The organism is Robiginitalea insularis, assembly GCF_052497835.1.
Genome location: NZ_CP199296.1, coordinates 1,407,682 through 1,465,352 on the forward strand (window position 1 = coordinate 1,407,682; position 57,671 = coordinate 1,465,352).

Genomic DNA, 57,671 nt, shown 5'->3' on the forward strand with positions numbered 1-57,671 from the left:
CTTTGCTGTTAAAATTTATTTTAATGAGCTCTCTAAATTCCTCGCATTTTCGCCTATTCTTAATATAAATTATATGGAGATGGTTAGGGCCATATTCTTCTAGAGATCGTTTAGCAAACTCTAACACAATTAGGTTTTCATTTTCAGAAGAATACTGTATGTTGATATTACTTTTCAAGTCATCTTTTATGACCTTTAGCTCCTTTAGGTTAAGGAATGAATTTATACCTGAATGAGGAGTCCCAGTCATCAAAACAATTTTCGCTTTTGTCTTGAAGAGGAACTTCATCATTTCAAAGAAAAAGTCTTTTCGGTTGACTTTATTAGAATAATGAAAAAGCAATGAATGTGCCTCATCAATAATCACTAAGTCATCTTCTGAAATTTGGTCTTTGATGTGGTGGATGCTCTTAAAGGTAGATGTGATAATTACATCAGTATCAAGGAGTGTTTTTCTTCGGGTCTGTCCATTAAGTTCAAAATCAATAGACAAACCCTTACTATTTAACCTTTGGTCAAATTGCTTTTGAATGATTAGGAAGGGAGCACAGAATAAGATTCTCCCTGGCTTTTTATTTTTTAGATGCTCTGCACATAGGTCCGCAAAAAATGTGGTTTTACCACTACCAGGACTGGCATTTAATTGTATACGCCTATGCGTATTAATGAAGTCCATCAGGAAATCCTTCTGTTCAGAGAGGTAATTTTCTATTGATATTTCAGATATCTCTGAATCATTAATAGAATCAATTACTCGATAAGGAATCCACTCCTTTATTTCTTTAGAATATTCAAAGATTCCTTGTGGTGTTTTTTTATATGAAGACATTGAATTAACACTTAACTCACATACTCCTAACGGTTATTACAATTCAATATTTGAACTGCTGATAAGTTGTCTTCAATTCAAAGGAGATTTTTGATAAGCCTCTCATTGGATAAAACACTGCAAGCATTAGTCACAGATGATTCATATTTTCGTAAAACATTAATTAATCATGAAAAAGAAAATTCAGCCCATTGCGGCCAAAAGAAATTATAAGGTTGAAGATATTGGAGAAAATGTTAAGCTTTTTATTGGCGACGTGAGAGAAGTTCTCTCCGATATTGAGGACGATACGTTTCAATGTTGTATTACTAGCCCTCCTTATTGGGGTTTAAGAGATTATGGTGTTTCTAATCAAATTGGCGCCGAGGATGATATTAACGACTATATTGACACCTTAGTCTCTGTTTTTAGAGAGGTTAGAAGAACACTTAAAAAGGATGGAACTTTATGGCTTAATATTGGTGATTCGTATACAAGCGGGAACAGAAAATGGAGAGATAGTGATATCAAGAATCCTGCAAGAGCCATGAGTTATCGCCCTCCTACTCCAAAAGGTTTAAAGCCTAAAGACCTTATTGGGGTTCCTTGGTTGCTTGCTTTAGCACTTCAAAAAGATGGTTGGTATTTGAGATCAGATATAATTTGGAATAAACCAAACTGCCAACCTGAATCAGTTAAAGATAGACCAACTCGCTCTCATGAATATGTTTTTCTATTGAGTAAATCAAAGAAGTATTACTACAATAGTGAAGCGATCAAAGAACCAGGAATAAATGGTAAAAAGAAAAATAGAAGAACTGTCTGGAACATCAATACAGAGCCTTTTAAAGGGGCACATTTTGCTGTATTTCCTCCAGAATTAGTAAAGCTTTGTCTGCTTGCGGGGTCAATGGAAAATTCTAAAGTGTTAGACCCTTTCTTTGGATCAGGAACTGTGGGGCAAGTCAGCAGCTTATTTCAAAGAAAGTGCTGGGGCATAGAGGTTAACGAAGAATATGCATCAATTATTAAGGAAAGAACTTCCTCACTGTTCAAGTAAGTTGGCTCCAGGAAAAATCCATACGCCATGCACAGTACAGTATTCCTTTAAAAGATTCTTTATTTGTAGTTTTCGTTCTGACCCCCCATCAAAATATAATTGAAACTTTTGTTTGGTGGGTGAAGCATATACATAACAATATCCAGGTTTTGGAAATTGGCTTGATTTAAACTTCATTTCTAATTTACCATGAGCTGCTTCCTCCAACAATGATTTGGGTATTTCAACTAATTCATAATGCCAATCCTTTGGATACTTTGCAAGGCACCTCAAAGTAAAAATCCTGCTATAATTTTTCATGTGAGAGAAGAAGCTATTTCTAAGAGTTTCTAGATCACTTTCATTATTCCCCCATTCATCCTTACCCAGCTCCATAAATTTTGAAATATGAATCTTGTCTTTTTTTATGTTTCTATCTGCCTGTGTTTTTAATGAGATTTTTTGTCGATTAACAACAACATCATGTCCAGGATTTCCTGTAGGGGCCTTATCGGCGTTAACTCCAGATTCCTTTAAAGATCGAATTAGAGCATATTCAAATTTATCTTTAGTAAAGGGTTCACTAGAGAAACAATGATGTAGTCGTAAAATATCGCCAAAATTGCTTAGCACGAATTCTGATATGATGTCAGAGTCAGGATTTCTCCATTTATGGATAAAGCTGTATTGAAATTGTTTTGTGATATTGAGAAGGATAGTCAACTGATTAGCAGATAGACTTGATAACGTATTATTTATTTCATTAATTCTTTGTTCTTTGGAATGTAAGCTCATGTTTAAAGAATAAAAATTTCTATAGTTTGAGATGATTGTTTAAATTGGATAGACACTTAATTTGAAAATAATATTATTAAAGTTAAAAAATAAATATAGGCTTGCAATTCGGACACCCAGGTATCTGACAAGTTGCTAAAAAACTAGAAATAAAGAAGTTATTCTCCCTGGTTCGAGCCCAGGTGGGACCACATCAAGCAGAAAACCCGCGCCGGAAGGCGTGGGTTTTTGCTTTTTGGAAGCAACCCAAATTTATTTGGGGTTGCGGACAAAAAGTGAAAATCGGCTTTGCGCTAGCAAAGGCAAGGGTTTTCTATACCGCCTGTCTGCGGCACAGGTTTGCAGCAGCGGGACTTCTCTGGTCCATTCCCGCAGGGAATGAACCCAGGCAATAATTCTTTCAGGATATCCTTGCCCGAACCAATTCATTTATCAAAGGAACCTAAACTTTTTTGAGCTTCCGGAAAGAAAAGCAAAACTGCGATTCGCGTTAGCGAAGCGGAGGTTTTCTATACCGCCTGTCTGCGGCACAGGTTTGCTGCAGTGGGACTTCTCTGGTCCATTCCCGCAAGGAATGAACCCAGGCATCTAATTTGGTTCCAAATTGGAAATAGCCAGCGCACCACCTGGCTTCCCGATAGCTATCGGGACTACAAAAAGTCCAACTACTAAATAAGTTGGACTTTTTGCGTTTCAATCTCCCACAGTAAAGGGGCTTGATTGGCAGAGTAAAAACTTTTAAAAGTTTCCCGCGCTACTTTTTGGGTTAAAAAAGGTGTGCAATTAGGTGTCCCATCTGGAAATCTAGGTGCCCCATTTTATTTTTACCGAATTGTATGCCAATTGTTTAACATTTAAATCAATTGGCCATAAAACAAATGGGATTCTATTAGTAAATCTGATAAACGTTTCCCCTTTGTCTACAACCGGGCACACATTTAAATCGCCTTTATCGCACCAACCTGAGCCGTCACGCCAGGTATTTTTATATTAATGAGTCCGGTGAGCTGGGTTACTTCCCATCGCGCTGGAAGTGTGTGTAAACCAGGAGCATCTTCCAGAGGAGAATCTATTGCAAAACTCCCCAGGCCGGCAACCAGCAGTAACTAACTTGCTACTGACATAACTACCTTGCTGAATGTTGACTTCAACGGTGACATGATTTTCTTTTATTGTGCTGCTGAAAAGGACTTATCCGCCTGCTGGATAGATCTTCCAGTCTATTTTTACCGACCACTTCGCACTTTCTTTTGCCAAAGAGGGCCAAAGGTCAAAGCTGTCCGTGATATCCCTGGAACCAGACAAGGTGGTACCTTTCTGAGGTAACGGATTTTTATAGATCAGACCTTCTTTTTTAGCCCTTATACTGATAAACGACCGGGCAGCCATGGAAAGCTTCCTGTCCGTGATCTTACCGCAATCCTCATCGTGTTCTGTTCCTTCGAAAGTGAGGCTTCTTAGCATATCTGTGCTGGTTGAAAACGAATACGAATTGTTGTTGAGGTTCACCAGCAGGAGCAGGCTGTTGGGATTGTTAACCCCCGGTTTCCCTTTTTCGCTTTGCGCTTCCAGTCCGTATTGCCGGAAATTTTTGTAAGGTTTGCCACTCAGGCCTTCACCACAAGGGCCTTCAACCCCAGTTGTTTCCTCATAGAATTTTGTATTCACCCGGGTGAAAGCGGATCCGGATACCGGATCGACCATCCACATCTTGTATTTCCCAAAATCCATGCTATAAGATGCTGTTTCTTTTTTCGCTTCTTTCAACTCTTCCATAACGCTAGGATCCATGCCTGAGTTTTTCATGGCCTCGGAAATGGCCTCCATATCCATGCCTCCCATCATACCGGAATTGGCTCCTAATCCAACTTCAGAGGCATCCCCCCTTTCCACCTGGAACATATCAGCAGCTGTCACCTGGCCGGGACCCGTTACAAATGCATGTTCAAAGGACTGGGAAGCCGTTACCGTATTTCTGTTTTCTGCCTGGGTCTGGGTGTAATCATAGGTAAAGGTGATCTTGATTTCCGCCTTATAGGCGTTCACGTCAAAAAAGCGTTCCGGGCCATTACCCTTCTGTTGGGCGAAAGTATACCCGCAGGCAGCAAAAATGCCCACTGCAAGTAAGATTAAATTGTATTTTTTCATTGTATTTGGATTATGGCGTTCAAAATTTAATAACGAGATTTTTGCTAAAAATTTGTGACAGTTATTTTCTAACAGCAGTCCATGTTCCGGATCCTTTGGCTTCCCAGGGGCAGTATGTTTTGAGGGCACCCCAATCCCCTGAGACGTCCTCAAGGACCCATCGCCCTTCTATTCTATCTTCGCCGTTAAAATGTCCTGCTACTTCAAAACTACTATGGCCACCCCCACTAGTAGAACCCATTTCTTGACCAATTACAACGAAACCATTGTCCAGGTCATCTTTTTTCAAGGTTCCGAATTGTTTACCTTCTAATTCTGATTTTTCTCCCCAATATCCTATTTCCATGGATCTTAGCCCTTTAAGGATTTCGGTCTCATGAAAGGGAACTCCGTAAGCGGCGAGTCCTTTATTGGTTTTTTCTCCATTGTCAAAGCTAAATTGGAAGATAAAAAGGCCTTTTGCATTGATAGTTTCATTCCAATGGCCTGCGTCTGTAGAGTCGAGTTTGTTTTTAAACAGTGGTTCTGTACCAATGTGCAGGAATTTGATGAAGGTCAGTTCTTCGTCCAGAATTGGTGAATATCTTTCAGTTTTCGGTTCACACCACTTTCCACTACCTGGTGCAACATAATTGACATGGCCTGTAAATTCGATAACTTTCCACTCTCCAAGATGGGGTTTGAAGCCGGAATCGATTTCAGGTACATCCCGACCTGGCCAAAAGTAAATCACGGACAATAACAGGATAATACCGGATGCGAGTAGCAGAATTTTTTTATTGGTAACGTATTGTGCGGCCATTTTTTATCAATGTTAAATTGTTTTCTCCCGACGAGAATATTGGATGAGCCTTGTACAGTTCACTCCATTTATTACCCTTGCATTTAACCTCCGGGTTTCTAGTATAAAGATTAATCGGAGGTTCAATCAGTACGTTTTGTGCTCTGCCTTTACCAGACCGTCTGTACCGATAAGCTCCCAGAGCCTCAATAATCACGAGATTACTCCCTTGGTCATAAAGAAGTCTACTCTATTTAAGGGCCAAATATGCTATGGCTGCTTTTCAAAGGTCCAGATGTAACGGGTTCAATAGTTAATCTTCAGAACGCAACAAATTTCCAGGACAGCACTCCGCCTTTTTCATCCTTGTAGGACCCGCTAAGGGTATTGGTGGATCTCGAAAAGGGTATGTCAAAGGCCTCTAGTACAATATTATCCCTGTCCGGACGCCAAACGTATTCGGGGAACATCTCTTTTACTGCTTCAGGATATAACACCGGACGGTCAATGCTTTCCATTTTCTCTATAAAGGCACGTGTTACTTTATTTTCAGTTGTTTTGAGCACTTTTACACCAAAGGCATCGATGTCAGCTTCATAGGACCCAGGGGTAATCCGAATTGAATAGGTCTTACTGGCACGGTTTATCTTCAGGTAGGTATCTTCCCTGCGCCGTTTAATCTGATCTTTTCCCTTACCGTCGGTTAAATGCACTATAAGGCCTTCGCCTAATTTTGAAAGAGACATCCTCGCTATGGTATAGGACACAGTTCCTTTACCAGCAAAATGTCCCGGCAATGTCAATACTCGGTCTCTGACCTTTTTCTTTGCCTGCGTGAATACGATGTGCCCTGTTACTTCGATGTTCTCAGTAGACTCTCCCCTAAGCCCCTTCATCTTCATGAACTCTGTTGGATAATCATATAATTCTTCCCGATATTCCAATTTATAAGTAAAGTCTCCCTTCCATGCTGTATAAGCTGCATAATCCGTAACGGGCAAATCTTCTTTTGTTTGGTACATACTCAACTGTTGTTCTTCTAATCTCAGTGCAGACCATTCTGCCGCCAGATCATTTTTCCTCTCCAAAAAGTGAGTCTGGTTTTCGTGTGAGGCACCAACAAATGCGACCAGAGAAGCGATTAAAATTGCGGACACAACCAGGCAAAGGGTGTTCCAACCAAACTGAGGCAGAATATTTCTTTGTTTCATGATGCTCTGTTTTGCTAGTGGCTTCATTACATCGTCATCAAAAACTCCTGAAAACTTCGTTTTGTGTAGCCTTCCGGAATATCAAATTCTGAGGGGGCTACCACCCCTTTTTCAATATTGATCACTTCACTGGAAGACTCTGTCCCTTCACTATCGTATTGGAATGACATCAACTCAAACCCCGAAGCCTGCACTTCTTTATACGTCTCTGACAATTCGGGCACACCCTTTAAAAAGGAGGCATCTGGCAGTGAGCAGGAGACCACTTCGGATTGAAACTTTAGCCACTCCTTAAATACACTAACGATGTCATTGAGCCGGGGGTCGTTTGTTATCCATTTATCCTCGAAGAAACCCGTGTCAGACTCGAGGGTATACTTCACGGTGGCATACCCCAGTATAGGGTCACCTTTTTCCTTGCTTACCACAATTTTTGGGGCGGGCATGGCTTTTTGGTCAGCGATCATTTGCTGCAACATGGTAGCATCCATCCCTTGCTGCATGGATTTCAGGGCATTGCAATAGTCTTTCACAGTTCCTCTGGCATAGGTCTGATTGGCCTCATCGATCATCACAATGAGGTTCTCAGCAGTGTTGTACATCATAACATACTGCTCTTCGCCGTACTCATCCTCCCCGTCGCCCGGATATTCCTCATCACTTTTGTACTCGCCGCTGCCGGGGAGCAGTTTAACCCATCCCTCGCCAATGAGAATGATGCTGTTGTCTGATTGGGTTATTTTCCAGTTTTGCGCATATGCGGTAAGTATACCGAGGCCGAAAGCCAGAAGGAATGCGCAGGCATACTTTTTCATATAATTCGAATTAATAGGTTGTTTGATATTTCTCTCAGGTCCTGTTTATCAGGACAACTTATTATTAGAATAGAGGTTCCGGGCGAAATACGAAACCTCCGGGTATTACATTTTCACAAATTCCACCCGGCGGTTGTTGGCCTTGCCTTCCGGGCTATTGTTGTCGGCTATAGGCATATCTTCTCCGAAGCCTTTTGAAACCAACCTGTCACCTGATATACCCATGTCGATCAGGGTATTCATTACCGTAGCCGCGCGTTGCTCTGATAAATTCTTATTGAAAGCACCATCACCATCGCTGTCTGTATGGCCTTCCACACTAAACTTAATCTCGGGATATTGTTGCATCAGCTTTGAAATTTCGTTGATAACGCCCATTGATTCTGGTCTCAGGGTAGCCTTGCCGGAGTCGAATCGAATGCCGTTTGTGACGATCTTACCGTCGGTAATCATCTTATTATATAATTCCAGGTCTCCAGTGGCGATGCGGATATTCCTGATGGCGGCGTACTGATTTTCATGACATTGCCTGGAGGAAATAGTGATCCCCGTAGGATTGTGCCTGAAGTTGGGGATGTTGGCGATACGCTGTTCCCCTAAATAGATCTTTAAAGCGCGCACGTTGAAGGAGATGGCTATCCGTTTCCAGTAGGGGTAGTTTTCATCACCCTTAAAATCCGTAACACCGGAGAACTGTTGGGTGACTTGATCGGGTTTGATATAGATGTTCGGTAACCGCGTGGTATTTTTCTGGTTGACCTCGTCGAAGAAGGCTATCTTATAGGAGGTACAGAACTCACTATAATAGGCGTCGAACTCCAGGGTGAAGACGTCTGGCAGATAATCCCCCTTTTCCTTCATCATGGGAACGATATCGGCCCATTCGGTGTCAGGAAAGTTGATGACCATGTAATCGCCCAGCTGGGCCATTTCCACATTGCCTTTCTTCAGGTCCCATTGGGAAGGGAACTCGCCATTTCTTTCTCCCAGAAGATCGTCCTCAAAAATGACCACCTCCCCGGGTACGAAGTCATATTTGGACCAAAGTTTTATTGTTTCGTTATTACCGGCTGACTGGCCCTCTCCATTCTTCCCTTCCGGAGATTTCTCATCTTCCTTCCCTTCCATGCCTTCTTCAACTTTGTCCAGGCCTTTATCGATACTCTTATCAATTTTCTTTTCTATCCTTCTTTCAGTTTTATCCTTTACCTTTTTATTTATTTTCTTTAGAATTTGAGCTTCCGCAGATAAGGGTACAAGGAAAAATATTCCTAGCAGGGCATATACAATACTTTTTCTCATGATGAAAGTCTTTAGTTTGCTAATAGGTAAATGTTTTATCAGCCCAGAAATTGAGCAGGTATTGAAGTTTTTAAAAACGATTCAGATACGCAATGACTACCGTCATGCGATAGCACTTTAAAGCCAGTTCTTCGCGAGTGTTTTCCCCTTAAGATTTTAAATTTCCCTACTATTATTCGTTAGTCCATTATGGAATGCCTGATTTTGTGCTCATTTAATAGAAAATCAGACAGATAAAATCCATCTATCCATGACTTAGGCAAAAGGCTCTGGAGCCAGCTCAACACCTGACACAGAAACTCCACCGGACCTTTTTGGCCGTTCGGCCCTCTCTGGTCCATTTCCGCAGGGAAACGAACCCAGGCGATAAACATTCCTGTCCATACTAAGAGCCATCCTCTGGGAATTTGATTGAATTCATGTAATGTGCACAGGCAGCCATTCCTTTGTTACATTCATACGCCTCTTTCGTCTCTTTAGAGTAACAACTAATCAAGAACAGAAACCTATGAGACGAATTTATCTTGGGAGAGTCGGTTTAACCCTATTTGGTTTGATGCTGTTGGGCAGTTGCAGCAATAATAAACAAGCTGAAATAAATCAAAAAAAAGAAATGGCCCTTAACGGCCTTATTCAGCAAGACAGCATAAAGCTATCCGTTGAAGAGGTTATGAAAAATAAAGGGCTCACCGGGCTCAGCGTGGCTGTTTTTGAAGATTATGAGATCATATGGCAGGAGGCCTGGGGCGTGAAGGACGCTAACATTGAGGATTCGGTGGATGTCGAAACCGCTTTTTCAACGGCGTCCATTTCAAAAGGGGTAACCGCCACCCTCCTTGCAATTCTGGAGGCAAAAGGCCTTATTGACCTTAAGGCTCCTGTATCCAGGTATTTAAAGCGATGGCAGATACCTTCCAATGATTTCACCAAGGACACGCCCATCACCATGGAGCACCTTCTGAGTCATACCGCAGGGACCACCCAACAAGGTTTTGCCGATTTCTATGAGGGAGACACCATCCCAACATTGACGGAAAGCCTGCAGGGAAAACTCCCGCGATATGATGAGGAGATCAGTGTAGTCTTCAAACCCGGGTCTAACTGGCAGTACAGCGGAGGAGGTTATGTTATTGCTCAAATGGCCCTGGAGGATCATATGGGCAGACAACTCGCCGATTTGGCTGATGAATACCTGTTTACCCCTTTAGGGATGAAGCATTCCACAATGAAACAGCCGAATGAGGAAGGTTTTCTTCAGAACGTGGCCAAGGCCCACGATGAAAACGGGAATGTGATTAGGACCGGAATCCCTATAACTCCTCAGGTGGCCCCTTCCGGATTATGGTCCACACCTCATGACATGGCCTTGTTCATGATTGAAATGCAGAAGGCACTTGCAGAAAGAGACACAGAAGTGATTAGCCCACAGGTTGCGAGGCGGGTCACTAAAATCGTAACCACCAAAACGATAGGGGGTTGGAGTCTGGGCTGGGAACGAATGCAGGGCTTTGGGAATCGGGAATGGTTTTCACATGGCGGGGCAAATACGGGGACCGGCGGATATGTATATGGGACAATGGAAGGAGGAAACGGGATCGCTTTCTTTGGCAACGGCCCCAACAATGTGCGCATGCCACTTCTGGATCAGTTTCGCAACAGTATTATAAAGTCCCATGGGTGGTATAAGCCATTGGAGATTGAGGAGCAGAAACCAATCCCGGAATCGGTACTTCAGGAGGTAACGGGCAGGTATAAGCATGTGCAATACGATGCTGAAATTCAAGTGTCGGAGGAGAACGGCAAGCTTATTATAAATCCCTTCTTCGGAGGTATCCCTGCTGAATTGCATTATTTGGGCGAAACTAAGTTTGCCGTGGAAGAATTTCCAAGCAACCTAGTTTTTGAGGAAAACCCGGAAGACAACAAGTATTATATAGCCCTGGAAAGAAGAGGATTTCAGGGAGGCTTGGATTTTAGTTTTATAAAATTTCAGTAAGAAGACAGGAGCAACACGTGGTGGTTCTCTGCTTCCGGGACTTCTCTGGTCCATTTCCTCAAGGAAATGAACCCAGGCAGGACCAACCAATAAAAAACCCAGTCTATTTGAAACGACTGGGTTTAATTGTTTAATGCCATGTTTTTCAACAACTTACCATGCTTCCGGAACTATATACCATTGATTATTTGCAAAAAGAAGATTTAATAGAATTTGGTCTAACTTATTATTCTTATAAAGGATAATTTGAATTTGCGCTGTATAATATTTGGCTTGTGCTTCAGGGACGTAGTTTATGGAATTTGGCCACTCAATGGTTTTTCTGGAACCATCTTTATCTAAAATCCAAAAATTATATCTTACCAGTTCAATTTTTCCCAATTCATAAAATTCTTCTGTGTCTTTAAAATTCCTTATATATTCCAACTTATCTTCATCATATTTGATGGATTTACGCTTTATTTCCTCGGATTTACGCTTTATTTCCTCTTCCGTCACTTCCTCTTCGCTGATATAGGTCTCTAATAACTTCTCGAAAGGCAAGAATAAATCCTCTAACTGCTTGTAATTCTGCTTTTTTAGGATATAAACAAAATTTTCAGCGAAGGATCTTATCTTATTTTTGTCTTCATCTTTTACAGGCTGCACATCATCAATTACGTTTCCATCCGCGTCCCAGACCTTTGCCCGTACTATGCTACCTCTGAACACTAAACTCTCTGACTGTTTTTCACCATTTTCATACCACCTAGTTCTGTTGCTTGTACCAGATGCACCAAGGTCCACCTTATCTTTTAGCTGTCCGTTTTCATACCACGTCCTGTAGCCATTTTTACTTTCTTCAGACGCTTTCTGGCCATTTTTATACCATCTGGTTTCATTCCCGGAACTTCTTTGTTCAAATTCTTTCTGCCCATTGCTATACCATTGGGTATAAGTCCCAACCTGGGTAATACCATCTCGCATTTCGCTTTTTAAATTTCTTTCAGACCTCTTCAGGCCGTTTTCTTCATACCACAATGTATAGGGGCCATTAAATTTTCCGAAAATAATAGTGGCTGTGGAATGGAAAGGATTCTCTCTTACACGCCACCATACTCCTTTTCTATATCTGTAGTCCAATTCTCCACTAAATTTTATTACTCCCGTGAATGGTTTGTCTGAACCTTTCTTATAGGCACTCAAGGGGCCCTTCCACTCAATCTCCTCCATATCAACAGTATCTGGCAAGGGCATCTCACCACGGATTATTTCGCTCCCATTATGATCCCATATTTTCCATACTCTTTGTTCATTCTCATAACTCTTTTCCTCCATTTTACTCCCATCAGAATACCAATGCGTCTCTCTTACTTCTTTTTTGTTTTCATATACCTTGCGCATTATTTTATGGCCATCCAGAGAGTAGTTTGTATGGCTAATCATTTCCCACGTATTTCCATTAAGGATATGATCCTGCTCAACTTTGAGATTCCCCACATAATCCCAGGTCATTTTATAGCCGACCCCATCCTCAAAACGCACTTCTTCAACCTTGGTTCCCTGTCTGTTCCAAACGGTAAACTCCCTGCGCTTACCCTTTACATAGTTGGCCTGATATATTTTTACTCCGTTGGGTTGCCTGTTGATTGCGACCCCTGAAAAGGGTTTATCTACCCCTATTTGATATTTTAATCCATCTCTATCTTCAAGTTCTCTTACGTGCAGGGTGTCATTTTCGATAATGGGCTCCAGGTTGTTAAAAACCATTTTTAGAAGGTCCAGAAATTGGATATCGGTACCATCAATATTCCTCCTTAACCAAAAGCCCAAGGCCGTATCAGATTCATACCAATCATATCCCTGCCCCTTCATCCTATCACTAATCCTACGGAAGTACTCCTGTAAAAATTCTCCTGGCAAATTATCATTGCCCATCTTTTCAAGGTAATCCTCTTTCAAACGAGTTAATTCACCGCTTGGAGAGCCGTATATTGAATGCAGATTTTGGTATGCGGCATAATAGGTTTTCAGCAGTTTCCGGAAATTCCTTTCATACAACACTTTGGCATCCTCCTTAAACTCAGGGTCTTCAAAAAGTGTTTTCAGGGTTCGGTTAACTTCGTTGAGAAATTCGGGGTTGTAATACCCCATGGTATTGGAATAATAATTGATTTGCCCCTGGTGGGGCCCTTCGCGGAATACTTTGATGCCCGTTGCCGACTCCAGTATGTCCATGCCCGCGATAGATTTCAGGATGGCATACTTGCTTCTGACTCCCAGGTTTGGGAGCCAGGAGTCCATCACTTCTTTGGTATTCGGAGTATCTTCTTTTAGCTGTTCATAACGGCTCAGGCTTTTCACAATAATCCTGGCAAGGTCCGTTTGATCTGCGGTGGAAAAAGCAGACAGGGATACGGTTAAACCAAATAATAGGCAGAGTCCTGCGCCATATAAAACCTTTGTAATTTTCATAGGCGGATTTAGGCAGGGAAATTATTAAAGCCTCCTTTAGAGATTACTACATTTTTGCTTCTCAATAACGCTAACTGATTTAAACGCTTTTACAATATAATAAATTAGAGTAACTCTTCGACGCAGGAGAAAGCAATCCAGGTGACGGATTATGTTTTGAAGGCCAGCGCACCACCTGGCTTCCCGATAGCTATCGGGACTACAGAAAACTCACCAGACCTTCGGCGATGGATGGGGTAATTCCACCCGTTAAGCCTGTAATAGCAGGGGTAAAACCAGGAGCGCAATAACATCTGTCACAAAATGGGCAATTATGACCAATGGCAGGTTTCTTTTGGATATATATACGAGCATAAATATGCTGCCGGCAAAGAACACGAACACCAGGTGTCCAATGCCCCAGGAATAGTGCACCAGCGTAAAAATAAGTACCGGTATGAGCCCGGCAAGCCATTTGGAATTCGTGAGTTCGTACATCCGCTCAAAAGCAAATCCACGATAGAGTACTTCTTCCACTACTGCAGCTCTAAGGGCGATAAGCAGGAGAAAGGGCGCAGACTGGCTTGCGATCAGTTCTGCGGTTTCCCGATTAAGCTCAAGGCCTATAGTTTGAATGGCAACAGTTAATACCCCAAAAAGGATGAATACCACCAGGCCCAGCCCAATTCCTGAAAAGAGGGTTTTTGCGTTGAGCTTCTTCCATCCTATTGATGTGATTGTGCGTTTCTCCACAAAATAGATCCACAAGACAATCAATACCAGAAGCAGCCACATAGCACCTTCGAATAATTTTAAATCCAGGCTCAAAAATTGCAGCAGAAAGGGAAATGCCAGGAACCCCAGCAACCCAACACTTGTTTTTATATGATTTTTCATAGGAGTAAGATTTTTTGTTTCCTGAAGTAAAGAACCGACAATGTTGTAATAAATATTTATGTCTGGTCGCATACTTTCCCCAATGGTCATGGAAATCTTACCGAATGGTCAATCAGGGACGGGATCCGTGCAACCACTGTTTGAATCTGGTAGACCTGTAGCGGCTCACTGGCTCCTGAAGCCTGGAATCCTGGGGGCCAATTGTTACGAGGAGCCTGTGGTTGGGCAGCTTTTTTATATGGGAGATACTCTGGCGGGCAACCAGTATTCTTCTGTTCAATCTGAAAAACCGGTCGTCAAGGCCCTTTTCCAATTCAGCCAGATTATATTGGGTGGCCCGTTTTGTTCCTGAGGCATCTACCAGGAAAACAATTTTGAATTCACTGATAAAATAGAGGACATCTTTCAGGTCAATTTGAACGCTGCCTTTGAGGTTCTCAAGGGTGATAAAGTCTTTCCACTCCCTTTCGGCTTGTCTGCCATCCTTTTTACGAAATAAGAATTCCCCATCGTTCCACCAGGAGTGCCAAATATGAACGCCGGCGTAAAGGATGACAATTAGTAAACTGAGGCCAGCGGTTACAAACAGGCCTTGAAGGAATTTAGCCCAAACAAAATCCCAATCTTGTAGGTAGACCAAAATGGGATAAAAAACAAAATAGAAAATGGCCGTAACAGCCACAGAGGCTATCGTCATCTCAAAAGGCAGGAATTGGGAAACCGTATTGGATTCAATCCTGGATTGAAGCATATAATCCAGGGTGAATTTGTTCGCAAACCATATGGATAGGCTACCGAGGATCCTTATCCATAATTCAAGACTAAAAAGGATGTGTGAATCCAGCCTGCCATACTGCAGGGCCATAGAGACTATCGACAACAGAATAATGAATACCGTTTCTATGTAAATGGCCCTGCCTTTTGGCCAGATACGCGATCTTTTGGCTGGAGATTCAGACATGTCCTAAAGATAAAAGTATCCTGGTTATTCCTGGATTTCCATAGCGCCTCACTTACCTGCCTGCCTCCAGTGCTGAGACTTAAGCTCCATGGTAGCTTTCAGGATGTCTTTCTGTGAGATCTGCCCCACCAGGCGGCCATTTTCCAGTATTGGGAAGCGACGCCTGCGGACCTTCAGAAATTTTTTGGCCGCGTCAAAGATATTCATGTTGCCATCTATGGTTTCTACTTCCCGAATCATCCGGCTGGATACCTTACGCTCTTCCATAGGCATATTAAAGTAGCGGCTTTCGCTTATATGCTTGATGCAGTCCCCTTCCGATATGATCCCAACCAGTTTTCCGTCCTCATCAACCACTGGCCCGCCTGAAATACGGTGTTTGATGAGCAGGTCAATCACTTCCTCCACAGACTGGTCTGGCTTAAAAGTGATCAATTCCCGTGTCATATAATCCCGGACGCGTATTAGTGTTTGCTCCGGCTCCTGTTTCTTTCTCGGCCCTGTAAAACTCTTGATAACCATAACGTTACCTCTTTAATTATCCTCTATAAAAGATACAAAATTTTGCCCATATCTGGTATTACACGACTTGTTGGTGATTCGGAAAATACTATCTTCGGTCTTCTCAAGATATCCCAATGCCCAAAAGCAACAACTCCCGATCCTGGATCGATATTCTTAGCGAAATCGTTGAGCTGTTTTTTAAAAGCAGCCGCCAAAACAAACGCGGAAGGTCCTGGCACCAGCACGTGGTGCCCTATGAAGGGGATTGGGCCGTAAGGCGGGAAGGGAATAAGCGCATCACCTCAAAACACAGATTGCAGGAAACCGCTATTCGAAAAGCAAAACGCCTGGCCCGGAAATACAAGGCGGATGTGGTTATCCACCGGCAGGATGGGAGTATTCGGGATCGTATAAACTTCGATTAAGACCAAATTTAATTTCAGGGTGACCTGTCTGCTTAGGCTCGGCCAGAAAATCAACTCCGCCAGTCACAAATGTGGTTTATCCAGGTGACCCCAGTCATTGCCATTGGGCAGAGCAAAAACTACATTGGGGTTACAAAAATCACATCATGAAACCCAAAGGCATTCCTTCATTATTGTTTGGTTTAATTTTCCTGACCCTTTCCACGGTGCATTCTCAAAACCTGTTAACCAACGGAGACTTCGGTTTAACTACAGAGATCATTTCAAATTTTGACGGCCCTCCGCCAGAAAATGTCTGGATATCCTGGCTGGGAGATAATGCAGCCGCTAACGCATCTATTGGAAACGAGCAGCTCCATTATCAGATAAGTAATTCTGGTAACCAATCCTTTGAAGTGCAACTGTTCCAGGCAGGATTTACTTTGAAGTCAGGGCATACATATAAACTTTCATTTGACGTGAAAGCAGATGCCAACCGGACTTTTGGGGTATTTCTGGGGGAGTATGGGGGCAATTGGACCAGCCTTTTAGGCTTTGATAATTATACGCAAAATGCCACAACAGAATGGGGCACTATCACTATTGAATTTGATGTATATACGGTATTCCCAACCCATAAATTAAGCTTCGAGTTTGGAGCCATAGATGCCAGTGTGTATTTAGATAATGTAAGCCTCATTGATCTTGGGGTTACCGAAAAAACCAATGGCACGGATTCAAAGGCCTTAAATAAAAAAATAAGGTATCCGGCGTACAGGCCTGAATCAGTACTCGAAAAGGCTTTTACAGATTCATATAAGGAAGCTGCGACCACCCTGTACCCTACAATTACCCGGCAAATTGACACTACAACCTTTTCTAAAGCCTTATCCGAAGCATTTGCCCAAAACTTGAAAGCAGATGAAAATTTAAATATCCTATTAAGCGGAAAAACACTGGATCCTGGGGAATTAATGGGGAAAAGTCAATTCCAATTCTTTATGTATGATATGGTCCGCCTTGGAAATGAGATCAAAATTAAAGGGCCAACTACAGAGTATCATATTATACCGGAAATCCTGTTTGGGCCCAAAAGGCAGGGGACGCTTTTTGTGTTCGGAATCCATGTTTTTATCCTGGACAAGGAGGGCGAAAATGTATTTTCTTTCTTGCTCAATTCCCATCACGAGCTTTTTGTTGACGCAAAATTATTTTCCTACAACCCTGATAATACTGATATAGAAGCATTGCTACAACGGTGCCTGCAGGTTGCAGCAAGGGCTTTTAGCATAATGGTTCATTAAGGGGTACACAGCGAGTAATCAGATCTGTCCTGACGATGGATTGGTTGCACAAGATTGGAGAATCTTTTTTCATATAGTAAAACACAGGGAGTTCTGAAGCGGGCCGCTGTTCCACTTAATCCATAAAAAAACCCGGCCTTAAGACCGGGTTTTCAATAAATCAATCAGTTATGGGTGCTATTAACGTACTTTGTTGGCTGTGATCTTGTGAACCACAGTTGCCCCGGCACCGGAAATGTATATATCACCGGACGCTCCGACCGCCACGCCATCAAAGCCCCATGTAGGTGGGGAGCCCAGGCCCGGGCCATATAATTCAAGCCCTGTAGCTATAACCGTCGTCTCTCCGGTACTAAAATCATAACGGGAAAGTTGATTGGCATTATTTCCTGCTTCAACGATCAAAAGCCTGCCTTCATTGTCAAGGGCTAACCCCTCTGGTCCCTGGAATCCATCGGCAATCACTTCGGAACTCGGCGGATCGAAGGCAATTTGCCATATTTCCCCTGTTGCCTGGTCAGCAGCCCACAAGGTTGTGCCATCAGTAACCAGGCCACTGGCTACATTCAGGGATTGGATTAGTGCATTCCCCTGGCTTGCATTGACAACGCCTCCCTCGACAAGGTCAGAGACAATGATATCCCCATTGATCTGTACGGCATCAATGGGAACCTCGAAGACATAAGACTCCATTACTGTTGCCGGGTTAGTGCCAATATCCCAAAGTTGTACGCCGCCACTAAACCAGGAGGAAACCACCAGCTTTTCGCCGGAAGCCGACACATTCATGGGCAATATCGGTAACGGCAGATCAGGACTATTGATTAGGAATCCTTTGAAGATGGCCTCCTGTTGCCCGCTTGTCCCATCAAACTCCCTCATGTTGAAGAGGTCTGCTACGATGACTCTGTCCTGATTATTAGATCCCGGCATAACGGCGAGACCCTGGGGCAAAATCATACCGCCCGGGCTAAGATAACGGGCCTGCCCGTTGGGCATTATCTCCGCCACCCAGCCATTGTCGTTGTTGGTCATGTACAGGGTGCCGTCATCGTCAAACGTCATATTGTCCAGCCCGGGTTCCAGGGTTGCAAACTCGGTTTTGTCATCCTGCCCGTCCGGGTTTACCTTGAAGACCTTTCCTGCCTGGTCCAGCACATATAACATCCCGTCCGGGCCAAATTTGGCAGCGGCGGGATTGAATAGGTTGGAACCAGTGAAGTCTCCTGCCACGATGCGTATAGTTCCGTCAGTTAAACCGGCAACCAGGGCACCTGGCAGATCATCTTGTGTAGGAGGATTGTTGTAATCACCTGGTACAAAAGCGTCTATTTCTATCGCAATCACTACGTTCAAGGCAAATAAAGGCCCATATAGCCACAGGCTGCCGTCTTCCCATCTTGTATCGAAGGAATTGAAGAATCCGAGGCAAAAACCATCAGGACACGTAATAATTGGTTTCGGAGGGGCTTGCAGGTCCGGATCTAGTTCGTAAATACCATCACCCAGGAAGTCAAGGCCCACAAAAAGGCGTGGCTCACTTTCCGGATCATCTGGATTAGGCTTTGAAAACCGAATGGGGTTTACGCCGGGGGAAACAGGTTGATATCCCAATGTGGTGCCATCAATATTCTTACGTCCCACAAATCCCGTGAGGATGTCTGTCCAATAGAAGGTCCCATCCGGCCCGAACACCATATCATCAGGACCCAGAACACCCGTATCGGCTCCATACCTTCTGATGATCTTTCCGCTGTTCTTGTTCATCGCCACAATCTCCTGACCGTTGACACTTGCGACGTAGATATTCCCGTCAGGCCCCACGTCCAGGCCGTTTGCGGCTTTTAATGCCGCTCCTTTGATCAGGGTTTTTAAAATGGGGGTGTTGGATTTGGCGTTGGCTGCCTCCAGATTAGCAGCTTCTAAATCCGGTTCCGGGCTGCAGGAGAAAACCAGCGTCAATGCCAGCATCAAAGTGCACAGCCAAATGCATTGTGATAAGCGTTTATTAATTGTTTTCATACTATAATTGTTTAGTGGGTTACTTGTTTAAAAAAATTGGTATAGCAAGACAATGGAATTCTCGGGGGAATGAGAACTTAGCCCATGTGTCAGGCAGATAGTAGATATAGGGGAGGGGGAAATAGAAAGATACGATAAATATTTGATATTCAGAGCTTTTTATGCAAGCCAAATGAAATATTTATAATATCAATAAAAGGATGTGCAAGTATCGGGAAAGTGGTCCCTGAAAGTTGCGGAAAAAAGCCGGGAGCTTACTGTAAGCTCCCGGCTTTTCAATTCAACTAATATTGAATTTTACTTTGTTCCTTCTGCATTTTTCTGCTGGTGGACCTCTTTGTGATTCGCGCCCAGGAATTCATATTGTTTGTCCATGAAATCGATATAGGACTGCCCCCAGACAAAATCAGGATTATCGCCAAATAGTACTACTAAACCTTCCAGGGGTTGGTCATATGGATTGTATATGACATGCTTTACGTAGGGTCCGATAAAGACGCTCATACCGGGTTCAATATCCACTTCTTCCTCCCCAAATAGTCCTTTCCCTTTTCCTTTTGTAAAGATCAATAAGTTTGGTACTTGCCCTTTGTCCAGGTTCTTTTCAGTATTGGCAGCCTCGTCTTTACCCAGACTGAACCAGGCTATTCGCTTGTCTTTCATGGTGTAAAGGGAAACCAGGGCCGCCCCATGGCTGGGCAGGGATTGGTCCCTCGTAAACCGGGTAATTTCAACAGCGTCTTTTTTCCAGAAATGTTCCATTACCTGGTAAGATATTCCTTCGTCCTTCGCGGAGAATTCATGTCCTTCTGTAGGCCTGATATTGAGCCCCACTTTGTCTTCAGCGGTAGATTTTGCAGCAGCGGTGCTGGCACTCCAGTACCCCGAGTAAACATTTTCCAGTACCTCAAGGTTTGCAAATTCAAAATACCAGGTTGGGATTGTGGGTTTCCCTTTGTGAAGGCTTACGTCATGCGGGCCGAAATTGTGGAAGGTGTACTGTTTTTTCTTTCCCACCTTGTAGCCTTCCTGCTTTCTCAGGGTCGTAACATGCCACCACTGGTCATTTACTTTTACTCCAAAGGTGCCACTTAAGGCCATAGGGTCTGTTTTGTAGCTTTCCACGAAGGATTCCAGCATTTTTTGGATGTTTTCTTCCTGTGCCTTCAGGCTGTTCGAGCCGCTAAAAAATAATAAGCATGCAGCGGCAAGCATTAGGAATTGTCGGGTTGTTTTGCTTTTTGTTTTCATGATAATAAAATTTATTGATTGATGTTACCACGAATGTATATGCATCACGGGAACGAACCCAATTTTAGATGGGGTTTGGGGTAAAATCTGGTTATTTGTGGTGAATGGACCCCTACTGGAAGCGCTTATACTGCTTTAAGCGGTCCAGGGTATTGGCCACATAAGTGCGGGATACCGGGATGATAACATCAGAATAAGCCATGGTTATTTTCAAATCCTTCTGATTCCCTTTGATGGAATGCACATTGTAGAGATTGATCAGGAAGGAACGGTGGCAGCGCACGAGGAAATCCTGCTCCAGTTGTTCCTGCAGGGCCGAGAGGGATGATCGGATAAGGTGTTTGGATAAAGTGCCGTTCTTCAGATAATGAAGTTCAATGTAATTGTCCTGTGCCTGTGCAAAGATAAAATCGGACACGGCTATTGAAATATTATCCTTTACCCCTTCCCCTTTAAAGTGTATCATCAGCTTTTCATCTATTCCCCCCATCAAATTGGTAAGCACTGAATCGTAGTCTTTTTTCAGGGTCTGGAACCGGAAATAGAAGAAGATACCCGCCGCGGGAAATATGAAAACGGTAGACAAATTCAGGACAAAACCAGGAAAGCTGCTCCATTGCCAGTCATGCCAGTCCCCCAGGTAATTATAGGCCGTAAAAGTGGCTGCTCCCGTCGAAATAAAGCTCCAGAGGGTCCAGCTGATTATAAAAGGATAGCCTGTGTTGTTATTGAAGAACCTTTTGATGCCAAATTCATTCAGGAGGCAAACAATTACCGTGACCGGTATAAAGAAGCTGATTTCGAGCAGGAAGGTGGGGGTATAGGCGTGTTGCGGATCGTAATTGTCTACCCCGAAGGGAAGGAATGCCAGCAGGAACAGGAATAGAAAGATCCCATACCCCAGGCTGAGCACCCATTTATAGCGGGAGGTGTGAAAGAAGTTGAAGGCTGCGACCATTGGTGATAAAGATAGCCTAAAAGGAAAAAATTAAGTGGTTATGAGTTTCTGAAGCGAGGTTACCCCGGCGGATATTCATCTAATTCCCTATCGAAATCAAAGGCGATACAGCACCCGAACCCTCTTTGGCCATGCTGAAGAGGATTTGCATGAGGGTAAAGGTGTTTTTGGATTGTACATCCCGGTCATCAATATAATACCAATGGTCCCGGTATTGTATGCCCAGGTAGGCGTTATCGGGCCTGGTCGGGCTAGACAAAACACGGATCAGGTCTGTGTTTTCCGGGTTGAAAGTGGGCAGCGTCCGCCCCTCTGACACATGTTGTTCGGGTACTTCAATGTACCAGGAGAGGTTGGACATCATTTCCAGGATGGAATGCGTCTGTACCACAATATGATTATTCCTTTCCAGGATTACTCCATACTCAATATCAAAAACATTGATTTCCGGATCCAAACGCAAAAGCTCCTTGAATTTGTTAATGGTCTGCTTTACGGAGTCTGTTCTGGCGACCGCCGGAAGGATCACTTCCACATTCACCTTGGGCCAGTCTCCCCTGAAATGCATCCCCAGAGCTCCGGCACGTTGGAGCTGGTGCAGCACTTCCAGCAGTTCCTTGAACTTGTGGTCTGCCTGCCGCTGTTCCCCGGGGGTCCCTATTTCGTTGTGCAGGCCGTTTATGGCTGAATTGGTCAGGCGCATCAGGCGTTCAGCAGACCAGCCGGACTGGATCAGGAAAAAGATCACTGACGGGGGGAGGGGCGTTAGCAGGCTCTGTGAAAAGGCCTGTCCGGACATGGGAGTATAGGTAATAGTAGGCCGGTCCGACCAGTTGGCGGAAACATTTCCACCAAGGGATGTGCCAAAGAAATTGGAGCTGCCGTTAACCCCTGCGGCCCCGCCGCGGGTATATGAATTGATGACGGAAGACACATTGAGGAAACGTGGCATTTCCAGATATCTCAGGCGCACGATATTGAGCAGCATCTGCTCATTTTCGTGGTTGGCCACGCGTTGGTTATAATTAAAGCCGTCCTGCGGAATGGTCGTTGGCCCCATGGATCTGCAGGAGGAAAGTAAAAGGGCAAGAAGCAGCATAAATGCAGCCGCTACCATACGAACAGGGGGTATGGATTTGTCCTGGATGGAGTTCGGACAATGGCTTAACATGATGGTTTCAGTTGGTTGGGTTACAGTTAAATATAATCCAAAGAAGGCAGATTGCCCCCAAATAAACCGCTATTCATTAGAAAATTTTTGGCTTTGTAGAAATTATCTTACCCCCAGCTTAGGACTTATCCATTAATTAACTTTATTCTGAATAGGAAAACGGGCAAAATTGAGTAATCCGCCCCATCCTTTTTAACTTATTACAATCTCTTTAACTCTTCAGAGATTGCTGCTTTTAATTCCTCTACTTTGTCCCGCTTCATTTGATTGATCCTTTTTGTAAATACCATGTAGTTTACCTCTTTCATAAAATGGCGATAAAACAATTTTTCAATCTCAAGTTCCGCAAGGGTTTCATGGAACGGTTTCCCTATGTACAAGGGATCCCCTTTTAAAAATCCTGCCATATCGGTTATCTCCCAAACCAGGGAAGGGTAATCTGACTGATGGTTTGCAATCCTCAGGTTACTGTGGTCCCAGAAGGAATAGTAGTTTACAACATTGTTTCTGAGATTGGTGTTCCGTATCAGGCGCAAATGACCGGAAGATATCATTTCCTGAAACGTGCCCGTAAGTCTGGCATTCGGAAAATCGGTCCCTATAATATCACTGTCGTTTAAGATGGTGATTACTGAGTCACCCATTATTGCATTTGGATCATCAATAAACCCCCTCACCATCATCAGGCTTTCTTCTTTTTGGGTTAGGTATCTTTCTATAGATTTAACAATATTGAGGTCTCTGTCCAAATCAACGTTCAGCCTTTTCAGATATTCCCTTTCCAGCTGCCTTTCCTTATTCATTTGGCTCCAGGCATCTAATTGAAGCGCAAGCAGAATCCCGATCACCACAAGTAAAACCTCCCCGATTGCGTACAGCAGATACTTGCTGAACGGGCTTTGGTTTAGCAGGCGTTGGCGGAATTGGCTTAGAAATCGAAGCATATTTTACTCTTTATTTTGGTCCAGTTCCCGAAGTAAATCCAGTATTTCCAGAATTTGTTTGCGAAGGGTAAATGATTCTGCATTTACTATTTCGTTTATCAGGATGGAGTTGGCCACAATCCCTTCCAATTCTGCATTGTTCAGTATTGCTTCGAGGCTTGGCTCTAACCTTGATTTCTTAAAGTCGTAGGGGATATATTCCTCCCGGTTAAGCAAAAAGGTGCTCAGGTCATTGGCCTTGTCATATAACGCTTTGTCTATGGCCCGACCAATCCCGAACTTATTCATTACAGGTACGTTCTCATAATGATGAGCGTTGATGTATATATTCTCTACTTCCTGAACCTGAATAACATCTGTTGACCACTTCGTTAGCAGGGTTTTTAATTCCTCGTTCTGTATGATATTGATTTTTCCCGAAGCAATAAGGTCATTGTTGATAGGATCATAAGTAACTGTCAGGCCCAGGTTCCCTAATTTGGATAATACACTGTCTTTGTTTGCAGATTGGGGGTTATCAAAAAAAGTAAGTAATTCTTTGGAGGAACGTATCAGTACTTTTCTGGTTGTGATTTTACTATCAAGCTGCTCCAGATTTGCCGTATAATCATCTTTTAATTTCCTTAGCAGAATCTGTTCGTCTGCCCGAATCTTTCTCTCTTCATTCCAACTGTCTACCTGTAAGGCAATTAATATCCCGATCACCACCAACAGGATCTCTCCAATGGCATACAGGAGGTATTTACTTACCTTGTTATTGATTATCAGGCGTTGGCGGATTTTTCGGAAAAAGCGAAACATGAACTGAGGTCGGATTGCCTCCTGAATGTACAAAAAAGATCGGGACAGGTATACCCCACACCAAGTAAAAACTGCAGACGCGATATAAGGTTACAGTTCTCCTGATGCTTCCAGACGAGCAACTTTATTCTGTACCGATCGGATTTCCTCCATTCGTTTGTCAACGATCATTTTGAATTCCTGTATCTCCCGGATGTTGTCAAAAGAAGGGTCGCGTTGTATAAAGTGCAATTTGCCGTCATCCCAGCGGTTGATACTATCAAACTTTCTTAAATACTCAAATGCCAGTTCGTGTTTCCCGAGAAAGGAATAGATGCCGGCACTTTCATAAAAAATAGCATGGGCGCGCTGGTAATTTTTCTGTAGTTTTTCATTCAAATTCAGCTGATATTCCATCAACTCCTGCGCCTCTTTTGTCCTTCCCAGCCCGGCCAGAACCTGTCCATACCTGTGCCAGGATTCCAATTCAGCAACCTCCTGCACCCCTTCTTCAGCCACTTTTATTTCCCATAACTCGTAATATTCGAGGGCTTTTTCATATTCCTTTAAAAGCAGGTGAAAAAATCCGAGTGCGGCAAATTCCTCTGTGTCTTTCATAAGCTCAACAGCCTCGTTGTACCTGCCCTGCTGCACATAGTACCATGCCTTTAGGCCCTTCAAACCTGGATAGAGGGGAATAGCCTTATCCAGGTAGTAATACCCTTTCTCATGGTCCCAGAGGTCCCAATAGAGCAAGGATTGGTTTATGTAGGCTCCATATAATTCCCTGGGGGAATGTTCCAGTTTTTCCAATTTCCTGTACAGCCTTAAGGCAGGGATTATTTCACGGTGGTGAACCCACTTCAAAACGGCTAACTGACCAATTGCACCCACAAGGTTGGGGTTTAGTTCTACAGCCCTGCTTAAATCTTTGGTTGCCTTTGGGATGTCATATAAAAAATCGTCATAAAAGGCCCCTCGCACCCAATAGGCATCAGCCAAATCAGGGTCCATGGCAATTGCTTTATTGCACATTACCAGCATGCTATCTATAAGAGTCGCATTCTCAAAAAATTCAAATTTATGTTGCTCCCTGAATACGCGGATTCGTCCCACCTGGGCCTGTGCATAGGTGGGGTCTCGCTGAAGGGCTTTCCGGAACAGCAGGTCTGCCTTTTGTAAGGCGTCGTTATTTTCAGTTGACTCCGAGTTGTTGAGGTATAACTGTCCTTGCAGATAATAGTCATAGGCTGTAAGATCCTCAGTGGGCTGTTCTTCTATCCTGTGCATTACCTCAGGGGAGATAGTTGTTTCCAGCTCGTTTGCGATATTTTGTGTTACTTCTGCCAGCACCATAAAAACATCTTGCAGTTCCCGGTCGTATTCCTGTGACCAAAGGCTTCGTTCTTCCGGGGCAAATATCAGCCTGGCGCGGATCACCGACCGGTCTTCCAGGCGCAGCACACTGCCCTCCAGGATATACTGTGCCTTAAGTTTTTTTCCTATTTCGGAAACGGAAGGAGGGTTGTGCCTGAATTGTTCTACGGAGGTCCTCGAGATAACACTTAAACTGGGAATCCTGGAGAGGTTTTCACGCACCCCTTCAGTGATGCCATCGCAGAAATACATGTTTTCCGCATCAGGGCTGTCATTTTTAAACGGAAGGATGGCTATAGATGCCCCTGAAAACCCCCGAGGTGAAGGTACCCCGGAGAAAAAAAGGCGCTCTGCCAATAAAAGGGATAAGGCCAGCGCCAGGATACCAATGATAAATTGATTCAGCCTGCGCCCCACTTTTTTGTTGTCAGAAGTATCCTCCTGCAGGGCTCCGGTTCGCTTGAACCCTTTTGGGGTTAACTCATAAAGCCAGGCGAGCACCAGGGAAACAGGGAAACCGGCTATCAGAAGCTTTATAAGCAAGGTTTGAACGGATTCAGACCAGCCCAACCCGGGGCCGACAATATCCACAACCTGTAATACGAGCCACCCACTGACGCCATAGGCCGTGGCAACCCTGTAGACATTCCTCTTTTTAAGTTCTTCAAAAAACTGCCTCATGAAGCTATACTTGAAGCGTTATTTCTTAAGGCTAATACCTTGTAAAGTAGTTAGTTCACAGCAATTTAAATATGATATAAATCACGTTCAATCCCTGGAGTTTTTGGCAGGGAGAAACCATTTGGGCAAAGTCACAGCCAACTTATTGGGAGGCCCTGCCCCCAATTATTGGAAAGGATCATTGCTTTCACGATATTTAATCCAGGTGAAATCCGAACTATATTTTTTTATTCCCCTGTTTGGGGGTAATATTACCGCAGATGAACTTCCTGGATATCCTCATTTACTTATTCGTCCTATTTTTCCTCATTCTGTTTCCCCTCATCTTTTTCGGCTATAGAAATGGTTTTGGGAAGAAGAGTAAGCATAGCGAAAACAAAGGTTGCTGGAAAGCGGTTTTTATTTTGGCGTTAGTGATAACGCTTATTGCCATTGTTGTAATTGTTATGATTTTTCTACTCGGCGCCGCCATGACAGGGAACCTGAGCTAATCATTAAGGAAGAAACGCAATGGCTTTATAGCAGCTGAGACCAGTCGTTTGAGGATATTATCGGCCAGTTCAGTCAAATAGTTCAATCTCCGCGTCAATTTCCTTTATGAGGTATTCCAGGAAATCCTGCATCAGGAAACCCTGGAAATTGATCATCTGGGAAGCGATCCGAACATTGAATTTTAAGACCTGCCGATAATCGGAATTTGCGATAAAGGCCTCGTAATCCTTCGGGACTAAATCTCTTGGCGATACGGTTTCAAAAGCCTGCATAATCATGGGGGTGAAATAATTCGTACAGTGCTCATTAAGCACCCTCATTTCCAGTTCTTTGTATAAGTTGATCGGCCGGGTATAGAAATCTGCCACCCCAAGACGGATGGAATCGTTAGTGATGATGCTGGACCCGTTTTGCCTGATGTTATCAAAGGTGGTGTGGTTAACAGAGAATGTCTGGAATGGGTTCATTTGGCTGAAATGGGGAATCAAAGAGTCGTGGTAGGGCAATCGCTCATCCATATGCTGCAGGATAATTTTATTGGAGCGGATAATATGTTGAAAATTTATACTATCGCTACGAATATCCTCCAGGGTCTGGGTAAGGTCAGCCTTAAGCTCTTTTAAAGTCTTTAATTCCACCTCACGTGCCTTGCGATTATCGTTCCAGGTATCGATCTGAAAAGCAATCAAAATCCCAATCACCACCAACAAAATCTCCCCAACTGCATACAGCAGGTATTTGCTGAATTTGTTGTCAGTAAGAAGGCGTTGACGTATTCGTCTCAATATGAGGAGCATCTATTAAATTTCGTTAGTTTATTGGTGTTTCAGTACCCGTCTCCTGCCTGATAAGATGCAGGATTCTTCGGATCTCCTCCAACAGATTCCGTTCGAGCTCCATCAGCGTATGCCTTCCTTCCATATAGGCTTTTATCCAGCCTATGAAATAGCTATCGGTATAAAGTATCTCCATATCAATAGGAGTTAAGGATTCTTTCTGATAATAAAACAAGGGAACATGATGGTCATAGAAGGATTCGTTGATATAATTTACAGGCTTGTAGGAAGTGATCCACGTGGGCAGTGTCGATTCAAAATAATTGATCACTTCCTCCTTTATACTGGAGTTCAAAATGACATCAAAACCTTTATTCTTGTATTGCTCATAACCGGCCTGTGAAAGGCTGAGATCACGTCTTGGCACTCTGGCCAGATGAAAATGCACTGCCAGGCTGTCCTTAAAAGGCAGTCTGTTATCGAGTACATTTACTACAATTTGCGCAGAATTATCGAGTAAGGTTAACCGTTCTATGTCTGCTTCAAGTGTTTCTATATGCAGCTCCAGGTTTTGAACCAAGTTTTGAAGAATCTCCTGTTCTACCCGCCGCTCTTTTTTCCATTCCTGCCAATTATTTATCTGTAGTGCAATCAATATCCCAATAACCACCAAAATAATCTCCCCAACTGCATACAGCAGGTACTTGCTGAACTTATTATCATTCAGAAGTCTTTGGCGTATTTGTCGGAAGAAGCGGAGCATTTTGATTAAATATCAGGATTTTCTTTAGTTAATAAAGGAGATCATTCATTTTGAGATTCCAAATTCAGCACAATATTCTTAGCTGCATCTAGAATACGGTTCATATTACGAATTATGTTTTCTTTTAAGATATATTCATTCTTAATCCTTGCCATAACGTCCGGACGAGCCATGTAATCCAAGTAATCTTTATTATTCTGAGCAAACCCATTTAAACGGTCTTCAAAGGGCTTATAAACTTCCCAGTTTTCCTCTTTAATTTCTGATAGGGGTCCGGAGAAAACCATCCGCAGATGCTCATCATATAATTTTTCTAAAATCCTATTTCTATAAAGCAGATTGGCTATGTTGTTATCAAAATTGTCATCTTCTATTAGGTCAATTCTGCCAGAATTAATTGCCATTTCCACTTTTTGAAACGGCAGGAATATCCCTGTTTGATAAAAGGTTCTGCTTATATGTTGTTTTACCGAGTCGATAGGTATCGTTATATTCTGAGCCTCTATCATTTTAATAGCACTATTTAGTTTTTTCACTTCATCTTCACCTGTCCTTATGCTAGCTTCTAAAAATTCGATTTGACTTTTAAAATGTTGAGTTAGGGTATTAACTAATTCAATTTTGTCCTTTTTTCTCTTTCTGTCCTCATTCCAATTATTGACCTGCAAAGCCAGGAGGATACCTATCATGACCAACAGTATCTCCCCAACCGCATACAGCAGGTATTTGCTGATTTTGTTATCAGTGAGTAGTCGTTGTCGGATCTGTCGGAAGAAGCGGATCATTTCAGAACAGGGGTTATTTCATAGCTTTTCTTCTCCAGGTCTACCACAATCTCGTAGGTTCCTTTTCGAACCGGGATCCTGGGACCCTTAAAAATGAGGATGTCCGGATTTGCCTCTCCACCTCCCCATTCAAAAGTCCAGTTCTCGTCCGTCCTAAATTTGACGAATCCATCCTCCAGGGTGGTTTTTAACAGCCAAAGGGTTCGAGCCGCATTGGCAGGCTTCATGGGCACTCCCAAACCATAACCATGCAGGGATGCACTACCAAAAATCTCAAGGTGGTGAAAAGAGAGGTCCAGATGCCCAAAATTAGCTTCAATAAATTCCAGGACCGTCTTTTCGGGGGTAGGTGTGATCTCAAAGATCTCCTGGCGTCTCTTCTTCAGGGTTTGCAGTTTAAGGACAATCGCATCTGTTTCCAAAAGGGTTCGAAGCTTTTTGGAGGTGTTTTGATCCAGGGGCATTTTTGCACATTCGTCAATGGTAGCCCGTAAGCCTGATGCGGAGAATTCGCAAATTGGGATGTTTTCCCGGATCAACACGGCTTTAAAGGATTCGAAACCATTTAAGTCTGCCCAATTTTTAAAATCTGGGTAGCGCCCTCTAAAATAGCGGTGGAGGTGTTGCGCTACCCCAAACTGAATCGAATCTGTGGGATTGAAATCTAAATAGGCCAGAAACCAATTCTCATCCATCCAATCGTCGTTCAGGAATTCATCCAAAACCAGCAGGTTGCCCGCCAACCGTTCCGGGGGTATCAGATCTGGAAAGTCCAGCAAACTATCAATGATCGATAAATGAAAACTGGCCCGATCCTGGTAGAGGTCCCAAGTAAGATCTCTGGCCTTTAGCTTTCTGTATAACTGCTTGATGCCAAACTCGTAACGCTCCCGGTTGATGCGTTGCTCATTCCAGGAATCAATCTGAATGGCAATTAGGATACCCAGGATTACTATAAAAACCTCAACGATCACATACAGTAAGTACTTGCTGAGTTTGTTTTCAGTCAGGAGGCGTTGTCGGATTTGTCGGAAGAAGCGGATCATTGGTTAATGGTTGCTCTTTTCAAGATAGGCAAATAATTAATACATGGGCATTCGAGAATCAGGAGTACCCAGGAATACATATCTTTACGAAACCTCAACCCTTTTAAAATAGGCATGAATGAAAATTTAGGACTTCCGCGCACAATCAGAAATAGCATTCTCTATATAGGATCATTTATGCTGTTTTTTCTTAATATGGATGGGATATACTCTCAATCTGGCTTTCAATACGATATAGTATTGAAGGGAGGAAGAGTCATAGATCCTGAAACCGGCATGGATGCTATTAGAAATGTCGGCATTGATGATGACCGAATAGCTGAAATCTCCGAAAATGATCTTGCGGGCAAAGAAATCATTGACGTTAAGGGTCTGGTTGTATCTCCGGGCTTTATCGACCTCCATGTACACGGGGTCACCAATGTGGAGCAGGAGTACCAGATGCACGACGGCGTAACTACAGCCCTTGAACTGGAAGGCGGTTTACCCATGCTGGAATCCTGGTATAATTCCCGGGCGGGAAAAGCCCTGATTAATTATGGTGCCAGCGTATCCTGGGGATTCGCCCGTTTTATGGCAATGAAGAAATACCGGGATCTAACCGAAAATCTTGAGGAATTTGATACCATTGCGGACAAGGCAGGAACACAATCCGTAAGAGAACCACTGACGCCCGATGAACATCCGGAGATGATAAATCACATCGAATCGGAATTGCACGCAGGGGGTATTGGCATAGGGGTGCCGATCGGTTATTTTCCGCATGCCACTCCTTCGGAAGATTTCCGGCTTTATCAATATGCCGGTGAAAAGCATGTGCCAGTATTTTCCCATGTAAGAGAAGGCGGGTTTATGGCTATTCAACAGGCTATAGCAAATGCCATGCTTACAAGGGCACCTCTCCATATTGTTCACATGAACAGTATGGCTCTTGGAGACGTTGAATTAGGGATTGAAATGGTGCGTCTTGCCAGGGATCAGGGATATCAGGTCACCACGGAAATGTACCCCTATACCGCAGCTTCTACCGGTTTAGCATCCGCCATTTTCGACCATGGCTGGCAAGAGAGCTTCGGAATAGGCTACGGCGATCTGCAGTGGGTGGCCACCGGGGAAAGACTTACCGAAGAAACATTTAAAAAATATCGGGCTGAAGGAGGAACTGTAATCATTCATATGATGAAACCCGAGTGGATTGAAGCAGCCCTTAAAACAGAAGGCACTATTATAGCTTCAGACGGGATGGGATATGCAAAGCTGGCACATCCCAGAACTGCAGGCACTTTTTCCCGAGTCCTTGGCAAGTATGTTCGTCAGGAGAAAGTTCTTGACCTGAATACGGCTATTGCCAAAATGACGTTATTGCCGGCAAGAGTGTTGGAAAGCTTCGTGCCAGGAATGAAAAACAAGGGCCGGATACAGGTAGGGGCCGATGCAGATATTACTGTTTTCGATCCAGGCACCATTGCCGATAAGGCTACTTTCGAAAAGGGGTTGGCTTTCTCAGAAGGCATCCATTTTGTATTGGTAAATGGCGTTTTTGTCATCAAGGAAGGGCAATCCGTTGAAAGAGTATTTCCAGGAAGGCCAGTATATGGCAAATACAGAAGATAAGAGTCCGTTTCCCGGTCCAGAAAGCTATCGGAAGAAACCTTTGACGAAGTAGTCAAACAAAGCTAGGCATGGGTTGAGGATGGTAGCAAGATGAAATTTTATCAGTCCAGTATCTTCGTTCCTATCATATCTCTGCCAAAGCGATGCGCAAATATGTGTATGCTGTCTTCATCTTTCTCAAAACGGAAATACCAATTCCTGTCATAAAATTTTTGAGAACCTCCAGGATGTATTAGTATTTCATCTGTTTTGTTTCCCAACCAGTCTGTATCGGAGTATAACATATTGTCTTTGATGAAAAAAGTCCGTGATCCCACCCCATTAAAAGTCATAAAAGTGCCCTCATAAAATTTATGCATCTCCGGGTCGATAGCCCACACAGCTTTTTTGTCGGATATCCCCAGCATAATAGAAATTTGTTGGTGGCAGGAAATCGCTTTTTCGCGAAATAAACCCACTTCCTCTAATTTCTCTTGATATAATTGCTGATGAAGGATATATTCTCCCTTAAAGGCATCATCGTACAAAACATAATCAAGAAAACTTTCGTTGCTTGTCATCAAGGTGTCAAATCGATGAACAAAGAAAGAAAGGTCCTTAATTCTTTCCTCATTTCTTGCCTGACTTCTGATCAACCTGTTCTGTTGGAACAGAATAGCCTCTTTCTTGGTCTCGTATAGATCTACAAGCTCATCCACAATACTCAAATAGTAATCAGGGACGTTATCGATGTTGTTGATGAGCTGGTTATAACTACTCTGAACAAGTGATAATTCGTGATACAGAACCGCATTAAGCCGTAATGCCGGATGCACGTCACTGGGGTAATCAACTCTGATGTCATCCTTGCCTAGTTGGCCCAAGGATAGCATATATGCCAGGGAATCTTCTACCTCATAGTACCTGAAAATCTTTTCTGATTCTTCAATATTATTTTCCAACTCGGTAAGTACCCTTGCGAATACGGCCCGAATCTCTGCTTCTGTTTTTCGTTCTTCATTCCAATTATCAACCTGCAACGCAATCAAAATCCCAATCACTACCAACAGGATTTCCCCAATGGCATACAGCAGGTATTTGCTGAGCCTATTGCTGGTTAATAATCTTTGGCGGATTTGTCTGAAGAAGCGGAGCATTAGGATTTGCTGATTTCTTGATCAATAAGAATAACTAGTTCATCTATTAGGTTTATTAATGTATCTGCCCCATCTGCCCTCCAGCCTGCTCTTATAGCTAAGCTCAATAGTAAAGCCTTTCGTACACCATTATCACGAATCAGATTTAAAGGATCTTCAAGGTTTGAAACATTAATGTAATTTACACCATCGCTTCTCAGTGAACTACGCCATTCCCCATGCATGCTCGGCTTATCCGAAGTAAATCGCCAACCCAATTGCCCGTAATAATTGTTAATTGAAGATTTTAGGGCATCATTCTCTATCTTAGAGTACAAGCCGGTATTTTTAAATTCTTCAATAGAGTATAAATTTGGAATCATAGGTCGTTCTCTCCCTGTCCAAGAAAAGGATATTTTTAAAAATTCTGAATCGGCGTGTTCAGGAATTGGCCTATTCCAAATCCAGGATGGTTCATATTCTATGATATTATTTTGGAGTTCTAATACATGTGGTTCAGACTCTCCTGCAAGTTCAATGAGTTTATAAAATGAATGAACCTTAAAAATTTCAACAGACCGAATATTGTTTAACCAATCCTTATCCAAGAGTAGAGATTCTTTCAAAGAGATAAATTGTTTTCTTATCTGATCTTCTTCCTTTTGTTGTTCATTCCAATTGTTCACCTGCAATGCCAGAAGGATCCCTATCATCACCAAAAGTATCTCCCCAATGGCATACAGCAGGTACTTGCTGAATTTATTGTCAGTTAGGAGGCGTTGTCGGATTTGGCGGAAGAAGCGGAGCATTGGTTGGTTGTTGCTCCATCAAATTACGAAAAAGGAAATTATGGTCTGTAAACCATACCAGCAATCCATAACTTTAATGACAAAACCACAAGATGAACGAAGCCGACTTCAAGCAGTACGCCGACCAGGAATTAGTCAAATGTCAACGCTTCAAGCAAATATGGAAGAATGCCACTAATCCAACCATTAAAAGCAAGGCTTTCTTTGCCTGGTGTATTAAACGGTTTCAGTTACAGCAGATTCATATTTATTCACCTGAACCTATTACGCCATACAACCAGTACAGCATGAGTGAGGCTGTTGGGTATTTCTGAAATGAAATTGCAGTCTGATCCTGTTCCTTTGAATAGTCTGATGGTCTTCGTGTAACCCCTTGGTAAAATGATATGCCAGGGTTTTTTTCTCCTACAGAGTGTTATTTAGTCAGGGTCAGAATAATTTCTATCGAAATGAGCACATCTGGTGTTTCTGGATCATCATCGAGATCTTCTGAGCTGCTCTCCGAGATAGACGCGCTCCAGGTATTAGCCGAAATGGAATTGATCATAAGAATGACATTGTCTTCACCTTCGATGAGTGTCAATGTCTTTTCATCTGCGCTGAGACTCCAAGTGCCACTTGTGGATCTATCTCCGAAACTTGACACATAGGTGTCATCCGATTTCAGAGTAAGTGTCCCGGTTAAATCCGATACTAAAATAGCTTCAAAAAACGCATATTGGGCCGCTGCCTCGGCAGGAGGTAATCCTTCCACCTCTACCAGATAATCAATGAGCGATTGAGACCCTACCGTAATATTAAAGTCATAATCAGAAACGGACCAGGTGCCAATTAGCAATTCCCTTGTAGTCAAATTAATGCCATCACCACCATCATCATCTTTGTTACAGCTACTGAAGCCTAGCAGAAAAGTGATGATAAAAAGGGCGAATAGAATATTGCTTAATTTTTTCATGACATATCTTTTTTCCATTAATGGATTCTAAGCCATAATATAATTCATATGAAAAGCCGGTAGCAATGATTTGGGTCAATCTGACTGAAACTGCAATCTAATTTCAGCTATCTAACGTAAAAGGAAATCTGGCATTGCGGTTAACGAGGTCAGGTGAAATCTAATAATCGCATTTAATGCAACCATACTCTTTACCAGTCGAAGTTGCTAGACATTCCTCTTTTGTTTCAAAACATTTTGTAGAAACTTCTAAATACGCCGTTGTCCAAGGTTTATCGGAGGTGCATCTCATCGGGCAAATTGTTCCATCCCAGTAATCATCACTAGAACAAGTACTCAATGAGAATACTGAAATGAATAGAATTATTGTAAATCTGATACTTTTCATCTCGTCCAGAATTGAAATGAAGTTAATGCTCAGGTACTAAGCGGAAAATGATTTGGGTCAACCGATGACTGAAAGGAGATTGCAGTCTAAATAAATTCTATGCTTTTGAATTTTCACCGATAGGCATCAATCTAGCAGGCCACTCCACACTGACAATTATCATAAGATTTGATTTGGCCCCGTCTTACCTTGAAAGGTGCATTACAACCTTGCTCTAACAAAACCTAAATACTTACAGTCATGTTAAGCATATCCGTCCCCGTCCTGTTCGGAGCTCCCTGCCTCATTTATTCTTGGATAACTCTGTGGTACTCATTCCCAATAATCTTATTGGAATTGCCGATAAATTGGGATGCCATATCCGCCATTGGTGAAACGCTGGGTGCAATAGCGGTAGTCATTTCTCTGGTCTATGTAGGCCGCCAATTAAAGCAAAACACGGCAATGATGCGTAATGCTTCAGCCACTGAAATTTTGGAAATAGACCATACCATTATTTTACCCATAATTGAAAGTGAAGAATTCTCAGAAATCTGGCTAAAAGGGGATCATCGGCTAAATGAATTGAGTGAAGCGAATTTGCAAAGGCTCCTGTTATTTGAGCGACGGGCATTCACTTTATGGCACCATCATTTTCAGCAACGCCGTCAAAAATTAGTGACGGATGAAATGTGGCACTACCAAAATCAGATGGTTCGCTTTCTTGGTCTTCGTGAAGCAGTCAAAGTGGCGTGGGGCATATTCAAAGAGACTTATGAACCTTCTTTTCAAGAGTATGTGGAGGAACAATTTCAAATTGGACAGGAAGCGTCGAGCCAAAGAGATCGTCAATCTCCAGCGGAGCCGTCTCATTGATAATTATCATAAAATTTGATTTGACCCTGCCTTACCTTGAAGAGTCAATCCAATCGCCATGCTTCATTTCTTTCGTAAAATCCGCAGAGAACTTTTAGCCAATAGTCAAACCATAAAGTATTTGAAATACGGTATTGGGGAGATCATCCTGGTGGTGATTGGGATTTTAATTGCTATCCAGGTGGATAACTGGAATGAGGATAGAATTGATGCTGAAAACAACAAAATCCTTTTCCAGTCCGTAAGTGACGAGTTAGTACAGAATATTGAAGAAATAGATAAGATACTTGACATCTATATAACCGAACAACCTTATTACTTCAAAGTACTCCACAAAAAAGTTGATTACGAGGACTATAAAAATGGATTTCCGTATCTACCATACCGCTGGCAAAGGACGAACCTAACTGATGGAGACTTCCGTGAATTACTTGCAGGAAAAAAGAATCTCACCGAGTTACAGGATTCTATACTCGCAGAACTAAGAGACCTCTATGGCAAACGAAAATTAAATGCCGATAAAGATGAGGAAGAAATAGCCGATTGGCATTTTTACCGAAGAATGAAATGGATGGATGAGCACTCGTGGCAACCAGATTTGTTTGGTAAACGCATATTTACTGATGAGTTTATTGAATACCTATTGACCGATCCTTCCTACATAAACGAAGTGACTGAAATACATCTTAGAAATCATGGGCATCAAGGGGGAATGCTCTGGTTTAGGACACAAGCTTTGGATCTATATAAGGAGATTATGAAGATGATTAAAAAAGATTCAGACACCTCTCTTGTTAGAGATATAAAAGATTTAGGACACCTAAAAGGGGTATATGAAGCCCAATTCGCTCAATATGATGGTTTAGTCGGCAGATGTGAAATCAAGGGTGACGAAGAAGTGAAGTTTTTTGCCTATTGGGGTGATGAGGTATTGGCTTCTGAATGGGATATCCATCCTTACTCTGATTCGGTCCTCATATTCTACGGATCAAAAAAAAATGATAATTATATGGCTAAAATTTTATCAGGAAGTGACGGCGAAATAATGGGGTTAGACTTTATTGGGTTTCTTCAAATGGATGAGAATGGAGATAAGATAATATGGAAAAAAATAGAGTGAGTAGAATTTGATAACTGTTAACAAGAATTAAAACATTAACTACAATGAAAAAGCTACTACTAATTTTCACTGTTTTGTTGGGTATCTATGGATGTGCCAGGCAATCCGTCGATCAGGAAGCAGAAGCAGAGAAAATAATGGAATTGTCCAGGGAATGGGCCAAATCAGCTCAAACCACAGACATTGAAAAAGTATTGAGTTACTGGTCAGACGATGCTGTTGTAATGGCGCCGGGCCAGCCACCCACCATAGGCAAGGAAGCCCTTAGGAAGATGCTTGAAATGAATGCTACAATCCCCGGTTTTGAGGTAAACTGGGAACCCAAAGCGGCCTATGTTTCAGAAAGTGGGGATTTGGCCTATTCCATTGGTGTAAACTATATGAAAATGCTGGATTCCCTTGGAAACAAAATCACCATCTTTAATAAAGCCGTGGAGGTTTGGAAAAAACAGGATGATGGATCATGGAAATGTGTGGTGGACATTTTTAACCAGGACCCCACATTGACATCGATTAAATAATAGCCAATGAAAAGGACAAGCAGCGTACCACTAAATATCATAGTGCTTTTCATTTCAATTTTTTCTTTCGCACAATCACCTAAGGAACGTTTGAAAGAATTAGTTGGGATCTGGAAGGTGATAGAGAGTTCTTATACGGATCCGCCTGAAGGTATTGTAACTGTTATTCCGGTTTCCGATGGAAATGCCATTTTCAGTACCTGGAAACAAGGAAGGGACGAAACTTATTATGAGGCAAATGCGTTATGGGGATATTCTGAAACCACAAAGGAGATCAGGGTGTTTGAGGTAAATACACTGGGTGTTGCAGAAACTCATATTGGCTACGTTGATGATTCAGGCACATTAATTCTCGAACTTCGTGACCCCGAGACCAATAGCTTGATGCAGAAGAGATCCATGACTTGGGAAGGTAATTCTTGGAAAATGACAGCACTTTTTATTGAAGAAGGGAAAGAGGTAAACCATCATGTTTCATTAGTTCGTCAAAAGAGCTAATTGCAAATCTCACTTCGCCTTGACTATTGTTATAGGTTACGGATTTACGGATTAGTCTCTCACACCTTTTCTCCAATCCCAGGGTGGAATAGCATTCTTGATTTATCCTGAATAGTCTTTTTCAAGACCAGTATTGATTAATTCAATCAACTGAATAGCTTCCTGCTTTACTTTCAAAAAGTATCTGATCATCGAAGTTCGTCGGGAATAATTTGATTTAATAAAGTTTCTGCCTTCGATCGATTGGGCGTAATCAAGGAGCGTTTTGACCTGCTCACTTTCTGAAGAAAGCTTAGGAAAATTGGCCATGTTGATCTCCATTTCCTGCCACAAAACTTTGGGAGTATTGTGCTCAATAAAGAATCGTTCTTCTTCTTGATTATTGTAGTCCAGGAGGAATTTGGTGTCCGTGTAATACTCCGTTAGTGCGCTTTGCAAATCGAGAAAACCAGTAAGATTTGGGTTTTGAGAAACCTGAAGTTTCCTATACGTGCGATCCTGAACAAATTCTTGATATACCGGGCCAAAAAAAACCTCTTTAAGACTGTCGATCTGATCCATTTTGTATGCAAGCTTTTGCAGGGCCCATGCTTCAAAATTTGTTTGTCTTTCCAGAAGTGATACAACCCTGTTAATGCCCGTGGTATCTGAGGCAAGATCCTTTTTAAACTCTTGCAACAGCACCCTAGACTTCTGAATGTCCTTTTTGTTTTCGTTCCAATTATTAACCTGCAGGGCAATCAGTATTCCAATTACCACCAGCAGAATCTCCCCAATGGCATACAGCAGGTACTTGCTGAATTTATTGTCAGTTAGGAGGCGTTGACGGATTTGACGGAAGAAGCGGAGCATCAGTAAGGTTTAGTTCGTTTCATTTATTCTGAAAGGTTGAGTTGCCATGAAATGCCATATCGGTCTATAGAATATTAATGTATCCTTCTTTTTAATTCTTTGTTTATTTCTTTGAGGAGATTGGTGGCCTCGGTTTTCATGTTGCGGTAATCATCTAAAATTCTGATTTTACGCATGTATTCTAGTTTTAGAATATTCCTCGCTTGGGGTTCTGAAAGGAGTTTTAATACATTTTTTCTCTGTTCTCCTTCATTTTGAAAATTTGGGATATCTGGAGCATTTAATTCAACCATATTCTGCTGTCTTCCCCAATACGAAAAATCCTTAGCTGATTCGTTATTCTCAAATTCATTGATAGTATTAAAATAATCAAGTTCAATAGTATAATAGTCATAAATGTTCTCTGAAAGACTATCATTTTTGGTAATTTGAGTTATTCCTGAGTTCGTTATTTTATTAAACGTGGTTTGCACAGGAGTATGTTTAGTACTAGTGATATGAATAAGTAATCTTAAGCTATCCATTGGGATATTTTCAAGGTCAGAACGCTTGATGTTTTCTTTTATGGCAATAATATTTTCATAATCTCTAATGGCATGGCCGAATTTTGTAGTGTCCGTTTTTAAATCATTTTCAAGACTCTTTAGGAAGGAAGTCATTTGTTTTTCTGAAACACGCTCTTCATTCCAATTATTAACCTGCAACGCAATCAAAATACCAATCACCACCAACAATATCTCCCCAACCGCATACAGCAGGTATTTGCTGAACTTATTTTGGGTTAGCAGACGCTGTCTAAGATGTCTGAAAAATCTAATCATTTAGCTTTTCACATTTGTAAGTATATGCATTCATGTTTACCGTGATACGATATAGACCGGATTCTTCAATCATTGGGAAAGACTCATAATCTTCAGGTATTTGCCTGTGAATAAGATTCCCTTCAGGGTAACCGTCTACAAACCAATGATTATACCAGCTTTCCCTGTTTTTAAAAACAATCCCCCCCGGACGCAGTCTTAATTCTATCATCCAGATACCTGATTCAGCATCTATTAAATTCAATGGAACATCATCCGTGATTGAATTAAAATCGGGAATAGTGATAGCGTCTCCAGTGAGTCGTAAGTCTTTGATGGGATAATTTAATGTAGGTGGCGAAGCACGGCTTCCCAATTCTTCAGTAAGAATCGCAAGGATGTCTTTTTGGATTTTTTCTACCCAAATGAGAAACCCAAGTGATTCAGTCATCGCAATTCTCTTGGATTCCAAAAGATTCTCCAATTCCGGATTACGAAACGCTAATTTGGTGTTATGTTCTAATTCAGTGGGGCCTATAACGTCACCTTTGCGCACCCAATCGCCATCATATCCAAAATTTCTAATGGGAAAGAAGAGGCTTCTATTCTCCAATAGCTGGTCGGTAATACTTTTTGGTTGCAGCAAAATATTATTTCCGTATCGTCTGCAATAAAACTCCCATTGATTGAGAAAACTCTTAAGTTCTTCATTTTGTAATAACTCTAGCTTACCTGATGATACGATGGAATTTGTGGCACTATTTATTGGATAATATACGGGCAGGGAATATGAAGCGATAACAAAGGCCTCAAGCGTTGGTTTATCAATTGACAGATCTTTTTGCCCAAAACTTTTTAGGGATGCTATACAGGCATCCAAGGTTTTCTGATGATTTTGCTTGACAAATGTTAATTCAAATTGATTTCGATCGAACTCATTTTTGAGGCTTAACAATAGTTGAATCTCTTCTGCTCTATCCTTCCTGTCTTCATTCCAGTTATCGATCTGAAGCGCTATCAAAATCCCAATCACCACCAACAAAATCTCCCCAACCGCATACAGCAGGTACTTCCTGGCAGAGCCAGTTTTAATCAAGGATATTCTGATTTTTCGCAGAAGTGTTAGCATGGATAATTTTATTCTTGTAGCACCTTATTAATTTGGTCAAGGATTTGTGAATGCTGCTTTATTGCTTCCATCCGTAATTCAATGGCAACCACCCTGGAGTGACGCCACCAGCTGGCCAGGCCCTGATAGTCATTAGAGCCAATCAATTTATCGTAATCAAACGGGATTACCCTTAAAGTTTTAAAGTCCTGCCCGGGCCTGGAACTTTCCGTTTTAAACAGCCGGGTATATAAGGGCCAGATTGAATTAGCAGCGTTGTCATAACTAATCTGTGTAAGATCATTCATCTTCGCATATGTCCCTTCATATAAGTCGATTATTCCCGTGCGAAGTGCATCAGACCTTATTATATCCACTCCCTGTGATTTCAGGTTTTCATACCCTGCCGATTTACGCACCGGAGAAGGAAAATAGGCCACATTTAAAAAGTGGTATCCAAGGCTATCATGATATCCTTTTGCCTGTTTCAGGTTGTCCAAGACAATATCAATGGAATTGATTACGGCGTATTCCTCTTCAATTTCTTCTTTAAACCGATCAGAATTGTATTCAATGTTTTCCCTGATCTCCCGAAGTATGCGATGGCTTTTCTCTATTTCTATTCTGTCCTCGTTCCAGTTATTGACCTGCAAGGCTATCAGAATCCCGATAACCACTAACAAAATCTCCCCAATGGCATATAGCAGGTATTTGCTGAATTTATTGTCAGTCAGGAGGCGTTGTCGGATTTGGCGGAAGAAGCGGAGCATTGGTTGGCGTTGCTGGTTGCTCCTTTCAAGATAGGAAAATAATTGACTTGCAGTAAACTATTGGGGTTGTCGAGCATATGGATCACTTTTTTATCTTTTAAAAGAGTCCTTTATTTCTAAAGGATCAATGTTCTGAATAATGTTTTTTGGGGATAATTTTTATAGAGAATAAGAATGATTGAGGCCTATTGAAACAGGAAATCAATAATCATCACAAGGTCATTTAAGGGCTATTTCTGCTTGCAACTTATTTTCCAACTTCTTCATATCTCTGAATAAAAATTCAAGCCATTCGTTTTCCTGTTGTCTGTTTTCAATGTTTGATTTCAGAATATTCTTATATGTTTCATTGGTCTTCAAAGCTTCATAATTATTTGGTTCTACACCTTTGTGATATAAAGAAGGAGCGCTGGTAAATTCAAAAAGTTGGGTTAATTCTGGAATTACCGTATTGTAATAGTATAAGGTTTGTCTTTCATCGTTGGTCTCACTCCATACGATTTGATATTCATAAACGGTGGTCAGCAACCTTCTTGTTTCATCTTCCTTAATAAAATGCAATCCGTACGATTTCGCATTGTCAAAGGCACTTTTGGCCAACATTAATTTTGACCAATTATTTGCCCGCCGAAAATGCATTAACAAGGAATCATGTAAGGGCAGATTATTGTCCAAATGTTCCAATATAATCTTACAGGAGGCCTGGTCCCGTTTATTCCACAGAATGACCTCCTCGATCTTGGAATAGTCACCTTGAAGTGTCTCAATTAGTTCAGATAAAAGTTTATGTTCAAACTTTTCAGCTTTTTTGCTTTCGTTCCAGTTATTAATCTGCAAGGCGATCAATATTCCAATCACCACAAGTACTATCTCTCCAATGGCATACAGCATGTATTTGCTGAACTTATTATTAGTCAGGAGGCGGTGTCGGATTTGGCGGAAGAAGCGGAGCATTAGTTATCCAGATATTTATCAAGTTTAGTTATTAAACCTTTTGCTTTGACTAACAATGAATCTAACTCAGTATTTCTGGATGCCAATACAAAACCTTTTGTTTTGATTAACCTTGATAATTTTGGAGCCAGATCCTTTGGGTCAACATCTTTCCAAATTAATTCTCTTAATAAGGGCCCAGACTGGGCAACTTCTAATGATTCAAAGGAATATTTGTCCGTAAACGAAATAATCGCCGACTGATAAACAGATTCGTTTAATTGTTGATCCTCTAGTGATTTATTCATGAAGGCATAATAATCAAGAATGTCATTAGCCAATTCTTTTGTAATTAGACGGATGTGACCTGTTGAAAGCAATGTGGTGATTGTATTCTTGTTATAAGCTCTGGGGAAAGGTCTGCTGGGATTAAATTCGTTTTGTGCCAGTTGAATAAGGGAATCAGTGGCCAGGCTTGGATCTTCTGTTTTTAATTTGAATTTTTTCCAATCATCAAACCATTCTCTGATATCCGGATATCTATTTTCTATGAATATTTTGTCTTTAATCAAGTCTGATTTCAATGAGTTCAAGTATTCCCTTGCCAAACGTTCCTCTTGTTTGGCTTCGTTCCAGGAGTTGACTTGCAAGGCAATCAGTATCCCGATCACCACCAGCAGGATCTCTCCAACCGCATACAGCAGGTATTTGCTGATTTTGTTATCAGTCAGTAGGCGTTGGCGGATGTGACGGAAGAAGCGGAGCATGGATTTAAGTTTGGTATATTACTTTTCAAGTTCTTTAAGCAAGTATTCAATCTGGGTGCTTAATAATTTATAGTTTTCAACTATTTTAAGCCCAGTATTCCTAGAGGTAATCTTATGCCTTCTCGACCGAGTTAAGTAGTGCTGAAACTTGTAATCGGTTTTCATTAATTCAAAGTTGTAAACAGCCTCATCTTTAGAATTGAACCATAGGACATCCCCATTTAGGGATCTATCATGCCCAAAAAGATTTTCTTGATGAATATCAAGTAAATCTTTTCCATACCCATACCTATCAATTAATTTGCTTATCGTTCTTACCACTTCGTTTTTACCGGTTAATTTTGATCTGGAAATACTTTGAGACAAGGACTGTAAATCTTCAATCTTACGGGTCCTGAGACCCAGGTAATTTAAAACTTCAAAAGCGCTTTCGAGTACCTTTTGCTGTTGAGGGGTGGGTGCATCAACTTCTTCAATAATGATTTGGGCATTGAGGACAGTATCTATCCATCCATTAATTTCTTGAATTTGGGCCTCCTCCTTTTCTATTTCAATTGCAATAGATATTTTTTCATTTTCCAGAATGGAGATCAGTGCATTGTTTTCCTTTATTTCTTCATTCCAGTTATCAACCTGCAGGGCAATCAGTATTCCAATCACCACCAGCAATATCTCCCCAACGGCATAAAGCAGGTATTTGCTGAATTTATTGTCAGCTAAGAGTTTTTGACGGATTTGCCGGAAGAATTTTAGCATTGGTTGCTATTATGCTTATCAAAGTACGCAATTAATTGTTTGCCTGGGTATTGAGGACTAGGTTTGGGAACATTTGATTACTTCTGTCGTCTTTTAATAAGAGCAGCCCTTTATAGGGAATGCTGAGGTCCTTATTCCCTGATAAGCGAACGGGAGAACAAAATAAAAAGCAATGTTTCGGACACCCATTTTTATCCTTGTTATTTTCATATGTACTTTCCTGGCCTGCGACAGGCCAACCGGCATAAAAAAGCTGGCTTCCAAAAACCTGGTCGAGGAGGCCTTCAGGGAAAAGATCCTCTGGCAACAAGAGAACGAACCGGAGGCTTACAGGAACTTTGTAGAGGAGTATAAATCACTATTTAATGAAAACAGGATAGAAGCAATTTTCGACAGGGCTTCGAGCTCCCTGTTAAACCGAACCCCCAGGGAAAGGCTTGAATCCTTTTTATCGACCATAAGAAAGGATTACGGGCAAATTGATTCCATAAGGTTTAAGTACTTTGATAAAAAATACCAAAGGAGAAACGCAACATATCTGGCGGTTTATTACGTGCAGTACCAATACGCCACCGCCGATTTGCGAATTGGACTGAACGACAGCCTTCAGCTGGATAAGACCATTCTGGTCGATAACAATTTCAACGAGGATTTGCCTTTGTTCAAAAACCAGACAGCACTTAACCTTCCCTTTGAGAAAGGAGAAGAATGGTACGTGCTTTGGGGTGGAGACACAGAAGACCTTAACTACCATGTTACCTCCCGCGCCCAGAAGAATGCTTTTGACTTTATCATCAGGCACCCCTTTAACCATAAATCTTTTCAGGGCAATGGGGAAGCCAATACAGATTATTACGCCTTTAACAGGCGTATCCTTACTCCCTGCAGCGGGAAAGTCGTAACCGTGGTCAACGATGTTAAGGACAATATTCCGGGCACACGAAACCCTGAACAATTAACGGGGAACTCGGTTATAATAGAAACGGAGGCCGGGGAATATCTCCTGCTGGCCCATTTAAAAAAAGGGTCGATACAGGTAAATGTTAATGAACAGTTGCATGCCGGACAATACATTGGCCTGGTCGGAAACTCGGGAAACTCTACGGAACCACATCTGCATATGCATTTAATGGACGAAAAGGACATGGAAAGGGCAGCCGGAATCAAGATGTACTTCAATGACCTTATTATAGACGGGGTATCCGAAGCACGGAACTATTCCCCAATCCGGACCAACAGGGTTATGCATAAGTGACCATGGTTTATGGCCCCTTTTTTCTTATTGACCTAGTTCTGATTTTATCATTTCGATTAATTCTTCTGTATCCCTGAGCGCCTGGCTTTTTAAGTCTCGGGAGAGATGCCTGAAGTGCACCCTGTGCATTACCATATTCTTGTAGGTGGTATCTTCCATTAAGGCGTTGTAATTCGTCGGGGTTAGTTTGCGGAACTCTGTTTCCCTGAAATGCTTGTGGACCATGGGCAGTACGGAGGAGGGCCAGAATTGATTCTCCAGGCGGACCGTCTCAGCGATTAGGTGTACATAGGCCACATCAAATAAGGCGTAGATCTTTTTTTGAAGGGGTTCGTTTTGGATAAGGTCAATCCCTTTGTCTTTTAGTGCTTCATATCCGGACGATAAAATGATAATATCCGGGGAGTAAAGAGCTTCCGCAAATACTACATCAAGGGATGGGTCATAGGGTTTCCGGTCATCCAGGTGATTTATTATTCTTCTTGCCTGCCTTATGGTGCGCTCTTCCAGGGAAATATCATTTTTCAGGCGGGCGCGGTTAACGGCCAGATCTTCAAGAATTGCATTCAGGATTTTTTCTTCGGTTGCACGATCTTTTCTATACTCATTCCAGTTATTGACCTGCAAGGCTATCAGTATCCCGATAACCACCAGCAATATCTCCCCAAGGGCATATAAGAAATACCTCCTGAATTTGTTCTCACGGAGCAGTTTCTGCCTGATTTTTCTAAGAAAGTTCAGCATGTTTTGTTATTTGGTCCATATGAACGCTAACCCATGTTAAGGATGGCTTATTGCTTTTATGAGGTTATATGCAACAGCCGCAAAAGGTTATTATTCTAATTCTTCATCGATTTTGGCAATAAGGTCTTCACAAATCGGTAACAGGACGTTCTGCTTAATATCGATTTGTATTTTGGTAAAATAGGCAATGTGCCTGATCCTTGAGACAAGGTCATCATTTGCGGAAATTTCTCCTAAGCTAAATCGCAAATTGTCATTTTGCCAGGTGGTTTTATCTGTATACTCATAGTTCTGCAATGGGATATTCCCGGAAAAAAAACCACTGATTATTCTTTCGTAGTCCTTTATGTCTTCATTCCAGTTGTTTCCAATGGTTTTGAAATCCTCAAAGGCAGATCTGTAATTGGCAAGGGCCGTCTTTAATTCATTTGACTCCAAAAGGCCCAGCTTCCCGGACCCCTGAATTTCATTGTAGGTGGCAAAACTTGGGTTATGGTCCTCAATATATCCCAGGATAAGCAGTTTGCGAGCCGTTTCAGCAGAATCTATTTCTGAAGGGATATCCTCCAGTAGCTGTAATACGTCATCCGCTATTTCCTGCCGCTGCTGCAATCTGTAAATATTCGTTTTGTAGTTAGCGATATCATTGGCCAGGTCTGTTCTGAGATTCTGCAGGATATTGATCCTTTCCCTATTCAGGATGCGGTCTTCATTCCAGTTATTTACCTGTAACGCAATCAAAATCCCAATTACCACCAGCAAAATTTCCCCAACGGCATACAGCAGGTATTTCCTGAATTTATTGCTGGTTAAAAGGCTTTTACGAAGTTGGCGGAAGAACGAAATCATGGGCGCAGCGCTTTAAGTTCAGCCTCAATGACAGCCTGTATGTTTTCAATCAGGCGAATCGTTTGGGTGTACTGGTAAACCCCCCGCGACCGGTATAGGATCAGTTCGGATAACATATTTACAAACCGCTTATCTGCTTTCATACTCTCAAAATCTACCGGACGGAGGTTGTATCGGATCAGGTCTGCTTCTGAGCGGTAATCTTCCTGTTCAAACTCAAGATACTGGTTGAGCAATTCTGTTTTTCCATTGCTGGCAAACTCCCATTCGGTCCGGTCATAGTCCTCTGAAAGGTAGACGAATTCTTTTTCAAACAAAGCAACGACCTGCTTTTTCAGGCTGTCGTTTTCTACTATCTCAAGCCCTTTATTCTTGAGGCTTTCGTAGGCTGTGCGGGTAAAGAAGGGACTATGCCAGTTGGGAAGGTGCCTGCACAGGCTATCTATAATGGGCGATGGAGGCTGGTCTTCCCGGATGGCCCGGGAGAGGCTTCTGTATTCATCTAAAAACAAACGATTTGTCTCCCGTCCGTCCTCCAGTTCCTGCAAATTGGCTTTCAGGTCGGCAGCCAGGTCCCTGAGCAGGCTGTATTGCTGCTGCCGGAATTTTCGTTCCTCGTTCCAGGTGTTGATCTGCAGGGCGATCAATATCCCGATTACTACAAGCACAATTTCGCCAACTGCATACAGCAGGTACTTGCTGATTTTATTGTCAGTTATGAGGCATTGTCGGATTTGTCTGAAGAAGCGGAGCATTGGAATTACTTGAGTTATTTGTTTAACAGATCAATGCATTTCTCCGTAAGATATTTGATTCTTGTACTCTGAACTCTAAAAAGAGTAACCAATGAGTGGTAATTAGTTAAAACATTGTGCTGACTTAATAATCCTTGTTTTTTTCTTGATATATCTTGTCCCCAATTCACTTTATCAAAAAAATCACTTTCAGAAAGATCGAAATCCAAATACTTTCCTCGCTCATATTGGTAGGTTTTAATATCCGTAATGGTTTTATCAATAATTATTACTAAGAATTCTTGTTCGTTATGCAATTCGATTAGAGCTTTCCGTTGTTCTTCAGATAGCAATACAGCCTTACCTGTATTCTGCATGTCTTCAAATGTATAGTTGATTGGGAAATACCTGAAAAATCTGGCATATACACTTTCTGATTTTTTTATGCTTTCATCTAAAGATAAATTTTGAGTTTCAAAATCTTTAAAGTAAGCTTCTATTTCATTCTGCATTTTGGAGCCTTCAGCCATTAATTGATTGATATTCAATGTGTCAGTGACCAGATCATTAATTAACTTACTTCTATAAGCCTCCGCTGAAAGTTTTGTTTTTCTGTCTTCATTCCAACTATCAACCTGCAACGCAATAAGTATCCCAATCACCACTAACAATATCTCCCCAACTGCATACAGCAAGTATTTGCTGAATTTATTTTCAGTTACGAGCCTTTGGCGGATCTGTCGGAAAAAACGTAGCATTAACCTGAGGTATTTTTGTCGATTTCCTTTTCGATCATTTCGATCAATTGATCTAATTGATCGAGGACATCGGAAGCGCGGTTTGACCTGAAAGTTGAATCATCCACTATGTTCTTAAGTAATGCCACGGTAGTGGGGATGGATAATAGTTCCTGAACCGGATCTTCAAGCAAAGCAATGTCGAGATAAGAATAACCATTAGATACCAACGAACGTTTTAAGAGAACGGAATTGGCCTCCCCGGTTATTTCTGCTGGCGGGAATGCAAATGCAAAACCTCTATAATAGCGCGTAATCCTATTCTTAATTTCGTCATTTTCAAAAAGGGCGAACAACCCGGTGCTTTTAAACTCGTCAATAGCAACTGTATTTGGATTAATAAAGTTGCTTCTAACCAGCCACGAAAAGGCCCTTACAACAAAATCCTTATCGTATGAATCTGGAATTTTACCTCCAAATAATCCTTCCTTATCCAATTTGGGAAGCGGTCCTGCTTCGGGATAGGGCACTATTTTTTCAGTTCCATTATATTGATCCAACAAATAGTAGGCTGCATGTACTCTAAAAGAATGGAAGTCTATTAGTTGCTCCAATCCTCCCCTGTCTTCCCTCAGATCTCTCAACAGGCTCGTTAGTTGTGCTTTAATTTTATCAGCCTCCTGACGGTCCTCATTCCAGTTATCTAGCTGTAAGGCAATCAGTATCCCAATCACCACAAGCAGGACCTCCCCAACGGCATACAGTAGATACTTGCTGATTTTGTTATCGGTTAGCAATCGTTGGCGGATTTGTCGGAAGAAGCGGAACATGGTCGAAGGTTGGATTAATCCTCCCTCAAGATACAGAATCATTTGATAGGATGGTGTCCCGAAATAATCGTGGCGGGCACCAGGAGGGATAACATTATTAAGCGGTCATATTTTCAACCGTCGATTTTACTCTTTCTTAGATTTTTGAAAGCGCCTGCTCGAAATCAGCAATAATATCTTCTATATTTTCTATCCCCACCGCACAGCGTATTAAGTTCTCAGGAATACCCAACTGTTTTCGTTCTTCCTCTGTGGCTTCAACATGGCTTGTTACTTTTGGAGGGCCGATCAGGGTGCTTACCGAACCAAGGCTTGCAGCCAAATGAGCCAATTCCAAACCATTCAGGAATACTTTCACCTTGTCGAAATCTCCTTTTACGGAAAATGCCAGTACGCCCCCAAATCCTGTCATTTGTCCGGATGCGATTTTATGCCCGGGATGTGATGCCAGGCCCGGGTAAAAAACCTGTTCGATATTTTTATGTTTTTCCAGATGTTCAGCCAGCTTAAGCGCGTTTTCATTTTGTCGCAAAACCCTTAATTCCAGGGTTTGAATGCCCCTTATCAGAAGGTAGGCCGTATTTGCATGCAAGCTGGCTCCGTTGATTTCGCGGTAATGGAATATTTGTTGTATCAAGGCTTTCTTACCGCAGACCACTCCTCCCATTGCGTCGGAATGACCTCCAAGATATTTTGTAGCGCTGTGCAAAACGATATCAGCGCCAAGCGCCAGAGGATTTTGATTGATTGGAGTTGCGAACGTATTGTCCACAACAACCAATGCCCCTGCTTCGTGTGCAGATTTAGCGAGCCTTTTTAAATCCAGTATTTTCAATGTTGGATTGGTGGGAGTTTCCAGGTAAAGCAATTTGCACCCCTTTTTTACCTCTGCTTCAATTTCTTCATGATTGGTAGTATCACAAAGGCTTACCTCAACGCCATTTTTGGGAAGAAACTCTAAAAATATGATGCTGGCACCCCCATAGGAGTCTTTGATGGAAACAACCCTGTCTCCCATGGATAGAAAAGTGGACAGGGTATTGCTTATGGCGGCCATTCCTGTTGAAAAGCTGGTCGCTGCTTCGGCATTTTCCAGAACCCTTACTTTTTCTTCGAAAACGGCTACAGTCGGGTTGGTGTTTCTGCTATAGATATGCCCTTCTTTTTTTCCTATGGCCACATCAAACCAATCATCCACGTTGTCATATCCAAAGGTTACACTGTTTACGACAGGAACCTGGGTGGCTCCCTGATAAAACAATTTGTTTTGTCCTCCCCATACGGCATTAGTTCCTTGTTTCCTATTGCTCATTTTGTTATTCTTCATCAATGTGTTAATACCCTATTGATTATTCCTTTGAACATTGTTATGCCTGTCTCTATGATTTCATCCGGGAAGTCATAATCGGCTTGGTGCAGGGCCGGGGATGCCAATCCGGCTCCCAGACCAAACATGGCCGCCTTGTATTTTTCAGAAAACCAGCCAAAATCTTCCCCGAATTTAAATGCTGCGTTTTTCTCAATATAGTCAAACTTGCAGGCTTTTGCTGTTTCCGTAATAAGCTGGTTACAGAGCCCGTCATTTACTACGGCGGGAAAATATTCGAACCATTTTACTGTATAAGGCAATTTGTATTTCGGACAAACTTCCAGCAGGATGTTGTCCAGGTCCTGCTTCAGCCTTTCCATTTTCTCCCTGCTCCTGGTTCTTAAGGTGTAATGTACCTCGCCAAACCCTGCAGATATACCGTAAGACTTCACACCCATGCTGGAATAAACAGGAACGCATAACCGGAAATCTTCATCAGCAGGATCATTCATGTTTAACCGGTTGAATTTTTGTATGAGCTCAGCCATGCACAATGCCGGATTCACTCCATGTTCAGGCTCGGCAGAATGCGATTCCCTGCCTTTCAGTTGGATGGCAACACTCTGGACAGTAGAAGAGAAATTACCCTTTAGGATTATAATAGAGTGCAGGGGCTGCCCCGGAATATTATGCAAGGCAAATATATAATCCGGATGTAATTTCCGAAACCTTTCATCCTTTAGAACTTCAGGGGCACCGGCACCTGTTTCTTCAGCAGGTTGAAAAAGCAGAATCACTTTTCCTCTTTTGAAATCCTGCTCGTTTAACCAAACGGCCAGTCCGGCCACAATGGCCATATGACCATCATGGCCACATTTATGGGAAACCCCCTTGTTGAGGGATCGGTGCTTAAAATCATTTGCTTCTTCGATGGGAAGCGCATCTAATTCGCAGCGAATTACAATAGTGGGGCCGCTGTTTGAAAACTCATAAATAAAGGCTAACCCATTCCCCCCAATATTTTCAATGATTTTGGTGTTGTGGTATTTTTCTATGAAATTCTTAATCCGACAGGCTGTAGCTATCTCCTGTCCGGACAACTCAGGATAGCTATGGAGTTCTTTGCGGAGCAACGTTATTTTTTCGATGGTCATTTGATTAAATTTTATGCTCCCTGTTATTTTTTTGATCCAAAAGTTTGCCTATTTCAATTGCAAGATCACAACGGTTTTTATTGTAAGGTAATCCTGGAAATTGTACAGAAGTTACTCTTTTCTCATTCTAGGTGTCAATCTGCAAAGCAATGAGTATTCCAACCACATACAGCAGGTACCTGCTGAACTTGTTTTCAGTGAGCAGGTGTTGGCGGAGTTTGCGGAAGAAGCGGATCATTCGGATCGGTTTAGTTCCTGGCTTATCAACTCCAGAATGCTGAGGTTCTGCCGGCGAACCAGTTTGAGTTCGTTTTGCGCATCCACTGTGTGGCCGTATAATTGGACTGCGTAGTCCTGAAATAAGTAATCTTTAACCAGGCCTTGGTAATCAGACTGTAAATTGTCCTTATCGAGTTCTGGATAGAAAATTCCGTAGATATCCAGAAGTCTAATATAAGGGCTAACAATTTCATTAGATTTCATCCGTAGTGCTATATGCCGATCTTCGTTTTCCCCTGCATCGGCAACCACATCCGGCCAGCTGAAAAGTAAATTAATGAGCGAATCGCTTTGGATCAGGTGGATATCCCCGGAAGAAATGCCCGATCGCAGCGCCCCGTTCTGCGGGTCGAAGGTCCAGAGCCATGTAGTATTCCTGAGCCATTTTCGAAGGGTGTCTTTAGGTGTTGAAGGAAGCTGTTCAGGCCTGAGGCGGATAAATGTGTCTGTGGCTTCTAAAACACTGTCGTTATAGCTTATTACACTATCCAGCTGTATAAGGTTGTTGTTGAACTCCACGGCGAGCGCAGTCAGCAAGGCATTCCGCTTTGCCGAACCTTTTCGATCCTCATTCCAGTCGTTTACCCATAGCGCAATTAAAATCCCAATCACTACTAACAGGATTTCCCCAATGGCATAAAGCAGGTACCTGCTAACCTTGTTTTCAGTTAGCAGCCTTTGGCGGATTTGTCGGAAGAAGCGGAGCATTAGTTATGGATTTTATTGCCCCCGTCATTTTTCAAAAATGATGGTTTACAGGGATTCCCCCATAGAATTATTCCTTCCGGGTTAGTGACAGGTTGATCACGATGGCCATAAGAAGCCAGATAATAAAGGTTTCGCCGTGTGTCATCTCATAAGAGGCACCTGCTGCTCCGGCAGCTATTAAAACAATGTACACTACTACAGGAGATAAAAGCAGGCTAATGGCCAGGTAAAGAAGGGATTTTTTGTAGTTCATAATTGATTGGTTTTGTTTGTTAATAGTACTCATTTTTTGGGATATAAGGAAATGCACGGAATGCATTAGGATAAAAGGACCGTAAATCCGCTTTGACCTGGCATTGATGATAATGGCAATAAAGACCCTTATCTTCCTTCCCCCTTTTTTAATTCCTGCTCGATTAAGGTATGGGTCTGGTTAATCTCATCTTCCAATCGGGAATAGTACCCATTATTCAGGAAAAGGGAAGTAGCAATAAAGCCAGTCAGATAGTTATCAAACTTTAGGTTGTTAATCAGATGGTTGGAGGAAATCTCAAAGTCATTGGGGCCTAGCCCTGCGAAGCCACCAAACGCATTCAAAATGGATTTCCGCGTATTGCCTGCTTGTTCCACAAACTCAAAAAGAGCAACCCGGGGCCGGGCGTGTTCTTCTTCCTGAAAGCGCACCCGGGTTATCAACCCGTCCCAGGAGGACAATTTTTTGCGAAGTAGATTGTTGGAGAGGATCCCCAGGTTCCCGGATTGGATCAATTCACGCATTACCCCTTCCGCTGGCCGGTACTGTACTTCTGAACCTACCGCTCCTATAATGAGGGAATCAAAGGTTTTTTCTGGAATGGTTGCATTTTTCCCCATACGTGCCGACAGTGCCAGGGCGTGTTCCAGGTTTTGGGAATTAAGGGCCTTTACCCGTTCTACCTCCTGTTTGTTATTCTCAAATTCCTCCTTGAGGGCGTTGAGGTAAAAGCGCTCCTTTTTTCGCTCAATACGCTCTTCGTTCCAATTGTTAACCTGTAAGGCCAGCAGAATTCCTATCATCACCAGCAGGATTTCGCCAATGGCATACAGCAGGTATTTGCTCACTTTGTTATCAGGAAGCAGGCGTTGTCGGATTTGTCGGAAGAAGCTGAGCATGGAAAGATTAGCTTAATTAATCACACGAGCTTGATATTAATGTCGATGTCTGATATAAGAAAATGGGTTCGATAGTTGTCTTCATTTACTCTTTAAATTCATCTTCTATCAACCTAAGCGTAGTTTCTATATCTCGTTGAGCTCCAACAGCGTGCCTGTTAGGAAGCAGGTATGCAAGATTATGCAATGTTTTTATCCTGAAGCGTATTTTTCGGTCCGATCTGAGTTTATCAGCATCAAATATTTTCAAAGGTTCAAACCAATTCATCTCTTCCAAATGATCTTCAAATATCAGGAGACATTCATCTGCCGCCTTTTTATACTCCTCAAGCTCAATATAATATCTTGGGTATGCTACCTCGTATAAATGCGTTAATTGAATCCTGAGCGAATCATTTTGGATGATCTTCACCCCAACCTGCTTTAAGGTTTCATAAGTTCCCTGATTGGCGAGAAACCTGGATCTTAATAATGACCGGCTTATAAAATAGGAAAGGCTATTGGAAAAATAGGGGACACTGTCATTGTAATTTTCTTTCCCATCGATCCACTCAATAAATGCATTCTGGCATCGCAGTATTTCATTTTGTAAATCTATGCTTGCCTCAACCTTAGCCAGGTCGCCTTTTAAGTTGTTTCTGATTTCTGTCAGCAAGTCACGCTCAAGCTGCCTCTCTTTTTTATCCTGGTTCCAATTGTCGATCTGCAAAGCGATTAAAATTCCAACAACCACCAGCAGAACTTCCCCAGCCGCATACAGCAGGTATTTGCTGACCTTGTTATCAGTTAAAAGGCGTTGACGGATTCGCCGGAAAAAACGGAGCATATACTTGGTAGTTGATTCTTCAAATTACAAAATAGGCCATTTATATAAACTAAGCCTTTCTAAATGGACTTCTATCATTTACTCCATACTGTCTAATTCTTCTTCTATCATCCTTGTAAGGGTTAAGCGACTCTGCCTGCCAAGCTCATGCAGGTTAATTTGTTCTGTCCGGTTGGAAATCATGGTTCTTAAGATGTGCTTATACGCGGGTGACTCTCTGAGCTGCTCATAATCCAGGGGCTTCATGGAGCCGGAAAACTTATAGGAATCAAACCAGTTAACCAGCAAAGGCGCAACGGTACCGTTGAAGTATTCTTCCTGACGATCGGAAAACCTTTCAAGAAAAGTCCATTCATAAATATCTCCCAGTTTTTTGCGAATTGAATCATTTGAAATTAAATGCAAACCATAGGATTTTAAACTCTCATAGGCGTCGTTTGTCAGGGAGGGGTGAAACCAGAACAGGGCTTTGGAAAAATGAAAATCCAAAGAATCATGATACGTTTGGGAAGACTCTAAATAACTTAAGATAAGTTGTGACGATTGCCTTGCTTTTTTGTTTTCATCGATTGCCCTGTCCAGGTATTGGATGTTGTTTTGAATTGAAGTATGGAGCTCCCAAAGCATTTTTTGTTCAAACCGTCTCTCTTTCCTGTCCTCATTCCAATTGTTGACCTGCAGGGCAACCAAAATCCCAAGGACCACAAGGATAACCTCCCCAACGGCGTACAAGAGGTATTTGCTGAACTTGTTATTGGTCAGGAGGCGTTTGCGAAATCGTCGGAATAATTTTAACATGCTCTTTAACGCTAATGGCTTATGATACCCTGCTTCAGATACAGCTCAAGTTTCCTGGTTATTTGATTCATACTATAAAGATCATTATTGACCCCGGCATTAGTTCGTGCTAATTTCTGCCTCAATTTCCCTGAGAACATTTTCAGCCATACTCCTGCCTTTGATGGCTCCTGTCCTTCGCCAACTGGCATTATTCCTGACCTTCCTCAGCCGGACAACCAGGGCGGGATCATTCTTTATAAAAGCAACCGGGTTCGCTAAACCTGGAATGTCGCTCATAAGAAAATTATAGGTGTCCCTGATGTAATCATTTAAATCATCAAGACTTGAATTAACCAATTCCCCATCACTCCCAAAGTGCCATTCAAGAGCACTGTAATAATCGCTCAGCAGGTTTTTCAATTTTTGGTTCTTAAGCTGGGAATAGGAACCGGTGCTCTTAAATTCCTCCATGGCATAATCATGTATTATCATTGAGCGAGGCCTGTTTATCCATGTAAAGGTTGCCTGGAAAAAGTCCAGGTTAAATGTATCGGGGATGGCACTATTCCAGATCCGCTGACTTTTCAGTTTTCCCGGGCCAGCATTTGCATCAGCGGTATCAATTTGGATGAGTTTTAGCAACTGTTGCAATGATTCATACCGGAATTCATTATTGATTTCGATCTCAACCAGGAGTTCATCATCCTTTTTTATGGCATCCGCAAGGTTTGCGAGATTTAACTCTATTTCGGCACGATTGATTTTCGCTTCATTCCAGTTATTAATTTGCAGGGCTATCAATATCCCGACAACAACCAGTACCACTTCCCCAATGGCATACAGCAGGTATTTGCTCACCTTGTTGTCGGTAAGCAATCGGTGGCGGAGTTGACGGAGAAAGGGGATCATTGGTCGATTTGGTTCAGTTCTTCATTGATGAGTTGTAGTACTCTTTGGGTTTCAGACAATGCATGGACAGTTTCTTCTTTCATCCAATCACAATTAAAATGGTAATCCTTAAGGACGGAGTATAACCGGACTGACTCGAACAATGAATTGTAATCAAATGGTTTCAGGGAATATTTCCTGTTCTGATAAAATAACCCCCCCACAACCTCTTTATAGTACGGATTAAATCCAACAAATGTATTATCGACAGAAATCAATATACGATAGGTAGTTTCGAATAATTGAAGAATATCGTTTTTTAATACCTTATTTAAAATTAGGCTAAAACCGCTACTTTTCAGGGCTTCATACCCTACCGTGGAAATCACGTCGGCTCCTCCATAACCGTTTACCGCGCGTGAAAAGTGAACCCCCAAAGAATCATTATAAGGCAGCTTCGATTCAAGCACTTCCATTATTATTTCACCGGACTCCAAAGCGCCATTAAAATAATTCACTCTATCTTCTAGAATAGTAACATCGTTTTCCAGAGTCTGCTTGAGTGCAAATAAGACTTCCTTTTCCAGAACCCTGTCTTTCCTCCCTTCATTCCAATTGTTGACCTGAAGCGCAATCAAAATCCCAATCACGACAAGCAAAATCTCCCCAACAGCATACAGGAAGTACCTGCTGAATCGGTTTTCAGCAAGGAATTTCTGACGGAGCTGTCGGAAGAAGCGGAACATGGTTTGGTTGGTTGTTGCTCCTCCCAAGGTACGGAAATAATTAAATCAAAAAGGGTCTGCTGAAAATCCCCAAGGATAGATTTTGGGCTATGAAAGCCCGGAAGGAGATAAAAAGGAGATGGCCCTTGGCAACACCCGAATGGTAGCCGGCAGTTGGCCCACGTACTCCCCATCCGCCTCGATACTGCAGGGCTCATTGCTATGCAACGATATCTCCCTGGCATTTTGGTAATGCACCTGCTGATGGGTTATTTTTACTCCTTTTTTTAGCCTTCCCAGATTTTTCAGATAGTCCCAAATACTTAAATCCCCGAAAATGGCCAGCTGTAACTGCCCGTCTGAAAGGTTCGCGTCTGGAGCAATACAGAGGGCATT

General features: G+C 42.3%; 58 protein-coding genes (2 of these 58 only partly in view). 11 read left to right on the forward strand and 47 right to left on the reverse strand.

Translation table 11 applies throughout. From position 1 onward, the window contains the following. On the reverse strand, positions 1-829 hold the beginning of the coding sequence (locus tag ACT6NV_RS06405) for a DEAD/DEAH box helicase (protein WP_445386425.1). Its footprint begins 1,562 nt before the window's first position; only the first 829 of its 2,391 coding nucleotides appear in the window; its start codon is at positions 827-829; its stop codon lies beyond the left edge, outside the window. A gap of 169 nt (positions 830-998) precedes the next feature. Between ACT6NV_RS06405 and ACT6NV_RS06410 the strand changes: the two genes are divergently transcribed. Further along, entirely contained in the window at positions 999-1,868 is an 870-nt protein-coding gene (locus tag ACT6NV_RS06410) for a DNA-methyltransferase (RefSeq protein ID WP_445386426.1), read from the forward strand. Here the strand turns inward: ACT6NV_RS06410 and ACT6NV_RS06415 are convergent. The 6 genes from ACT6NV_RS06415 to ACT6NV_RS06440 all read right to left on the reverse strand — a co-directional run bounded on the left by ACT6NV_RS06415 (position 1,854) and on the right by ACT6NV_RS06440 (position 8,899). Beyond that, positions 1,854-2,642: a hypothetical protein gene (locus ACT6NV_RS06415; RefSeq protein WP_445386427.1), complete on the reverse strand. Its 789-nt coding sequence runs from the start codon at positions 2,640-2,642 to the stop codon at positions 1,854-1,856. The two genes, ACT6NV_RS06410 and ACT6NV_RS06415, sit on opposite strands and share 15 nt — an antisense overlap. Before the next feature lie 1,191 nt (positions 2,643-3,833). Next, positions 3,834-4,790 (reverse strand): hypothetical protein, encoded by a 957-nt coding sequence (locus ACT6NV_RS06420; RefSeq protein ID WP_445386428.1) that lies wholly within the window; start codon positions 4,788-4,790, stop codon positions 3,834-3,836. 61 nt (positions 4,791-4,851) lie between these two features. Next, positions 4,852-5,592, reverse strand: a complete 741-nt coding sequence (locus ACT6NV_RS06425) for a hypothetical protein (protein ID WP_445386429.1) — start codon at positions 5,590-5,592, stop codon at positions 4,852-4,854. Between the two features lie 299 nt (positions 5,593-5,891). Beyond that, the gene (locus ACT6NV_RS06430; protein ID WP_445386430.1) at positions 5,892-6,782 is read right to left on the reverse strand and encodes a hypothetical protein; all 891 of its coding nucleotides are present in this window, start codon (positions 6,780-6,782) and stop codon (positions 5,892-5,894) included. 26 nt (positions 6,783-6,808) lie between these two features. Then, on the reverse strand, positions 6,809-7,597 hold the full coding sequence (locus tag ACT6NV_RS06435) for a hypothetical protein (protein WP_445386431.1): 789 nt from the start codon (positions 7,595-7,597) through the stop codon (positions 6,809-6,811). Between the two features lie 105 nt (positions 7,598-7,702). After that, entirely contained in the window at positions 7,703-8,899 is a 1,197-nt protein-coding gene (locus ACT6NV_RS06440; RefSeq protein ID WP_445386432.1) for an OmpA family protein, read from the reverse strand. A 508-nt stretch (positions 8,900-9,407) separates the two neighbouring features. On the opposite strand from ACT6NV_RS06440, the gene ACT6NV_RS06445 reads away from it, so the two are divergent. Continuing rightward, the gene (locus ACT6NV_RS06445) at positions 9,408-10,895 is read left to right on the forward strand and encodes a serine hydrolase domain-containing protein (protein ID WP_445386433.1); all 1,488 of its coding nucleotides are present in this window, start codon (positions 9,408-9,410) and stop codon (positions 10,893-10,895) included. A gap of 153 nt (positions 10,896-11,048) precedes the next feature. Here the strand turns inward: ACT6NV_RS06445 and ACT6NV_RS06450 are convergent, their stop codons facing one another. The 4 genes from ACT6NV_RS06450 to ACT6NV_RS06465 form a co-directional block, all read right to left on the reverse strand. Then, on the reverse strand, positions 11,049-13,112 hold the full coding sequence (locus ACT6NV_RS06450; protein ID WP_445386434.1) for a hypothetical protein: 2,064 nt from the start codon (positions 13,110-13,112) through the stop codon (positions 11,049-11,051). 486 nt (positions 13,113-13,598) lie between these two features. After that, positions 13,599-14,225: a CPBP family intramembrane glutamic endopeptidase gene (locus tag ACT6NV_RS06455; RefSeq protein ID WP_445386435.1), complete on the reverse strand. Its 627-nt coding sequence runs from the start codon at positions 14,223-14,225 to the stop codon at positions 13,599-13,601. 112 nt (positions 14,226-14,337) lie between these two features. Further along, positions 14,338-15,186 (reverse strand): LytTR family DNA-binding domain-containing protein, encoded by an 849-nt coding sequence (locus ACT6NV_RS06460; RefSeq protein WP_445386436.1) that lies wholly within the window; start codon positions 15,184-15,186, stop codon positions 14,338-14,340. Between the two features lie 48 nt (positions 15,187-15,234). Next, positions 15,235-15,708 carry a CBS domain-containing protein gene (locus ACT6NV_RS06465; RefSeq protein ID WP_445386437.1) on the reverse strand — a complete coding sequence of 158 codons (474 nt, stop codon included), beginning with the start codon at positions 15,706-15,708 and terminating at the stop codon, positions 15,235-15,237. A gap of 116 nt (positions 15,709-15,824) precedes the next feature. Between ACT6NV_RS06465 and ACT6NV_RS06470 the strand changes: the two genes are divergently transcribed. Together ACT6NV_RS06470 and ACT6NV_RS06475 are read left to right on the forward strand one after the other, a co-directional pair. Next, complete coding sequence (locus ACT6NV_RS06470) at positions 15,825-16,115, forward strand: DUF2188 domain-containing protein (RefSeq protein WP_445386438.1); 291 nt, start codon at positions 15,825-15,827, stop codon at positions 16,113-16,115. Between the two features lie 146 nt (positions 16,116-16,261). Next, positions 16,262-17,398, forward strand: a complete 1,137-nt coding sequence (locus ACT6NV_RS06475) for a carbohydrate binding domain-containing protein (RefSeq protein WP_445386439.1) — start codon at positions 16,262-16,264, stop codon at positions 17,396-17,398. Between the two features lie 180 nt (positions 17,399-17,578). Here the strand turns inward: ACT6NV_RS06475 and ACT6NV_RS06480 are convergent, their stop codons facing one another. The 11 genes from ACT6NV_RS06480 to ACT6NV_RS06530 form a co-directional block, all read right to left on the reverse strand. Further along, on the reverse strand, positions 17,579-19,420 hold the full coding sequence (locus ACT6NV_RS06480; RefSeq protein ID WP_445386440.1) for a hypothetical protein: 1,842 nt from the start codon (positions 19,418-19,420) through the stop codon (positions 17,579-17,581). Between the two features lie 297 nt (positions 19,421-19,717). Further along, a complete protein-coding gene (locus ACT6NV_RS06485; RefSeq protein ID WP_445386441.1) occupies positions 19,718-20,671 on the reverse strand; it encodes a cupin domain-containing protein in 954 nt (317 codons plus the stop codon). Positions 20,672-20,783: 112 nt separating this feature from the next. Beyond that, on the reverse strand, positions 20,784-21,629 hold the full coding sequence (locus tag ACT6NV_RS06490) for a LytR/AlgR family response regulator transcription factor (RefSeq protein ID WP_445386442.1): 846 nt from the start codon (positions 21,627-21,629) through the stop codon (positions 20,784-20,786). Between the two features lie 79 nt (positions 21,630-21,708). Continuing rightward, positions 21,709-22,800, reverse strand: coding sequence for a hypothetical protein (locus tag ACT6NV_RS06495; protein WP_445386443.1), 1,092 nt, complete (start codon positions 22,798-22,800; stop codon positions 21,709-21,711). A 200-nt stretch (positions 22,801-23,000) separates the two neighbouring features. Further along, a complete protein-coding gene (locus ACT6NV_RS06500; protein WP_445386444.1) occupies positions 23,001-23,744 on the reverse strand; it encodes a DUF6090 family protein in 744 nt (247 codons plus the stop codon). Positions 23,745-23,747: 3 nt separating this feature from the next. Beyond that, positions 23,748-24,545: a DUF6090 family protein gene (locus tag ACT6NV_RS06505; RefSeq protein WP_445386445.1), complete on the reverse strand. Its 798-nt coding sequence runs from the start codon at positions 24,543-24,545 to the stop codon at positions 23,748-23,750. Between the two features lie 90 nt (positions 24,546-24,635). Then, a complete protein-coding gene (locus ACT6NV_RS06510; RefSeq protein ID WP_445386446.1) occupies positions 24,636-26,582 on the reverse strand; it encodes a hypothetical protein in 1,947 nt (648 codons plus the stop codon). Positions 26,583-27,142: 560 nt separating this feature from the next. Then, the gene (locus ACT6NV_RS06515; protein ID WP_445386447.1) at positions 27,143-27,871 is read right to left on the reverse strand and encodes a DUF6090 family protein; all 729 of its coding nucleotides are present in this window, start codon (positions 27,869-27,871) and stop codon (positions 27,143-27,145) included. A 13-nt stretch (positions 27,872-27,884) separates the two neighbouring features. Continuing rightward, the gene (locus ACT6NV_RS06520) at positions 27,885-28,613 is read right to left on the reverse strand and encodes a DUF6090 family protein (protein WP_445386448.1); all 729 of its coding nucleotides are present in this window, start codon (positions 28,611-28,613) and stop codon (positions 27,885-27,887) included. A 41-nt stretch (positions 28,614-28,654) separates the two neighbouring features. Then, positions 28,655-29,398, reverse strand: coding sequence for a DUF6090 family protein (locus ACT6NV_RS06525; protein ID WP_445386449.1), 744 nt, complete (start codon positions 29,396-29,398; stop codon positions 28,655-28,657). Continuing rightward, complete coding sequence (locus tag ACT6NV_RS06530) at positions 29,395-30,444, reverse strand: hypothetical protein (RefSeq protein ID WP_445386450.1); 1,050 nt, start codon at positions 30,442-30,444, stop codon at positions 29,395-29,397. Before ACT6NV_RS06530 ends, ACT6NV_RS06525 begins: the two co-directional genes overlap by 4 nt. Positions 30,445-30,558: 114 nt before the next feature. Between ACT6NV_RS06530 and ACT6NV_RS06535 the strand changes: the two genes are divergently transcribed. Beyond that, positions 30,559-32,058 carry an amidohydrolase family protein gene (locus ACT6NV_RS06535; RefSeq protein WP_445386451.1) on the forward strand — a complete coding sequence of 500 codons (1,500 nt, stop codon included), beginning with the start codon at positions 30,559-30,561 and terminating at the stop codon, positions 32,056-32,058. A gap of 101 nt (positions 32,059-32,159) precedes the next feature. Here the strand turns inward: ACT6NV_RS06535 and ACT6NV_RS06540 are convergent, their stop codons facing one another. Then, positions 32,160-33,194: a DUF6090 family protein gene (locus tag ACT6NV_RS06540; RefSeq protein ID WP_445386452.1), complete on the reverse strand. Its 1,035-nt coding sequence runs from the start codon at positions 33,192-33,194 to the stop codon at positions 32,160-32,162. Next, positions 33,194-33,982, reverse strand: coding sequence for a DUF6090 family protein (locus ACT6NV_RS06545; RefSeq protein ID WP_445386453.1), 789 nt, complete (start codon positions 33,980-33,982; stop codon positions 33,194-33,196). Before ACT6NV_RS06545 ends, ACT6NV_RS06540 begins: the two co-directional genes overlap by 1 nt. Positions 33,983-34,074: 92 nt before the next feature. Here ACT6NV_RS06545 and ACT6NV_RS06550 point away from each other — a divergent pair, with 92 nt between their 5' ends. Next, positions 34,075-34,296 (forward strand): hypothetical protein, encoded by a 222-nt coding sequence (locus ACT6NV_RS06550; RefSeq protein ID WP_445386454.1) that lies wholly within the window; start codon positions 34,075-34,077, stop codon positions 34,294-34,296. A 101-nt stretch (positions 34,297-34,397) separates the two neighbouring features. On the opposite strand, the gene ACT6NV_RS06555 is transcribed toward ACT6NV_RS06550, so the two are convergent. Continuing rightward, the gene (locus tag ACT6NV_RS06555; protein ID WP_445386455.1) at positions 34,398-34,937 is read right to left on the reverse strand and encodes a hypothetical protein; all 540 of its coding nucleotides are present in this window, start codon (positions 34,935-34,937) and stop codon (positions 34,398-34,400) included. Positions 34,938-35,655: 718 nt separating this feature from the next. Here ACT6NV_RS06555 and ACT6NV_RS06560 point away from each other — a divergent pair. The 4 genes from ACT6NV_RS06560 (at position 35,656) to ACT6NV_RS06575 (ending at position 38,319) form a co-directional block, all read left to right on the forward strand. Continuing rightward, positions 35,656-36,180 carry a hypothetical protein gene (locus ACT6NV_RS06560; protein ID WP_445386456.1) on the forward strand — a complete coding sequence of 175 codons (525 nt, stop codon included), beginning with the start codon at positions 35,656-35,658 and terminating at the stop codon, positions 36,178-36,180. A gap of 121 nt (positions 36,181-36,301) precedes the next feature. Then, positions 36,302-37,300: a DUF6090 family protein gene (locus ACT6NV_RS06565; protein WP_445386457.1), complete on the forward strand. Its 999-nt coding sequence runs from the start codon at positions 36,302-36,304 to the stop codon at positions 37,298-37,300. Positions 37,301-37,344: 44 nt separating this feature from the next. Then, positions 37,345-37,821: a YybH family protein gene (locus ACT6NV_RS06570; protein ID WP_445386458.1), complete on the forward strand. Its 477-nt coding sequence runs from the start codon at positions 37,345-37,347 to the stop codon at positions 37,819-37,821. Between the two features lie 6 nt (positions 37,822-37,827). After that, positions 37,828-38,319 carry a hypothetical protein gene (locus tag ACT6NV_RS06575; RefSeq protein ID WP_445386459.1) on the forward strand — a complete coding sequence of 164 codons (492 nt, stop codon included), beginning with the start codon at positions 37,828-37,830 and terminating at the stop codon, positions 38,317-38,319. A gap of 102 nt (positions 38,320-38,421) precedes the next feature. Here the strand turns inward: ACT6NV_RS06575 and ACT6NV_RS06580 are convergent, their stop codons facing one another. The 7 genes from ACT6NV_RS06580 to ACT6NV_RS06610 all read right to left on the reverse strand — a co-directional run bounded on the left by ACT6NV_RS06580 (position 38,422) and on the right by ACT6NV_RS06610 (position 44,305). Then, on the reverse strand, positions 38,422-39,171 hold the full coding sequence (locus ACT6NV_RS06580; protein ID WP_445386460.1) for a DUF6090 family protein: 750 nt from the start codon (positions 39,169-39,171) through the stop codon (positions 38,422-38,424). Positions 39,172-39,245: 74 nt separating this feature from the next. After that, positions 39,246-39,992, reverse strand: a complete 747-nt coding sequence (locus ACT6NV_RS06585) for a DUF6090 family protein (RefSeq protein WP_445386461.1) — start codon at positions 39,990-39,992, stop codon at positions 39,246-39,248. Then, complete coding sequence (locus tag ACT6NV_RS06590) at positions 39,985-41,100, reverse strand: DUF6090 family protein (protein WP_445386462.1); 1,116 nt, start codon at positions 41,098-41,100, stop codon at positions 39,985-39,987. Before ACT6NV_RS06590 ends, ACT6NV_RS06585 begins: the two co-directional genes overlap by 8 nt. Before the next feature lie 8 nt (positions 41,101-41,108). Then, the gene (locus ACT6NV_RS06595; protein ID WP_445386463.1) at positions 41,109-41,849 is read right to left on the reverse strand and encodes a DUF6090 family protein; all 741 of its coding nucleotides are present in this window, start codon (positions 41,847-41,849) and stop codon (positions 41,109-41,111) included. Positions 41,850-42,068: 219 nt separating this feature from the next. Beyond that, positions 42,069-42,803: a DUF6090 family protein gene (locus ACT6NV_RS06600; protein WP_445386464.1), complete on the reverse strand. Its 735-nt coding sequence runs from the start codon at positions 42,801-42,803 to the stop codon at positions 42,069-42,071. Further along, positions 42,803-43,549: a DUF6090 family protein gene (locus ACT6NV_RS06605; RefSeq protein WP_445386465.1), complete on the reverse strand. Its 747-nt coding sequence runs from the start codon at positions 43,547-43,549 to the stop codon at positions 42,803-42,805. The genes ACT6NV_RS06600 and ACT6NV_RS06605 overlap by 1 nt, the downstream gene beginning before the upstream one ends. Positions 43,550-43,567: 18 nt before the next feature. Next, positions 43,568-44,305, reverse strand: a complete 738-nt coding sequence (locus ACT6NV_RS06610) for a hypothetical protein (RefSeq protein WP_445386466.1) — start codon at positions 44,303-44,305, stop codon at positions 43,568-43,570. Between the two features lie 172 nt (positions 44,306-44,477). On the opposite strand from ACT6NV_RS06610, the gene ACT6NV_RS06615 reads away from it, so the two are divergent. After that, positions 44,478-45,560, forward strand: coding sequence for a peptidoglycan DD-metalloendopeptidase family protein (locus ACT6NV_RS06615; RefSeq protein WP_445386467.1), 1,083 nt, complete (start codon positions 44,478-44,480; stop codon positions 45,558-45,560). Positions 45,561-45,584: 24 nt separating this feature from the next. Here ACT6NV_RS06615 and ACT6NV_RS06620 read toward each other — a convergent pair whose 3' ends face one another. The 15 genes from ACT6NV_RS06620 to ACT6NV_RS06690 all read right to left on the reverse strand — a co-directional run. Continuing rightward, positions 45,585-46,304, reverse strand: coding sequence for a DUF6090 family protein (locus ACT6NV_RS06620; RefSeq protein ID WP_445386468.1), 720 nt, complete (start codon positions 46,302-46,304; stop codon positions 45,585-45,587). 90 nt (positions 46,305-46,394) lie between these two features. Next, a complete protein-coding gene (locus tag ACT6NV_RS06625; RefSeq protein WP_445386469.1) occupies positions 46,395-47,153 on the reverse strand; it encodes a DUF6090 family protein in 759 nt (252 codons plus the stop codon). Continuing rightward, positions 47,150-47,908 carry a DUF6090 family protein gene (locus ACT6NV_RS06630; protein WP_445386470.1) on the reverse strand — a complete coding sequence of 253 codons (759 nt, stop codon included), beginning with the start codon at positions 47,906-47,908 and terminating at the stop codon, positions 47,150-47,152. Before ACT6NV_RS06630 ends, ACT6NV_RS06625 begins: the two co-directional genes overlap by 4 nt. A 14-nt stretch (positions 47,909-47,922) precedes the next feature. Continuing rightward, on the reverse strand, positions 47,923-48,645 hold the full coding sequence (locus ACT6NV_RS06635) for a DUF6090 family protein (protein ID WP_445386471.1): 723 nt from the start codon (positions 48,643-48,645) through the stop codon (positions 47,923-47,925). Continuing rightward, complete coding sequence (locus tag ACT6NV_RS06640; RefSeq protein ID WP_445386472.1) at positions 48,645-49,454, reverse strand: DUF6090 family protein; 810 nt, start codon at positions 49,452-49,454, stop codon at positions 48,645-48,647. The genes ACT6NV_RS06635 and ACT6NV_RS06640 overlap by 1 nt, the downstream gene beginning before the upstream one ends. Positions 49,455-49,590: 136 nt before the next feature. After that, the gene (locus ACT6NV_RS06645; protein WP_445386473.1) at positions 49,591-50,766 is read right to left on the reverse strand and encodes a cystathionine gamma-synthase family protein; all 1,176 of its coding nucleotides are present in this window, start codon (positions 50,764-50,766) and stop codon (positions 49,591-49,593) included. A 14-nt stretch (positions 50,767-50,780) separates the two neighbouring features. Then, positions 50,781-51,917, reverse strand: coding sequence for an amidohydrolase (locus ACT6NV_RS06650; protein WP_445386474.1), 1,137 nt, complete (start codon positions 51,915-51,917; stop codon positions 50,781-50,783). A 234-nt stretch (positions 51,918-52,151) separates the two neighbouring features. Continuing rightward, the gene (locus ACT6NV_RS06655) at positions 52,152-52,904 is read right to left on the reverse strand and encodes a DUF6090 family protein (RefSeq protein WP_445386475.1); all 753 of its coding nucleotides are present in this window, start codon (positions 52,902-52,904) and stop codon (positions 52,152-52,154) included. Between the two features lie 67 nt (positions 52,905-52,971). Then, a complete protein-coding gene (locus ACT6NV_RS06660) occupies positions 52,972-53,157 on the reverse strand; it encodes a hypothetical protein (protein ID WP_445386476.1) in 186 nt (61 codons plus the stop codon). Positions 53,158-53,285: 128 nt separating this feature from the next. Then, the gene (locus ACT6NV_RS06665; RefSeq protein ID WP_445386477.1) at positions 53,286-54,056 is read right to left on the reverse strand and encodes a DUF6090 family protein; all 771 of its coding nucleotides are present in this window, start codon (positions 54,054-54,056) and stop codon (positions 53,286-53,288) included. An 85-nt stretch (positions 54,057-54,141) separates the two neighbouring features. Next, entirely contained in the window at positions 54,142-54,882 is a 741-nt protein-coding gene (locus ACT6NV_RS06670; RefSeq protein ID WP_445386478.1) for a DUF6090 family protein, read from the reverse strand. Positions 54,883-54,960: 78 nt separating this feature from the next. After that, entirely contained in the window at positions 54,961-55,680 is a 720-nt protein-coding gene (locus tag ACT6NV_RS06675; protein WP_445386479.1) for a DUF6090 family protein, read from the reverse strand. Between the two features lie 99 nt (positions 55,681-55,779). Next, on the reverse strand, positions 55,780-56,571 hold the full coding sequence (locus ACT6NV_RS06680) for a DUF6090 family protein (RefSeq protein WP_445386480.1): 792 nt from the start codon (positions 56,569-56,571) through the stop codon (positions 55,780-55,782). After that, on the reverse strand, positions 56,568-57,296 hold the full coding sequence (locus ACT6NV_RS06685) for a DUF6090 family protein (RefSeq protein ID WP_445386481.1): 729 nt from the start codon (positions 57,294-57,296) through the stop codon (positions 56,568-56,570). The genes ACT6NV_RS06680 and ACT6NV_RS06685 overlap by 4 nt, the downstream gene beginning before the upstream one ends. A gap of 87 nt (positions 57,297-57,383) precedes the next feature. After that, positions 57,384-57,671, reverse strand: the 3' end of a protein-coding gene (locus ACT6NV_RS06690; RefSeq protein WP_445386482.1) for a diacylglycerol/lipid kinase family protein. It continues 627 nt past the right edge of the window; 288 of the gene's 915 nt are visible here — the last part of the coding sequence; the start codon falls outside the window, past its right edge; the stop codon is at positions 57,384-57,386.

Coding starts and splice junctions, on each gene's coding strand:
- ACT6NV_RS06410 (WP_445386426.1), top strand. CDS start 999: ATGAAAAAGAAAATTCAGCCCATTGCGGCCAAAAGAAATTATAAGGTT.
- ACT6NV_RS06415 (WP_445386427.1), bottom strand. CDS start 2,642: ATGAGCTTACATTCCAAAGAACAAAGAATTAATGAAATAAATAATACG.
- ACT6NV_RS06420 (WP_445386428.1), bottom strand. CDS start 4,790: ATGAAAAAATACAATTTAATCTTACTTGCAGTGGGCATTTTTGCTGCC.
- ACT6NV_RS06425 (WP_445386429.1), bottom strand. CDS start 5,592: ATGGCCGCACAATACGTTACCAATAAAAAAATTCTGCTACTCGCATCC.
- ACT6NV_RS06430 (WP_445386430.1), bottom strand. CDS start 6,782: ATGAAACAAAGAAATATTCTGCCTCAGTTTGGTTGGAACACCCTTTGC.
- ACT6NV_RS06435 (WP_445386431.1), bottom strand. CDS start 7,597: ATGAAAAAGTATGCCTGCGCATTCCTTCTGGCTTTCGGCCTCGGTATA.
- ACT6NV_RS06440 (WP_445386432.1), bottom strand. CDS start 8,899: ATGAGAAAAAGTATTGTATATGCCCTGCTAGGAATATTTTTCCTTGTA.
- ACT6NV_RS06445 (WP_445386433.1), top strand. CDS start 9,408: ATGAGACGAATTTATCTTGGGAGAGTCGGTTTAACCCTATTTGGTTTG.
- ACT6NV_RS06450 (WP_445386434.1), bottom strand. CDS start 13,112: ATGGACATACTGGAGTCGGCAACGGGCATCAAAGTATTCCGCGAAGGG.
- ACT6NV_RS06455 (WP_445386435.1), bottom strand. CDS start 14,225: ATGAAAAATCATATAAAAACAAGTGTTGGGTTGCTGGGGTTCCTGGCA.
- ACT6NV_RS06460 (WP_445386436.1), bottom strand. CDS start 15,186: ATGTCTGAATCTCCAGCCAAAAGATCGCGTATCTGGCCAAAAGGCAGG.
- ACT6NV_RS06465 (WP_445386437.1), bottom strand. CDS start 15,708: ATGGTTATCAAGAGTTTTACAGGGCCGAGAAAGAAACAGGAGCCGGAG.
- ACT6NV_RS06470 (WP_445386438.1), top strand. CDS start 15,825: ATGCCCAAAAGCAACAACTCCCGATCCTGGATCGATATTCTTAGCGAA.
- ACT6NV_RS06475 (WP_445386439.1), top strand. CDS start 16,262: ATGAAACCCAAAGGCATTCCTTCATTATTGTTTGGTTTAATTTTCCTG.
- ACT6NV_RS06480 (WP_445386440.1), bottom strand. CDS start 19,420: ATGAAAACAATTAATAAACGCTTATCACAATGCATTTGGCTGTGCACT.
- ACT6NV_RS06485 (WP_445386441.1), bottom strand. CDS start 20,671: ATGAAAACAAAAAGCAAAACAACCCGACAATTCCTAATGCTTGCCGCT.
- ACT6NV_RS06490 (WP_445386442.1), bottom strand. CDS start 21,629: ATGGTCGCAGCCTTCAACTTCTTTCACACCTCCCGCTATAAATGGGTG.
- ACT6NV_RS06495 (WP_445386443.1), bottom strand. CDS start 22,800: ATGTTAAGCCATTGTCCGAACTCCATCCAGGACAAATCCATACCCCCT.
- ACT6NV_RS06500 (WP_445386444.1), bottom strand. CDS start 23,744: ATGCTTCGATTTCTAAGCCAATTCCGCCAACGCCTGCTAAACCAAAGC.
- ACT6NV_RS06505 (WP_445386445.1), bottom strand. CDS start 24,545: ATGTTTCGCTTTTTCCGAAAAATCCGCCAACGCCTGATAATCAATAAC.
- ACT6NV_RS06510 (WP_445386446.1), bottom strand. CDS start 26,582: ATGAGGCAGTTTTTTGAAGAACTTAAAAAGAGGAATGTCTACAGGGTT.
- ACT6NV_RS06515 (WP_445386447.1), bottom strand. CDS start 27,871: ATGCTCCTCATATTGAGACGAATACGTCAACGCCTTCTTACTGACAAC.
- ACT6NV_RS06520 (WP_445386448.1), bottom strand. CDS start 28,613: ATGCTCCGCTTCTTCCGACAAATACGCCAAAGACTTCTGAATGATAAT.
- ACT6NV_RS06525 (WP_445386449.1), bottom strand. CDS start 29,398: ATGATCCGCTTCTTCCGACAGATCCGACAACGACTACTCACTGATAAC.
- ACT6NV_RS06530 (WP_445386450.1), bottom strand. CDS start 30,444: ATGATCCGCTTCTTCCGACAAATCCGACAACGCCTCCTGACTGAAAAC.
- ACT6NV_RS06535 (WP_445386451.1), top strand. CDS start 30,559: ATGAATGAAAATTTAGGACTTCCGCGCACAATCAGAAATAGCATTCTC.
- ACT6NV_RS06540 (WP_445386452.1), bottom strand. CDS start 33,194: ATGCTCCGCTTCTTCAGACAAATCCGCCAAAGATTATTAACCAGCAAT.
- ACT6NV_RS06545 (WP_445386453.1), bottom strand. CDS start 33,982: ATGCTCCGCTTCTTCCGCCAAATCCGACAACGCCTCCTAACTGACAAT.
- ACT6NV_RS06550 (WP_445386454.1), top strand. CDS start 34,075: ATGAACGAAGCCGACTTCAAGCAGTACGCCGACCAGGAATTAGTCAAA.
- ACT6NV_RS06555 (WP_445386455.1), bottom strand. CDS start 34,937: ATGAAAAAATTAAGCAATATTCTATTCGCCCTTTTTATCATCACTTTT.
- ACT6NV_RS06570 (WP_445386458.1), top strand. CDS start 37,345: ATGAAAAAGCTACTACTAATTTTCACTGTTTTGTTGGGTATCTATGGA.
- ACT6NV_RS06575 (WP_445386459.1), top strand. CDS start 37,828: ATGAAAAGGACAAGCAGCGTACCACTAAATATCATAGTGCTTTTCATT.
- ACT6NV_RS06580 (WP_445386460.1), bottom strand. CDS start 39,171: ATGCTCCGCTTCTTCCGTCAAATCCGTCAACGCCTCCTAACTGACAAT.
- ACT6NV_RS06585 (WP_445386461.1), bottom strand. CDS start 39,992: ATGATTAGATTTTTCAGACATCTTAGACAGCGTCTGCTAACCCAAAAT.
- ACT6NV_RS06590 (WP_445386462.1), bottom strand. CDS start 41,100: ATGCTAACACTTCTGCGAAAAATCAGAATATCCTTGATTAAAACTGGC.
- ACT6NV_RS06595 (WP_445386463.1), bottom strand. CDS start 41,849: ATGCTCCGCTTCTTCCGCCAAATCCGACAACGCCTCCTGACTGACAAT.
- ACT6NV_RS06600 (WP_445386464.1), bottom strand. CDS start 42,803: ATGCTCCGCTTCTTCCGCCAAATCCGACACCGCCTCCTGACTAATAAT.
- ACT6NV_RS06605 (WP_445386465.1), bottom strand. CDS start 43,549: ATGCTCCGCTTCTTCCGTCACATCCGCCAACGCCTACTGACTGATAAC.
- ACT6NV_RS06610 (WP_445386466.1), bottom strand. CDS start 44,305: ATGCTAAAATTCTTCCGGCAAATCCGTCAAAAACTCTTAGCTGACAAT.
- ACT6NV_RS06615 (WP_445386467.1), top strand. CDS start 44,478: ATGTTTCGGACACCCATTTTTATCCTTGTTATTTTCATATGTACTTTC.
- ACT6NV_RS06620 (WP_445386468.1), bottom strand. CDS start 46,304: ATGCTGAACTTTCTTAGAAAAATCAGGCAGAAACTGCTCCGTGAGAAC.
- ACT6NV_RS06625 (WP_445386469.1), bottom strand. CDS start 47,153: ATGATTTCGTTCTTCCGCCAACTTCGTAAAAGCCTTTTAACCAGCAAT.
- ACT6NV_RS06630 (WP_445386470.1), bottom strand. CDS start 47,908: ATGCTCCGCTTCTTCAGACAAATCCGACAATGCCTCATAACTGACAAT.
- ACT6NV_RS06635 (WP_445386471.1), bottom strand. CDS start 48,645: ATGCTACGTTTTTTCCGACAGATCCGCCAAAGGCTCGTAACTGAAAAT.
- ACT6NV_RS06640 (WP_445386472.1), bottom strand. CDS start 49,454: ATGTTCCGCTTCTTCCGACAAATCCGCCAACGATTGCTAACCGATAAC.
- ACT6NV_RS06645 (WP_445386473.1), bottom strand. CDS start 50,766: ATGAGCAATAGGAAACAAGGAACTAATGCCGTATGGGGAGGACAAAAC.
- ACT6NV_RS06650 (WP_445386474.1), bottom strand. CDS start 51,917: ATGACCATCGAAAAAATAACGTTGCTCCGCAAAGAACTCCATAGCTAT.
- ACT6NV_RS06655 (WP_445386475.1), bottom strand. CDS start 52,904: ATGCTCCGCTTCTTCCGACAAATCCGCCAAAGGCTGCTAACTGAAAAC.
- ACT6NV_RS06660 (WP_445386476.1), bottom strand. CDS start 53,157: ATGAACTACAAAAAATCCCTTCTTTACCTGGCCATTAGCCTGCTTTTA.
- ACT6NV_RS06665 (WP_445386477.1), bottom strand. CDS start 54,056: ATGCTCAGCTTCTTCCGACAAATCCGACAACGCCTGCTTCCTGATAAC.
- ACT6NV_RS06670 (WP_445386478.1), bottom strand. CDS start 54,882: ATGCTCCGTTTTTTCCGGCGAATCCGTCAACGCCTTTTAACTGATAAC.
- ACT6NV_RS06675 (WP_445386479.1), bottom strand. CDS start 55,680: ATGTTAAAATTATTCCGACGATTTCGCAAACGCCTCCTGACCAATAAC.
- ACT6NV_RS06680 (WP_445386480.1), bottom strand. CDS start 56,571: ATGATCCCCTTTCTCCGTCAACTCCGCCACCGATTGCTTACCGACAAC.
- ACT6NV_RS06685 (WP_445386481.1), bottom strand. CDS start 57,296: ATGTTCCGCTTCTTCCGACAGCTCCGTCAGAAATTCCTTGCTGAAAAC.